52 protein-coding genes and 4 tRNA genes (1 of these 56 only partly in view) are annotated in these 55,749 nt (G+C 67.2%); 48 read left to right on the forward strand and 8 right to left on the reverse strand.

Translation table 11 applies throughout. The annotated features are described in order from the left end of the window. The first annotated feature begins 41 nt into the window (after positions 1-41). Positions 42-980, forward strand: a complete 939-nt coding sequence (locus tag WBG79_RS22920) for a T6SS effector amidase Tae4 family protein (protein WP_337359563.1) — start codon at positions 42-44, stop codon at positions 978-980. A gap of 13 nt (positions 981-993) precedes the next feature. Here the strand turns inward: WBG79_RS22920 and WBG79_RS22925 are convergent, their stop codons facing one another. After that, a complete protein-coding gene (locus WBG79_RS22925) occupies positions 994-4,617 on the reverse strand; it encodes a hydantoinase B/oxoprolinase family protein (RefSeq protein ID WP_337359564.1) in 3,624 nt (1,207 codons plus the stop codon). Between the two features lie 133 nt (positions 4,618-4,750). Between WBG79_RS22925 and WBG79_RS22930 the strand changes: the two genes are divergently transcribed. The 4 genes from WBG79_RS22930 (at position 4,751) to WBG79_RS22945 (ending at position 8,191) form a co-directional block, all read left to right on the forward strand. After that, positions 4,751-5,725, forward strand: a complete 975-nt coding sequence (locus WBG79_RS22930; protein ID WP_337359565.1) for a TRAP transporter substrate-binding protein — start codon at positions 4,751-4,753, stop codon at positions 5,723-5,725. A 76-nt stretch (positions 5,726-5,801) separates the two neighbouring features. Then, positions 5,802-6,335 (forward strand): TRAP transporter small permease, encoded by a 534-nt coding sequence (locus WBG79_RS22935; protein ID WP_337359566.1) that lies wholly within the window; start codon positions 5,802-5,804, stop codon positions 6,333-6,335. Between the two features lie 12 nt (positions 6,336-6,347). Beyond that, positions 6,348-7,655, forward strand: a complete 1,308-nt coding sequence (locus WBG79_RS22940) for a TRAP transporter large permease (protein WP_337359567.1) — start codon at positions 6,348-6,350, stop codon at positions 7,653-7,655. Then, positions 7,652-8,191 carry a winged helix DNA-binding protein gene (locus WBG79_RS22945; RefSeq protein ID WP_337359568.1) on the forward strand — a complete coding sequence of 180 codons (540 nt, stop codon included), beginning with the start codon at positions 7,652-7,654 and terminating at the stop codon, positions 8,189-8,191. The genes WBG79_RS22940 and WBG79_RS22945 overlap by 4 nt, the downstream gene beginning before the upstream one ends. A 31-nt stretch (positions 8,192-8,222) precedes the next feature. Here WBG79_RS22945 and WBG79_RS22950 read toward each other — a convergent pair whose 3' ends face one another. Both WBG79_RS22950 and WBG79_RS22955 read right to left on the reverse strand, forming a co-directional pair. After that, positions 8,223-9,122, reverse strand: a complete 900-nt coding sequence (locus WBG79_RS22950) for a VOC family protein (protein ID WP_337359569.1) — start codon at positions 9,120-9,122, stop codon at positions 8,223-8,225. Between the two features lie 127 nt (positions 9,123-9,249). Continuing rightward, positions 9,250-10,611, reverse strand: coding sequence for a formimidoylglutamate deiminase (locus WBG79_RS22955; protein WP_337359570.1), 1,362 nt, complete (start codon positions 10,609-10,611; stop codon positions 9,250-9,252). A gap of 531 nt (positions 10,612-11,142) precedes the next feature. Here WBG79_RS22955 and WBG79_RS22960 point away from each other — a divergent pair. From WBG79_RS22960 to WBG79_RS23020, 13 genes are all read left to right on the forward strand, one after another. Next, positions 11,143-11,535, forward strand: coding sequence for an STAS/SEC14 domain-containing protein (locus tag WBG79_RS22960; RefSeq protein WP_337359571.1), 393 nt, complete (start codon positions 11,143-11,145; stop codon positions 11,533-11,535). A gap of 213 nt (positions 11,536-11,748) precedes the next feature. Continuing rightward, positions 11,749-12,942, forward strand: a complete 1,194-nt coding sequence (locus WBG79_RS22965; protein ID WP_337359572.1) for a tyrosine-type recombinase/integrase — start codon at positions 11,749-11,751, stop codon at positions 12,940-12,942. Beyond that, entirely contained in the window at positions 12,926-13,348 is a 423-nt protein-coding gene (locus WBG79_RS22970) for a hypothetical protein (RefSeq protein ID WP_337359573.1), read from the forward strand. Before WBG79_RS22965 ends, WBG79_RS22970 begins: the two co-directional genes overlap by 17 nt. Positions 13,349-13,505: 157 nt before the next feature. After that, complete coding sequence (locus tag WBG79_RS22975; RefSeq protein ID WP_337359574.1) at positions 13,506-13,736, forward strand: helix-turn-helix transcriptional regulator; 231 nt, start codon at positions 13,506-13,508, stop codon at positions 13,734-13,736. Beyond that, positions 13,733-16,006 (forward strand): DUF5906 domain-containing protein, encoded by a 2,274-nt coding sequence (locus tag WBG79_RS22980; protein WP_337359575.1) that lies wholly within the window; start codon positions 13,733-13,735, stop codon positions 16,004-16,006. Before WBG79_RS22975 ends, WBG79_RS22980 begins: the two co-directional genes overlap by 4 nt. 784 nt (positions 16,007-16,790) lie before the next feature. After that, positions 16,791-17,297 (forward strand): hypothetical protein, encoded by a 507-nt coding sequence (locus WBG79_RS22985; RefSeq protein ID WP_337359576.1) that lies wholly within the window; start codon positions 16,791-16,793, stop codon positions 17,295-17,297. Continuing rightward, entirely contained in the window at positions 17,272-17,541 is a 270-nt protein-coding gene (locus WBG79_RS22990; RefSeq protein ID WP_337359577.1) for a hypothetical protein, read from the forward strand. Before WBG79_RS22985 ends, WBG79_RS22990 begins: the two co-directional genes overlap by 26 nt. Before the next feature lie 180 nt (positions 17,542-17,721). Further along, entirely contained in the window at positions 17,722-18,153 is a 432-nt protein-coding gene (locus WBG79_RS22995) for a hypothetical protein (RefSeq protein WP_337359578.1), read from the forward strand. A gap of 17 nt (positions 18,154-18,170) precedes the next feature. Next, positions 18,171-18,389 carry a hypothetical protein gene (locus WBG79_RS23000; RefSeq protein WP_337359579.1) on the forward strand — a complete coding sequence of 73 codons (219 nt, stop codon included), beginning with the start codon at positions 18,171-18,173 and terminating at the stop codon, positions 18,387-18,389. 195 nt (positions 18,390-18,584) lie between these two features. After that, entirely contained in the window at positions 18,585-19,316 is a 732-nt protein-coding gene (locus WBG79_RS23005) for a hypothetical protein (protein ID WP_337359580.1), read from the forward strand. Between the two features lie 4 nt (positions 19,317-19,320). Then, positions 19,321-19,587, forward strand: coding sequence for a hypothetical protein (locus WBG79_RS23010; RefSeq protein WP_337359581.1), 267 nt, complete (start codon positions 19,321-19,323; stop codon positions 19,585-19,587). Between the two features lie 2 nt (positions 19,588-19,589). Continuing rightward, a complete protein-coding gene (locus tag WBG79_RS23015) occupies positions 19,590-19,931 on the forward strand; it encodes a hypothetical protein (RefSeq protein ID WP_337359582.1) in 342 nt (113 codons plus the stop codon). Then, positions 19,918-20,358 (forward strand): HK97 gp10 family phage protein, encoded by a 441-nt coding sequence (locus tag WBG79_RS23020; RefSeq protein ID WP_337359583.1) that lies wholly within the window; start codon positions 19,918-19,920, stop codon positions 20,356-20,358. Before WBG79_RS23015 ends, WBG79_RS23020 begins: the two co-directional genes overlap by 14 nt. Here the strand turns inward: WBG79_RS23020 and WBG79_RS23025 are convergent, their stop codons facing one another. Then, complete coding sequence (locus WBG79_RS23025; RefSeq protein WP_337359584.1) at positions 20,359-20,592, reverse strand: hypothetical protein; 234 nt, start codon at positions 20,590-20,592, stop codon at positions 20,359-20,361. 34 nt (positions 20,593-20,626) lie between these two features. Between WBG79_RS23025 and WBG79_RS23030 the strand changes: the two genes are divergently transcribed. Further along, positions 20,627-21,184, forward strand: a complete 558-nt coding sequence (locus WBG79_RS23030; RefSeq protein ID WP_337359585.1) for a DUF2786 domain-containing protein — start codon at positions 20,627-20,629, stop codon at positions 21,182-21,184. Here WBG79_RS23030 and WBG79_RS23035 read toward each other — a convergent pair whose 3' ends face one another. Then, entirely contained in the window at positions 21,185-21,436 is a 252-nt protein-coding gene (locus WBG79_RS23035) for a helix-turn-helix domain-containing protein (RefSeq protein WP_337359586.1), read from the reverse strand. A 60-nt stretch (positions 21,437-21,496) separates the two neighbouring features. Between WBG79_RS23035 and WBG79_RS23040 the strand changes: the two genes are divergently transcribed. The 3 genes from WBG79_RS23040 (at position 21,497) to WBG79_RS23050 (ending at position 26,232) form a co-directional block, all read left to right on the forward strand. Then, complete coding sequence (locus tag WBG79_RS23040; protein WP_337359587.1) at positions 21,497-21,826, forward strand: hypothetical protein; 330 nt, start codon at positions 21,497-21,499, stop codon at positions 21,824-21,826. A gap of 195 nt (positions 21,827-22,021) precedes the next feature. Next, positions 22,022-24,334 carry an ATP-dependent nuclease gene (locus tag WBG79_RS23045; RefSeq protein ID WP_337359588.1) on the forward strand — a complete coding sequence of 771 codons (2,313 nt, stop codon included), beginning with the start codon at positions 22,022-22,024 and terminating at the stop codon, positions 24,332-24,334. Further along, positions 24,331-26,232, forward strand: coding sequence for a UvrD-helicase domain-containing protein (locus WBG79_RS23050; protein WP_337359589.1), 1,902 nt, complete (start codon positions 24,331-24,333; stop codon positions 26,230-26,232). Before WBG79_RS23045 ends, WBG79_RS23050 begins: the two co-directional genes overlap by 4 nt. 200 nt (positions 26,233-26,432) lie before the next feature. On the opposite strand, the gene WBG79_RS23055 is transcribed toward WBG79_RS23050, so the two are convergent. After that, positions 26,433-26,507 (reverse strand) — tRNA-Thr (locus WBG79_RS23055). A gap of 283 nt (positions 26,508-26,790) precedes the next feature. On the opposite strand from WBG79_RS23055, the gene WBG79_RS23060 reads away from it, so the two are divergent. Continuing rightward, complete coding sequence (locus WBG79_RS23060) at positions 26,791-27,315, forward strand: DUF1203 domain-containing protein (RefSeq protein ID WP_337359590.1); 525 nt, start codon at positions 26,791-26,793, stop codon at positions 27,313-27,315. Positions 27,316-27,338: 23 nt separating this feature from the next. Here the strand turns inward: WBG79_RS23060 and WBG79_RS23065 are convergent, their stop codons facing one another. Next, positions 27,339-28,148, reverse strand: a complete 810-nt coding sequence (locus WBG79_RS23065) for a TrmH family RNA methyltransferase (RefSeq protein ID WP_337359591.1) — start codon at positions 28,146-28,148, stop codon at positions 27,339-27,341. Between the two features lie 309 nt (positions 28,149-28,457). On the opposite strand from WBG79_RS23065, the gene WBG79_RS23070 reads away from it, so the two are divergent. Both WBG79_RS23070 and WBG79_RS23075 read left to right on the forward strand, forming a co-directional pair. Further along, the gene (locus tag WBG79_RS23070; RefSeq protein WP_337359592.1) at positions 28,458-30,758 is read left to right on the forward strand and encodes a heparinase II/III domain-containing protein; all 2,301 of its coding nucleotides are present in this window, start codon (positions 28,458-28,460) and stop codon (positions 30,756-30,758) included. A 166-nt stretch (positions 30,759-30,924) separates the two neighbouring features. Beyond that, a tRNA-Tyr gene (locus WBG79_RS23075) sits at positions 30,925-31,009 on the forward strand. A gap of 47 nt (positions 31,010-31,056) precedes the next feature. Here WBG79_RS23075 and WBG79_RS23080 read toward each other — a convergent pair. Further along, positions 31,057-31,512, reverse strand: a complete 456-nt coding sequence (locus tag WBG79_RS23080) for a hypothetical protein (protein WP_337359593.1) — start codon at positions 31,510-31,512, stop codon at positions 31,057-31,059. A 128-nt stretch (positions 31,513-31,640) separates the two neighbouring features. Between WBG79_RS23080 and WBG79_RS23085 the strand changes: the two genes are divergently transcribed. The 23 genes from WBG79_RS23085 to rpsS all read left to right on the forward strand — a co-directional run. Next, positions 31,641-31,714, forward strand: a tRNA-Gly gene (locus WBG79_RS23085). 60 nt (positions 31,715-31,774) lie between these two features. Beyond that, positions 31,775-32,125, forward strand: coding sequence for a RidA family protein (locus tag WBG79_RS23090; RefSeq protein ID WP_337359594.1), 351 nt, complete (start codon positions 31,775-31,777; stop codon positions 32,123-32,125). A 105-nt stretch (positions 32,126-32,230) separates the two neighbouring features. After that, a complete protein-coding gene (gene tuf, locus WBG79_RS23095) occupies positions 32,231-33,421 on the forward strand; it encodes an elongation factor Tu (protein ID WP_337359595.1) in 1,191 nt (396 codons plus the stop codon). A gap of 126 nt (positions 33,422-33,547) precedes the next feature. Beyond that, positions 33,548-33,623 (forward strand) — tRNA-Trp (locus tag WBG79_RS23100). 126 nt (positions 33,624-33,749) lie between these two features. Further along, the gene (secE, locus tag WBG79_RS23105; protein WP_337359596.1) at positions 33,750-33,950 is read left to right on the forward strand and encodes a preprotein translocase subunit SecE; all 201 of its coding nucleotides are present in this window, start codon (positions 33,750-33,752) and stop codon (positions 33,948-33,950) included. A 23-nt stretch (positions 33,951-33,973) separates the two neighbouring features. After that, positions 33,974-34,504, forward strand: coding sequence for a transcription termination/antitermination protein NusG (nusG, locus tag WBG79_RS23110; RefSeq protein WP_337359597.1), 531 nt, complete (start codon positions 33,974-33,976; stop codon positions 34,502-34,504). 445 nt (positions 34,505-34,949) lie between these two features. After that, positions 34,950-35,396, forward strand: a complete 447-nt coding sequence (rplK, locus tag WBG79_RS23115) for a 50S ribosomal protein L11 (protein ID WP_337359598.1) — start codon at positions 34,950-34,952, stop codon at positions 35,394-35,396. Between the two features lie 4 nt (positions 35,397-35,400). Further along, positions 35,401-36,102 (forward strand): 50S ribosomal protein L1, encoded by a 702-nt coding sequence (gene rplA, locus WBG79_RS23120; RefSeq protein ID WP_337359599.1) that lies wholly within the window; start codon positions 35,401-35,403, stop codon positions 36,100-36,102. Positions 36,103-36,549: 447 nt separating this feature from the next. After that, positions 36,550-37,068 (forward strand): 50S ribosomal protein L10, encoded by a 519-nt coding sequence (gene rplJ / locus WBG79_RS23125; protein ID WP_337359600.1) that lies wholly within the window; start codon positions 36,550-36,552, stop codon positions 37,066-37,068. A gap of 84 nt (positions 37,069-37,152) precedes the next feature. After that, positions 37,153-37,533, forward strand: coding sequence for a 50S ribosomal protein L7/L12 (gene rplL / locus WBG79_RS23130; RefSeq protein ID WP_337359601.1), 381 nt, complete (start codon positions 37,153-37,155; stop codon positions 37,531-37,533). Positions 37,534-37,803: 270 nt separating this feature from the next. After that, positions 37,804-41,937, forward strand: a complete 4,134-nt coding sequence (gene rpoB, locus WBG79_RS23135; protein ID WP_337359602.1) for a DNA-directed RNA polymerase subunit beta — start codon at positions 37,804-37,806, stop codon at positions 41,935-41,937. A gap of 163 nt (positions 41,938-42,100) precedes the next feature. Next, on the forward strand, positions 42,101-46,303 hold the full coding sequence (gene rpoC, locus WBG79_RS23140) for a DNA-directed RNA polymerase subunit beta' (RefSeq protein WP_337359603.1): 4,203 nt from the start codon (positions 42,101-42,103) through the stop codon (positions 46,301-46,303). 174 nt (positions 46,304-46,477) lie between these two features. Continuing rightward, positions 46,478-47,623, forward strand: a complete 1,146-nt coding sequence (locus tag WBG79_RS23145; protein ID WP_337359604.1) for a helix-turn-helix transcriptional regulator — start codon at positions 46,478-46,480, stop codon at positions 47,621-47,623. A gap of 784 nt (positions 47,624-48,407) precedes the next feature. After that, on the forward strand, positions 48,408-48,779 hold the full coding sequence (gene rpsL, locus WBG79_RS23150) for a 30S ribosomal protein S12 (RefSeq protein WP_337359605.1): 372 nt from the start codon (positions 48,408-48,410) through the stop codon (positions 48,777-48,779). A 95-nt stretch (positions 48,780-48,874) separates the two neighbouring features. After that, complete coding sequence (rpsG, locus tag WBG79_RS23155) at positions 48,875-49,345, forward strand: 30S ribosomal protein S7 (protein ID WP_337359606.1); 471 nt, start codon at positions 48,875-48,877, stop codon at positions 49,343-49,345. Positions 49,346-49,378: 33 nt separating this feature from the next. Continuing rightward, positions 49,379-51,451, forward strand: coding sequence for an elongation factor G (fusA, locus tag WBG79_RS23160; protein WP_337359607.1), 2,073 nt, complete (start codon positions 49,379-49,381; stop codon positions 51,449-51,451). 43 nt (positions 51,452-51,494) lie between these two features. Further along, on the forward strand, positions 51,495-52,685 hold the full coding sequence (tuf, locus tag WBG79_RS23165; RefSeq protein WP_337359595.1) for an elongation factor Tu: 1,191 nt from the start codon (positions 51,495-51,497) through the stop codon (positions 52,683-52,685). A gap of 78 nt (positions 52,686-52,763) precedes the next feature. Next, positions 52,764-53,072: a 30S ribosomal protein S10 gene (rpsJ, locus tag WBG79_RS23170; RefSeq protein ID WP_054357645.1), complete on the forward strand. Its 309-nt coding sequence runs from the start codon at positions 52,764-52,766 to the stop codon at positions 53,070-53,072. A 100-nt stretch (positions 53,073-53,172) separates the two neighbouring features. Beyond that, positions 53,173-53,889 carry a 50S ribosomal protein L3 gene (gene rplC, locus WBG79_RS23175; protein WP_337359608.1) on the forward strand — a complete coding sequence of 239 codons (717 nt, stop codon included), beginning with the start codon at positions 53,173-53,175 and terminating at the stop codon, positions 53,887-53,889. Continuing rightward, a complete protein-coding gene (rplD, locus tag WBG79_RS23180) occupies positions 53,889-54,518 on the forward strand; it encodes a 50S ribosomal protein L4 (protein ID WP_337359609.1) in 630 nt (209 codons plus the stop codon). The genes rplC and rplD overlap by 1 nt, the downstream gene beginning before the upstream one ends. A 5-nt stretch (positions 54,519-54,523) precedes the next feature. Next, the gene (locus WBG79_RS23185; RefSeq protein ID WP_337359610.1) at positions 54,524-54,817 is read left to right on the forward strand and encodes a 50S ribosomal protein L23; all 294 of its coding nucleotides are present in this window, start codon (positions 54,524-54,526) and stop codon (positions 54,815-54,817) included. A 19-nt stretch (positions 54,818-54,836) separates the two neighbouring features. Beyond that, the gene (rplB, locus tag WBG79_RS23190) at positions 54,837-55,670 is read left to right on the forward strand and encodes a 50S ribosomal protein L2 (protein ID WP_337359611.1); all 834 of its coding nucleotides are present in this window, start codon (positions 54,837-54,839) and stop codon (positions 55,668-55,670) included. A gap of 8 nt (positions 55,671-55,678) precedes the next feature. Next, positions 55,679-55,749: the beginning of a 30S ribosomal protein S19 gene (gene rpsS / locus WBG79_RS23195; protein WP_337359612.1), read on the forward strand. Its footprint extends 208 nt past the window's final position; the window shows 71 of its 279 coding nt (coding positions 1-71); the start codon lies at positions 55,679-55,681; its stop codon lies off the right edge, out of view.

Genomic DNA, 55,749 nt, shown 5'->3' on the forward strand with positions numbered 1-55,749 from the left:
AATTCTGTTTCCGGTCTCTCGATCGAAGGGGAGACATCCGCGTGGAAGCCTTTTTCGATCCCGCTACAGGACGGCCCGTCGAGACGCTCGACATCAAGCAGGGCGAGACCAGGATCCTCGGCGTGAAGAAGTTCACGATCGGCGAGGTCGCCTATCGGACGGACGACTTCAAGACCGCTTTCGTGGACCTGGTCATCCATCTCAGGAAGCCGAAGGTCAAGTACGACGACCATTACAACCTGCACGAGGTCGCGAGCGACAGCGTCCCGGTCGAGCAGAAGGGGCACTACTTCTTCCAGATCTGCGGCAACAACCCGGGGACGACCCAGTTCGTCGCCAACAGGATCGCCGGCAACACGCCCTATGCGCGCCCGGTCTCGATCCGGGTGGCGGCGGATCCCAAGCTGCTGGTCTTCCACCCCTCCATGCCGTTCGACGTGCTCTGGGCGAACCACCCGCTGAACCCGGCCAACCGGACGCTCTACCCGCGCAAGAAGCCCGACGAATTCGACGACTACGACCCCAGCCACCCGTGCCAGGAGGCGAAGTGGCTCGCGGGGCAGTGCATGGTCCGCTTCTGCGTCATGCTGGAGAAGAGCGGGATCACCTTCGACGGACTCCATGGCGGCAAGTGCGGGATCGGCGGCAAGCAGCACTTCCACCACTTCGTCAACCCCTACGACTTCGAGTCGTGGAAGGGCCTCAAGCGGGCCTACGTGTTCGAGGCCAAGCCCCCGTACCGTCCGGAGCCGATGCCCGGCATCGCAGCCTACTATTTCTGCTGGCAGCGGCGGGGCGTGATCCTCTTCTGGAACTACTTCCCGACCGGCAAGGAGAAGAAGGACATGTTCGGCGGTCACATCGACCTGTGGAACCGCGACCGGATGGGCAACACCTACGCGATGCCGGACCCGAACGCCGGCCTCGCCGCCTTCGCGCGCGCCCGCAAGATCGTGTTCTGGCCGCTGGAGAGCGTTTAGGGCGCCCCCGTCCTCACTCGGCCCGGCCATATCCTCCCGCGGTCGGGGTGACGACGGTGATCGCCTCGCCGGGCTCCAGGATGGTCTGGCCGCAGCCGCCGAGGTCGTCGACGTGGCCGTCCTTGCGGCGAACCAGGTTGGCGCCGAGTTCGCCGGGCTCGCCGCCGGCCATGCCGAAGGGACGGACGCGGCGGTGGCCGGAGAGGACGGCGCAGTCCATCCGTTCCAGGAAGCGGATCGTGCGGCGCGTGCCGTCGCCGGCATGGTGCGCCCCCTTGCCGCCGGATCCGCGTCGGATGACGAATTCCTCAAGGACCACGGGGAAGCGCGTCTCCAGGATCTCCGGGTCGGTCAGGCGCGAGTTGGTCATGTGGACGTGGACCGCCGAGGCGCCGTCCCAGGTCGGACCCGCCGGCGAGCCGGAGCAAATCGTCTCGTAGTACTGGTAGCGATCGTTGCCGAAGGTCAGGTTGTTCATCGTCCCCTGGCTGCAGGACATGGCCCGAAGCGCGCCGAAGAGGGCGTTGGTCACGGCCTGGCTGACCTCGACATTGCCGGCGACCACGGCGGCCGGGTAGGCCGGGGTGAGCATGGTCCCGTCGGGGACCACGATCTCGATGGGCCGGAGGCAGCCGGCGTTCATCGGGATGTCGTCGTCGACCATGACGCGGAAGACGTAGAGCACGGCGGCGCGTGTGACGGGGGCGGGGGCGTTGAAGTTGTCGTCGCGCTGGGGGCTGGTGCCGGTGAAGTCGACGGTCGCCTTGCGGGCGGCCTTGTCGATCGAGATCTTCACGCGGATGACGCAGCCCTGGTCCATCTCCAGGGCGAAGTCCCCGTCCGACATTCGGTCGAGCACGCGGCGGACGCTCTCGGCGGCGTTGTCCTGGACGTGGCCCATATAGGCCTGCACGACGTCGAGCCCGAAATGGGCGATCATCTTCCTCAGTTCCGCCACGCCCTTCTCGTTGGCGGCGATCTGGGCCTTCAGGTCGTTGACGTTCTGGACGACGTTGCGGACGGGGTAGGGGCCGCCGGTCAGGAGCTCGACCAGGGCCTGCTCGCGGAAGCGGCCGCGGTCGACGAGCTTGAAGTTGTCGATGTAGACGCCTTCCTCCTCGATCCGGGTGGCGCGCGGGCTCATGGAGCCGGGCGCGATGCCGCCGACGTCGGCGTGGTGACCGCGGCTCGCGACCCAGAACAGGATCCGCTCGCCCGCGTCGTCGAAGACGGGCGTGCAGACGGTGATGTCGGGCAGGTGGGTGCCGCCGTTGTAGGGGGCGTTCAGGGCGAAGACGTCGCCGGGGCGGATGACCGGGTTCTGGCGGATGACCGTCTCGACCGACTTGTCCATCGAGCCGAGGTGGACCGGCATGTGGGGCGCGTTGGCGACGAGCTGGGCGTCGGCGTCGAAGACCGCGCAGGAGAAGTCCAGCCGTTCCTTGATGTTGACCGAATAGGCCGTGTTCTGGAGCGTCACGCCCATCTGCTCGGCGATGGACATGAAGAGATTGTTGAAGATCTCCAGCATCACCGGGTCGGCCGTCGTGCCGATGGCGGTGCGGGCGGGGAGGGGGACCGTGCGGGTCAGCACGAGGTGGTCGCGGCCGGTCAGCCGGGCCTGCCAGCCGTCCTCCACCACGATGGTCTGGTTGCGCTCGATGACGATCGCGGGGCCCTCGACCGTGTGGCCGGGGGCGAGCGCCTCGCGGCGGTACACCTGCGCGTCGCGCCAGGCGCCGCGGCTGAAGAAGCGGGCCGCCCGCGCGGCCTCGGGGGCGCCCTCGGCCGCCTCGGGCGCCTCGGGCTCCACGAAGGCGGCGGCGCCGCCGATCGCCTCGACCGACACGGCATCGACCACGAGCGGCTTCTCCTCGTCGACGAAACCGAAGCGGGCCTTGTGGGCGGCCATGAAGGCCTCGCGCATGCGCGGCCGGTGATCCGCGGTGCGGACCCCGGCCTTCCCGTCATAGGCGGGCACCTCGAGGGCCGTGTCGGTGCCCTGGTAGCGGATGTGGGCGCGGACGTGGGTGGTCGTCTCGGCCGGATCCACGCCCTGGCCGGCGAGCTCGGCGCGGCAGACGTCGCCGAGGCGCTCGCCCAGCGCCTCGATGCCCGCATCGGCTACCTCCAGGGCGTCCCCGAGGGCCTGGACGCGGGTCGCGCGGATGTCGGCGAGGCCCATCCCGTAGGCGGACAGGAGCCCGGAAAGGGGATGGATCAGCACCTTCGTCATGCCGAGCGCATCGGCGACCAGGCAGGCATGCTGGCCGCCGGCGCCGCCGAAGCAGTTCAGCGCGTAGCCGGTGACGTCGTAGCCGCGCTGGACGGAGATCTGCTTGATCGCCTCGGCCATGTTGGCGATGGCGATTTGAATGAAGCCGTCGGCGACCTCCTCGGGGCTGCGGCCGTCGCCGACTTCGGCGGCGAGCGCGGCGAACCTCGCACGGACGGCGTCCGCGTCGAGCGGCTGGTCCTGGCCGGGGCCGAAGATGGCGGGGAAGTAGTCGGGGATCAGCTTGCCGACCATGACGTTGGCGTCGGTCACCGCGAGCGGGCCGCCGCGGCGGTAGCAGGCGGGGCCCGGGTTGGCGCCGGCGGAATCCGGGCCGACGCGGAAGCGGCTGCCGTCGAAATGCAGGATCGAGCCGCCACCGGCCGCGACCGTGTGGATGAGCAGCATGGGCGCGCGGATGCGGACGCCGGCGACCTCCGTGTCGAAGGCGCGCTCGTAGGTGCCGTCGTAGTGGGCGACGTCCGTGGAAGTGCCGCCCATGTCGAAGCCGATGACCTCGCCGAAGCCGGCGGACCGGCCCGTCTCGGCGAGGCCGACGACGCCGCCGGCCGGGCCGGAGAGGATCGCGTCCTTCCCCTGGAAGAGGTCGGCGGCGGTCAGCCCGCCGGAGGACATCATGAACATCAGGCGGGCGCCGGTGCGCGCGACGTCGAGCTCCTCGGCGACCTGACGGACGTAGCGGGCGAGGATCGGCGATAGATAGGCGTCGACCACGGTGGTGTCGCCGCGGCCGACCAGCTTGACGAGGGGGGAGACCTCGTGGCCGACCGAGACCTGGGCGAAGCCTATCTCGCGGGCGAGCGCGGCGAGGGCCTGCTCGTGGGCCGGATACCGGTAGGCGTGCATGAGCGAGATCGCGACCGCGTCGAAGCCTTCGGCCCGGGCGGCCAACAGGTCGCGGCGGGCGGCGGCGAGGTCGAGCGGACGCTCGACGGTGCCGTCCGCCAGGATGCGCTCGTCGGCCTCGATCACGCGCTCGTAGAGCTGTTCCGGCTTGACGATCGCCTTGGCGAAGATGTCGGGTCGGTCCTGGTAGGCGATCTCGAGGCTGTCCCGGAACCCGCGGGTGGTGACGAGCAGCGTGCGCTCGCCCTTGCGTTCGAGGAGGGCGTTGGTGGCGACGGTGGTGCCCATGCGGACTTCGCCCACCGCGCCGGCCGGAATCGGGTCGCGAGGCCCCAGCCCGAGGAGCGCGCGGATGCCCGCGACCGCGGCGTCGCGATAGGCCTCGGGATTCTCGGACAGGAGCTTGCGGGCGTGGAGCCTGCCGGCGGGGTCGCGGCCGATCACGTCCGTGAAGGTGCCGCCGCGGTCGATCCAGAAGTCCCAGGCGGTGGTCATCGCGTATTCCTCCAACGGAAATCGTTTCGAGATCGACGATATTATGTCGGTAATTTGTTGACAAGACGAAGGCCTGATGAAATCGTCATCCCATTGGACGCCGAGCGGTCGGCATCCCCCGATGGAGGATCTCATGAAAGCGTGGATTTCCGCCGCAGTCGCCGGCGCCTTGAGCCTTTCGCTGGCCACCTCCGCCGTCGCGCAGACCAAGTGGGACATGCCCACCCCCTATCCCGACGGCAACTTCCACACGATCAACAACCGCCAGTTCGTCGACGAAGTCGCCAAGGCAACCGGCGGACGCCTGCAGATCACCATCCACTCCAACGCGTCGCTCCTGAAGCTGCCGGAGATCAAGCGCGGCGTTCAGACGGGCTCGGTGCAGATCGGCGAGTTCCTCGTTTCCACCCTCGGCAACGAGGATGCCGTGTTCGCCTTCGACAGCGTGCCCGGCCTCGCCACCTCGTACGACAAGGCGAAGAAGCTTTGGGCCGCCGCGAAGCCCTACGTGGCCGCACGGCTGGAGAAGCAGGGCATGGTCCTGCTCTATTCCGTCGCCTGGCCGCCGCAGGGCGTCTACGCCAAGAAGGAACTCACCGCCCTCGCCGACCTGAAGGGCATGAAGTTCCGCGCCTACAACCCGGCGACCGCCCGCTTCGCGCAGATCCTGGGCGCCAGCCCGGTGACGATCCAGCAGGCAGAGGTGCCGCAGGCGTTCCGGGCCGGCCTCGCCGACGCGATGATCACCTCGGGGGCGACCGGCGTCGACACGCAGGCCTGGGACTATCTCACCCACTACTACGACGCGCAGGCGTTCCTGCCGCAGAACATCGTCTTCGCCAACAAGGCTGCCTTCGACGGGCTGCCGGAAGCCGATCGGAAGGCCGTGATGGCGGCCGCCGAGGCTGCCGAGGCGCGCGGCTGGGCCGAATCCGAGAAGCTCAACGAGGGCTTCAAGAAGACCATGGCCGAGAAGGGGATCAAGGTTGCGGCGCCGACCGCCGCGATGAGCCAGGAGCTCGCCAAGGTCGGCGAGACGATGGCGGCCGAATGGGTCGAGAAGGCCGGGCCGGACGGCAAGGCGATCATCGACGCCTACCGGAAGTGACCCGAGGCGGGCCGGGGCGTCAGGCTCCGGCCCATCCTTCCAGGTAACCCCGAGACTTGCCAGGGAGCCCCGGCGCGTGACCAAGAGCCCCTTCTCCCCTCTCTACGTCCTGATGGAGATCCTTTCCGGCCTGGCGCTGATCGGCATCGCGGGCGTGATCCTCGCCGACGTCGGGCTTCGCTTCGTCGGCGGTCAGGTCCCGGCTTCGGACGACTTCTCGGGCTACGGGCTGGTCGCCGTGCTGTTCCTCGGCTTGGCGCCGGCCTACCGGCGCGGCGAGCACATCCGGGTCGGCCTTCTCGTCGACCGGCTCGGCGGGCCGGTGCGGCACGGGCTCGAGGTGGTGCTCCTCGGCCTTGCGACGGTCGGGATCACCTGGGCCGCCTTCTGGTCGGGACGGCTGGCGTACGATTCCTGGCGCTTCCACGACGTGGCGCAGGGGCTCGTGCCGGTGCCGCTCTGGATGCCGCAGCTCTCGATGGTCGTCGGGCTCACGGTCTTCGCCCTGGCGCTTGCCGAGGACCTCCTGCGGGCCGCGAAGGGCGGCACGCCCTCGCACCTCGCGCAAGCGGCCTTGGCGGCCGATGCGGCTCCGACCTTCGAACGCTGAGGAGAGGGCGCCATGGACCCCACCACCGTTGCGATCGTCCTCACCATCTGTCTCTTCGGTTTCCTGGCGGGAGGGCTCTGGATCGGCATGGCGCTGGCCGGGGTCGGCTGGGTCGCCATCGAGTTCTTCACCACCCGCCCGGCAGGCCTGATGTTCGGGCAGACCACCTGGGGCGCCAGCAACTCGTGGTCCCTGACGGCGCTGCCGATGTTCATCTGGATGGGCGAGATCCTCTTCCGCTCCCGGCTCGCCGAGGACATGTTCAAGGGCCTGGCGCCGTGGATGCAGCGGCTGCCCGGGCGGCTCCTGCACACCAACGTCTACGGCTGCGGAATCTTCGCCGCGATTTCCGGCTCGTCGGCCGCGACGGCCGCCACCATCGGCAAGATGACGATCCCGGAGCTTCGCCGGCGGGGTTACGACGACTTCATGGTCGTGGGGTCGCTGGCCGGGTCGGGCACGCTCGGGCTGCTCATTCCGCCCTCGATCATCATGATCGTCTACGGGGTGGCCGCGCAGGTCTCCATCGCGCGGCTCTTCATCGCCGGGGTGATCCCCGGCATCCTGCTCATGCTGGTCTTCTCCGGCATCGTCGTGGCCTACGCGCTCCTGTGGCCGAACCGGATCCCGCCCGCCGACGCGCCAATGCCGTTCCTGCGCAAGCTCGACGAATCCCGCCGGCTCATCCCGACCGTGCTGCTCATCGTGCTGGTGCTCGGGTCGATCTACGGGGGCTATGCCACGCCGACCGAATCGGCCGTGCTCGGCGTGGTCGGCTCGCTCTTGCTGGCGCTCGCCACCGGCGGGCTCACGGCGGAGACCTTCTGGCAGAGCGTCACCGGCGCCGTCCGCACCTCCTGCATGATCGGCCTCATCCTGTCCGGTGCGGCCTTCATGTCGACCGCCATGGGGCTGACGGGCCTGCCGCGGCTCTTCGCGGACTGGATCTCCCACATGCAGCTCAGCCAGGCGGCGCTCATCGCGGCGCTGACGGTGGTGTTCATCATCATGGGCTGCTTCATCGACGGCATCTCCATGGTGGTGCTGACCACCTCGGTGATCCTCCCCGCCGTGCAGGCGGCGGGCATCGACCTCCTGTGGTTCGGGATCTTCATCGTGCTCGTGGTCGAGATGGCGCAGATCACGCCGCCGGTCGGCTTCAATCTCTACGTCCTGCAATCGCTGGCGAGGAAAACCATGGGCTACGTAGCATTGGCCTCGCTGCCCTTCTTCGTCGGCATGCTGCTGATGGTCGCCCTGGTGACCGCCGTCCCGGAGGTCGTCACGTGGCTGCCGAACCAGATGCTGGGGGCGAAATGAGCGGCGGCGACAACGAAGCCTGGGGCCGTGCCGACCTCGGGCCCATCGTCTCCTCCGGCCACCTCGCGGCCGGCGCCATGCCGGCACTGTCGGAGATCGAGTTCGCCATGGTCATGTACGCGAACGCCTTCCAGCGCTGGATCGTGCGCTGCATGGCCGCCGCGGGCGTGCCGGACCTGTCGGTGCTCGACATCCTCGTGCTGCACAACGTCAACCACCGGGGCAAGCCGAAGACGCTCTCCGACATCTGCCTCGTCCTCAACATCGAGGACACGCACACGGTCGCGTATGCGCTGAAGAAGCTGGAACGGCTCAAGCTCGTGAAGAGCGGGCGGCGCGGGAAGGAGAAACTCTCCCATATCACCCCCGCGGGCGAGGCGGCGTGCAAGCGCTACGCCGAGGTGCGCGAAACCCTGCTGGTCGATTCCGTGCTGTCGTCGGGCCTCAAGGGCGAGGTCCTGTCGGAGGTCGCCAAGCGGATCCGGTCGCTGTCGGGCCACTACGACCAGGCGGCGCGCGCGGCGGCGTCGCTCTGATGGCGAGGCCGCCAGTCGCGATGCGTCGGCCTTAGGCGACGGCCGCCTCGGGGGTGGGCTCGGCGGCGAGGAGGCGGATGCGGTTCCCCGAGGGGTCGAGGACACAGTCCCCGTCGGTCTCGTAGCCGGCCGCGGCCAGGCGGGCGAGGGCGGCCGCGACCGCTCGTGTGTCGCCGAGCACCAGGGTGGCGGCGGCGAGGCCGAGGGTCGGGGCGGGCCGCGGGCGCCCGCGGCTCTGCCAGGTGTTGAGGCCCAGGTGGTGGTGATAGCCGCCGGCGGCCACGAACAGGGCCCCGGGATAGGTTTCGACCATCGGCTCCAGGCCGAGCGCGTCGACATAGAAGCGGCGGCTGTCGGCGATGTCGGCGACCTTCAGATGAACGTGGCCGACCGTGGTGCCGGCGGGCAGGCCCTCGAAGGCCGGCGCGGCCGTCCCCTCGGCCAGGATGCCGCGGATGTCGGCGGGCAGGGTGTCGATCTTGAGCCGGCCGGCTTCGTGGGGCCATTCCGGGCGGGTCCGGTCGCGGTAGACCTCGATGCCGTTGCCCTCCGGGTCCGAAAGGTAGAAGGCCTCGCTGACCAGATGGTCGGAGGCTCCCTCGATCGCGATCCGGCGGGCGGCCACGTGGGCGACCCAGCGGGCGAGCTCGCGGCGGGAGGGCATCAGGTAGGCGACGTGAAAGAGCCCGGCGCGGCGCGGGTCGTCGGCCGGCAGGTCCGGCCGGCCCTGAAGGACCAGCAGGGCGCGCCCGTCGGCGGCGCCGAGCACGGCCTTGTCGGGCCGCTCGAGCAGGACCTGCATGCCGAGGACGGTCCGGTACCAGCGGACGAGACCGGGAAGGTCCCGGACCGCCAGGGTGACGGGCCCCACGTGGCTCGCGGCGGGCAGGGCGGCGGGCGCGACGACGGACGCGGACGGATCGATGGACATCGCAAGAGACTCCGGCCGGACCGGCCAGGGCGGTCCGCGTCCTCCACTTGGCGGCTCCTTGCGCGGAATGCCAGGGGCTGCGGCGGCGATGGATCGTTCGACGATCGGGAACGATGGCCCGCCCGCCTCAGGCGCTCGCGGCGAGACGCTCCATGACGGCGCCGAAGCGGCGGCCGATCCGCTCCCGCTCGCGGTGCCGGCCGTCCTCGACCAGCCGCACGCCGCGGACCCAGACCTTGTCGACCGCGACCGTGCCGGGCGCGAAGATCCAGGCGTCGAGCAGGGCGTCGCCGTCGGGCAGGTCGGTGCCCGGGCGGGCCGGGGAGAGGGCAACGAGGTCGGCCGGCGCGCCGGGGGCGATCTCGGACGGCCCGGCGCCGAGCGCCCGGGCGCCGCCGGCGAGCGCGGCGGCGAAGAGGCTGAGGCCGGTCGAGCCTTCCGGCGGGGCGAGAACGTTGCGCGCCCGGTCGCGCAGGCGCTGGGAGTATTCCAGCATGCGCAGCTCCGCGCCGAGGCCGATCTCGACGTTGGAATCCGAGCCGATGCCGAAGGCCCCTCCGGCGGCGCGGAAGTCCGCGGCGGGGAAGATGCCGTCGCCGAGGTTGGCCTCGGTCAGGGGGCAGAGGCCGGCGACCGCGCCGGTCGCCGCGAGGGCGGCGGTTTCGCGCGCGTCCATGTGGGTGGCGTGGACGAGGCACCAGCGTGGGTCGACCGGGGCATGGTCGAGGAGCCAGGCGACTGGGCGGGCGCCCGACCAGGCGAGGCAATCTTCCACCTCCCGGGTCTGCTCGGCGACGTGGATGTGGACCGGCCCGCCGGCCGCGAGCGCCACGGCGGCCTCGAGCTCGTCCGGGGTGACCGCCCTCAGCGAATGCGGCGCGACGCCGAGCACACTTCCGGGCAGCGCCGCCAGGGCGCGGCTGGCCGCCTCGTGCAGGCGGGCGAAACCGGCAGGGTCGTTGACGAAGCGGCGCTGGGCCGTCCCCGCCGGGGCGCCGCCGAAGCCTGCGCGGGCGTAGAGGACGGGGAGCAGGGTGAGGCCGATGCCGGTCTCGGCCGCCGCCGCGGCGATGCGGACGGCCATCTCGGCCGGATCCTCGTAGGGGTGCCCGTCCGGGGCGTGGTGCAGGTAGTGGAACTCGCCGACGCGGGTGAAGCCGGCCTCGAGCATCTCGACCTGGAGCTCGGCCGCGACGGCCTCCACGTCGTCGGGCGACATGGCGAGCGCGAAGCGGTACATGAGGTCGCGCCAGCTCCAGAAGCTGTCGTTGCCCGGCCCGCGCCGCTCGGTCAGGCCCGCCATCGCACGCTGGAAGGCGTGGCTGTGCAGGTCGGGCATGCCGGGCAGGAGACAGGCGACGCGCTCGTCCCCGGGGGCCGCGCCGGCGGACGCCTCTACGGCGACGATGCGGCCGTCCGCGAGGGTGAGCCTCACCTCGGCGGCCCAGCCCTCCGGCAGCAGGGCCCGCCCGGCATGAAGATGCGCCATGTCCGCCTCCGTGGTCTGATATGACTATACATATCCAGGCGTCCGGGGGGAAGCGGCCCTGACGGGTGTCTCGCCGGTGGATGTGGCCGATCCGCCACTGTTCCAGGGCAATGCGCGTATTCCGTCAGGTGATATGAGGAATCTCGCATTGATAGAAGGCGCGTGCTTCCCTACGAGGAAGAGGCTGAGCGATCGGCGTTGCATTCCTCCCTTTGACTTGGGCCGCTCCTGACCGGGGCGGTCTTCTTTTTCGGGCGCGTGTGAAGAGACCCCGATCCCGGGTCGGCCTCGACGTCGGGGTCGAAGGGTCGCGGGCCAGCGTCTGGTATGGGTTTCTTCGAATTGTTGGGTGCGGGCGACTCGCTCTACGGTAGCCATGTCGCCTCGGCGACGGTTGCATTCCTCCCATGACCTCGGACCGCCCGCTCCGCCGGGCGGTTTTTCTTTGCCCGGTCCGCAATCGGACGCCGCGGAACCCCGGCGGGGGCTTGGCGGTTCGTGTCCCGAAAGGCAACCCGAGGGAGACGCCCCATGGACAGACTTGCACCCGACGGCTCGGTCGCCGAGGCCCACAGCCCGCGTGCTGACCTTCTCGTCTTCGAAATCCGCGCCCGCATCACCAAGCCCGACATGGAATGGATGGCGCGGCTGGTCGAGGAGGCGTTCGACCGCCATGAGGCCGTCGACATGCTGGTCGTGATGCGCAACTACCAGGGCGCCGACTGGGGCGCGGTGCTCGACGCCGAATTCGCCAAGGCTCAGGCCCGCGCCACGAACCACGTCCGCCGCTACGCCGTCGTCGGCGCCCCCGCCTGGGCGCGCGCGATGATCGAGGTCGCCGACGTCTTCTCCCCCGTGGACGCCAAGACCTTCGCGCTCGAGGAAGAAGCCGAAGCCTGGGCCTGGGTCAACGGCGCCGCGTGACACCCGCCCGCCGCGCGGCCCCGAGGCCCTGCCGGGCCGGGGGCCCGTGGTGCCGGCAGAGGGGATCGAACCCCCGACCTTCGGTTTACAAATCGGATAATACAACCGTACGTTGAGCGAGCAGGTACTTGCGCGACACGATGAGCGACCGATGCGGATTTGCGAGGATCCGATCTCGGTGCTCAGGACGGTGCTCGCCAAGGAATTTGTCGAATGGCTTCCCTCAATCTCACGGAGTCCCGCATCCGGGAACTCCCCCTCGGCTCCGGCATCTGGCGCGACCAACAGGTCAAGGGGCTGCTGGTCATCTGCCATGCAACCACGAAGACCTACTCGGTGCAAGGCGACGTCCGCAGGAACGGCCGGCACGTCCGCACCGTGCGGGTCAAGATCGACCGCGTGGACCGGATCGGCCTGCGCGAGGCCCGCAATAAGGCCCGCGAGCTGATGTCGCAGATCCAGTCCGGCATCGACCCCACGGCGAAGCAGGAGGCGAGCACCATCACGGTCGCCGAAGCCCTGGAGGTCCACCTCGGCGAGCGCACTTTCCGCAAGGCGACCGTGGACAGCTACCGCTACAACGTCGACCACTACCTCGCCCGCATCAGGAATCGACCGATCGTCGACCTGAGCCGGCCCATGGTGCGGGACATCTACGAGAAGCTCCGCACCAACTCCGGGCAGACGACCGCGACCGGCGTGATGCGCGTCCTTCGCGCGATCATCAACACCGCCATGCGGATGGACATCACCATCACCGACAACCCGGTCTGCGCCCTTCGCCTGCCCATGCCGCCGGACCGGAGGGTCGACGCGCTCGACCTCATGGAATGGTGGGAGCTGACGGAGGAGCTTCCGCCGATCCGGCGCGACCTCCACCGCGCCATGATGCTCACGGGCGCCCGGCGGTCGTCGATCCTCAACCTGAAGCGCGCCGACGTGGACCTCGGCCGCAGGATCCTGCGCTTCACCCACATGAAGACGGGCGGGCAGATGCTGTTCCCCATGGGCGACTTCCTCACCGCCATGGTCGAGGAGCGGATGCGCGCCGACCTGCCGCTCAACAATCCCTGGCTCTGGCCGTCGCCCGTGAGCGGCATCGGCTGCACCACCGAGCCGAAGGAGAAGCGGCGCGGCCTGCCGAGCCCGCACGAGTACCGCCACCACGCCCGCACGCTCTTCATCGCGGCCGGCGTGCCCTACGCCGAGAGCGCGCTCCTCCTCGGCCAGCGGCTTCCCGGTGCCTCCGGCGGATACGTCCACGCCGAGCACCTCGTCGAGCACTTGCGCCCGCACGCGCAGGCGCTGGAGACGAAGATCCTGGCGGCGCGGGTCGGCGGCCTGATCCTGCCGCCCGCCGACGACCTCTCGGACGAGGAGGACGGCGACGATGCCGAGGCCGCTTAAGTCGAGCGCATCGAGGCCGAAGCCCCACTCGCCGGTCCCGCTCCAGTCGCCGCGTCCGGCCAAGAAGAAGGGGCCGGTCACGGTGGAGGACGTCGAGCTGCTGGTGCGCTGGCTCATCGAGACGCACCGCTACACGCCCTGGTTCGACACGGAGGCGGCGGCCGCCTACCTCCGCCGCGAGCCGGGGACGCTGAAGGGCTGGCGCTCCAAGGGGGAGGGCCCGCGCTTCTACCTCGTGAACGAGCAGTTCATCCGCTACCACATCGACGACCTCGACGCCTTCGTGCGGGGCAGCCGCCGACGCATTCCGAAGTGGCTGCTGGACAAGGCGGCGGCGCAGGCGGCGGCCGGATGCCTCCCCGAGCCGTCCCCGTCGCCCCGGCTCAGGGGCGACGAGAAACGTTGATGTCGCTCTCCGCGGCAGCGTGATGATTAGACGACGCGCGCCTCGAGGAGCCGGAATTCCGGCGGGCGCGCGGTCGGTTCACCCGGCCCTCCTCAGACAGAAACCCTGGTCTGAACCGGCCCGCGGCGAAGCCGCCGGCCGCATGGAGGTCGATACGATGAACGATGCGCCGAAGCACGACGCGCGGGGCGACACCGCCGCCCGCGCCGTCACGAGCCCCTGGCTCGACACCGAGGCGGCCGCCGCCTACCTCTCCTGCTCGCCCGGAACGCTCCGCTCCTGGCGGGCGCGGGGGCAGGGACCGCGCTACCGCGTGATCCACGACAAGATCGTCCGCTACCACCGCGACGACCTCGACGGCTTCGTGCTCGGGGAGGGCGGCCGATGAGCGCCCTCAGCCACAATGAAGACGGGCGCGCCGAGGGGATCGGCGCGCCCGCGAGGTGCCTGGAGAAGAGCGTCGAGTTCGACTTCGACGGACATGAGGATACCGCCCCGGCGCTCCTCGACACGCCGTCGAAGCACGACCCCGACGCCCTGAACGCCCACGCCTCTGCCGGTCACGACCTGATCCCGCTCGACGGCAAGCGGCCGGTCGAGCGGGGGTGGCGGCGTGCCGCTCCCCTGTCGCTCGCAAGGGCGAAGTCTCGCCTGAAGGCAAGCGCCAATGTCGGTGTTCGCCTGCGCGACACCGACCTGGTCGTCGACGTCGACCCCCGGCACTGCGTCACCGGCGACGATCCGTTCGCCCGCCTCAAGAAGGATTTCCGTCTGCCTGACGCCCCGTTCGTCAGGACCGGAGGGGGCGGCTGGCACCACTACTATCGGAAGCCCGCCGACGTGGCCGTGGTCGACGGTCTCGACGGCTATGCCGGCGTGGAGTTCAAGTCGCTCGGCCGCCAGGTCGTCGCCGCCGGTTCGATCCACCCCGACACCGGTCGGCCGTACGGCCTCGACGGCGATCCGCTGGCACTGTCGTTGTCCGAAGCGCCCGAAGCGACCACGGCTCTCCTGGACGCGATCCGGAAGGCGCCGAGGCCGAGCACGGTCGACGCTGCCGAGATCGCGCCCGAGCTGCTCGCCGACTGGCTCGCTCTCGTCACCGTGGAGGACTACCGCGAAGAGCTGAAGTGGCGGGAGCTGATGATGGCCTGCCACGCGGCGACCGGCGGGAACGGCGTCGAAGAATTTGTCGCCTGGTCGACGTCGGACCCTGCCTACGCCGACCACGGCGAGAAGATCCGCACCCGCTGGAACTCGCTCGAGACGAAGCCGGGCGCGATCACCGCAAGGACGCTGATCGCCGCCCTGCCGAAGGAGAGGCGGCAGGAGGCGACCGAGGCGCTCGGGCGGTCGGCACCCGAGGAGGACTTCCCGGCCGACATCGAGGCCGAGCCGCCGAAGAGGCGGTCGATGGCGGTCTGGAACGACTGGGTCTGGGTGGTCGAGCCCTACCAGTTCGTCCGGCGCTCGGACACGCGCAAGTACCGCACCGAGCAGTGGAAGTCGGTCTTCGCCAACCTCAAGCCGGACGGCGACGTGCTCGGCGCGATCTGGAAGGGGAACCTGCCGATGCGCAAGTTCGAGGCTCTCGTCTACCTGCCCGAGGCGGACGAGTTCCCGGACGGCGAGGACGGCGGCCGCTACAACATCTGGCGGAAGTCCGGCGTGGAGGCGGTGCCCGGCGACGTGTCGGTCTTCCTCGACCACATGGCCTACCTCTTCCCCGACGAGTCCGAGCGCGCCCACGTGCTCGACTACCTCGCCCTGCTCGTCCAGCGCCCCGCCGACAAGATCCACTTCGCCCTGCTGGTCCGCGGGACGCAGGGGACCGGCAAGAGCTGGATCGGCAACCTGATGGAGCGGATCGTCGGCAGCCGCAACACGGTCAGGCCGTCGAACGACGAGGTCACGTCGCGCTGGACGGCCTGGATGGAGGGCGCGCAGCTCGCCGTCATCGAGGAGCTGATGACGCTCGGGCGGCGGGAGGTGGCGAACCGGCTGAAGCCGGCGATCACCGACCCGACGCTCAGGATCGAGGAGAAGAACTGCTCCATCTACTCGATCCCGAACTGCCTGAACTTCCTCTGCTTCACCAACCACGAGGACGCCCTGCCGATCGAGCACGGCGACCGGCGCTGGCTCGTCGTCTTCTCGCCCGCCGCCAAGCGGGACGAGGACTACTACCGCCGCCTGTTCGGCTACCTCGCCGGGGGCGGCGCGGCCCACGTCAAGCACTGGCTGGCGGAGCGGCGGGTCGCCCTCAACCCGCTCGGCGTGGCGCCGGCCACGGTCGGCAAGGAGGCGATGCGCCGTCTCGGCATGGGCGACGCCGAAGCCTTCCTCCTCGACCTCTTCGAGGCCGGCGAGCCGCCCTTCGACTTCGACCTGGTGCGGGTGGACGACGTGGTCGACGCCGTGCCGCCGGCGCTGCGTGGACGCTCGAACCTGCGCGCCCGCGCGACGAAGGTGCTCAAGGGCGAGATCGGCGCCGTCGAGCACACCCGCTACACCAAGGGGGACGGTAGTCGGCCGGCGTTCCACCTCTGGTCCGTGCGCGACCACGGCCGTTGGCGGGACCTCGGGGCGGCGGGGCGGATCGACGCGTTCACGGCGTTTCGCACCCTCGACAGCCTCGACCTGTCGCCCAGGCGGTAGACCGGTGGACTGGTCGGTGGACGAGTGCTCTCGTCCACCGACTAGCGCAGCGATTTCAGCAGCTTAAGCCATAGGTAGACCGGTAGACCGGCACTTTTTCAGTTTCAGAGGATCAGGCTCTTTCAGAGAGAGACGCTTGGACGTTGGGACCGGTCGGAGGCGACGGACCGAGCGTTTTAAAACTCGAACGAAGCGAAAGCTCGGTCTACCGGTCTATCCCCGAGACCACACGAGCCTGGCGCGTCCGACCTGAGGTCGGTCGGCATCACGTCAGACCAGCTCACAGCGTGGCCGACGGTGGCGCTCGCCTCGCAGACCCTGCGGCTCTCGCGCGTGAGGCCCAGGCAGTCAGCCGGGCGGAGGCAGAGGCCAAGGGCCAGGACCGGGCCGCCGGGGCGCTCGACGGCGGCGCGGCGACGGCGGGCATGGGCGGCGGGCGCCTAAGACCTGGACGACGGCGCCGGCGTGGGACCGAACTCGTGACCCACTGATTTCGTGTCAGAGGGTCGAGGGAGAGAAGGCGAGCCGGCGCAAGGGCATGCCTGGGGCGAGCCGCCCAAACACCGGCCCGAGCACCGGCAAGGGGTCCGGGGCAAAACAACCCACTTCCATTCGCCGAGGCGGCGGCGTCCTGGGGCGTCCGCAGGCCCTACGGCCTCCCCTGGATGGAACAGGTCCGTGGGGCTGAACTCCAAAATTTGTGCGAGGTCGTTTCGATGGCTCCCCGCACGTCCCGCACGCCACATCGTCGCAAGCACGCAATCAAGAGGCGGGGCTGCAGGCCATGACCGACAGGACGAACGAGAAGCGGGCGGTGCGCCGCCCCGCCATGGACCGGCGCTGGTCGCCGGCCATAGAGGCGCGAGTCTTGGACATCGTCGCGAGGACCGGTTCGCCGAAGATGGCGTCCGAGGCCGTGGGCGTCTCGGTCGCGACCATCCACGACCACCGCAGGCGCGACACCGACTTCGGCGCGAGGTACGGCGCCGCGATGGACACCGCCTTCCATCAGGTGCTGTCGAAGGCATTCGAGCGGTCCATGGCCGACGAGGAGCCTTCGGACCGGCTGATCGAGGTTCTGCTCAAGTTTCGGTGGCCCGAACGGCTCAACGGCTTCCTCGCCTTCACCGCCGAGGGCGGCTCGGCGGCGACGGCGCCCGCCGGTCTCGACCCGCGTGTCATCGCAAGGATGGAGCCGGCCGACAGGGCGGCCCTGATCGAGCTCCTGGGCCGATACTTGGTCGCAGAGACGGAGGCGAAGGGCGATGCCGCGCTCCTCCTCATCAACTGACATCGTCGCGACCATGCTGCGCGACCTCATCGCCGCCGAGGCGCTAGCTGGCGCGCTCGCCGCAACGGCACCGCTGACCGTCGCGGCGGCGGGCGGCGCTCAGGCGCTCGTCGCTCAGCGTGGCCGTCCGACCGGCGCTTGGTTCTGGTCGATCTCGCCTGTCCCGGACTCGCTTTGGGAGTCAATGGCGGACGAGCATCAGCGGCCGCACCGGTCGAACCCTGGCGACGACGAGCCGGCCTAGATCGCCTTCACGAAATAAAATTGCTATTGGGCCTAGGCCAGATTGTTCGTTTCGGAACGTTGGGCCATGGCCACGTTTAGACGAAAATTGTTATTTGTTCAGAGCAGTTTACAGGCAGCCCCGCCTCAGTGATCCTTTCCCTCGGTGCGCACCAATCCTCTCAAAACAGGAGCACCGAGAATGAGTACTTTCGATCTTTCCATCTGGCGCAGCCAGAACGTCGTCTCCGTCACCGACGATCACGTCGATCGTGCGATCCGCGCCCACGCCTGCCTGATGACCGAGGCCGAGGTGAAGAAGCTTCCCCTCGACAGCGTCCTCATGGCCGCCGAGGTGATCGCACACGTCGAGTCTTTCCGGATCGCCTCCGGAGACGGTCGCCTGCTGTCCATGCTGGTCGCGAACGAGATCGGTCTCGACCTGCGCAGGTGGATGGTGGAGGGCTGCGGCATGGTCGATCCCAACGACCCCGCTCGGAAGCGCGCCGAGCGGGAGGCCGCAGAGCGCAAGCAGGAGCGGGCGAACCGTCTCGCCAACGCGAGGGCCAACCGTGCCAACAGGCGTGCAGATGCGATCGAGGCGGCCGTCATCGATCGCCTCAAGGCGGCCTGAGCGGAGGGGGACGAGCCATGAAGACTGGTATCTCCATCAAGCCGTCGAAGGACGACCTGCGGCGCTTCGACGGGTTCGGCACCGATCGGGCGCAGCTCGCGGCAGCGACGGTGTGGGCTGGGCTTCGGATCCTTCAGGAGGAGACGGGGCCGGGTCACGTCGCCCTCGACCTTCTCGCGAGTGGGATGACCGAGGCCTACCGGCGCAATTGGGCGAAGAAGCAGCTCGGCGCCTGAGCGTCACGAACGGGTCGGCGCGGACTGCTGGTCTGCGCCGATCGTCCGTCGACGCATCCTGATCGCGTCTACGGGCTGGCCGATGGGCCGGTCCGGTCACCCCGATGGGGGTGGACGCTCAACGGCGGGCTGTGTCCCGCGCCAAGGTCCTCCGACCTGGTCGAGCGTGACGCGCGACCACGAAGGAGACGGCCGATGGCACAGAAGAAGTCCCCGCCCACCCTGACGAAGCCCTGGCGGTCCGTGACGGACCTGAAGGCCTCGCTCACGCGGGCACGGGAGCTGCACCAGGAGAGCGCCAAGCGCCTCTCCGAGATGAACGAGCAGGTGGCGAAGCGCCGGGAAGAGCTGCGCGCCAACCTGCACGACCTCTCCCCATCCCAACAGTCGATGATCCTCGGCCGCGCCCTCGGCGGGCTCCGCGCCGAGCTGAAGCGCGCCAGCCTCGACGCCCGAACGGCGCGGCTGCGCGAACTCGACGCGCTCCGCCGACAGGCCGAGGACGCCGCCGCCCACTACGCCAGCCCCATGCAGATGCTGATGCGCGACTCGCTCGGCAGCGAGCGGCGCTCGCGCCTGATCGGTCAGCTCGAGCACGCCGGCCAGGTCGAGCTCGCGAGCCTCGCGGCGCTCGCCGTGTCCACCAAGGACCGGGAGCTTGGCGCCGTCCTTGCCTCCCGCGTCGGCCAGATGCCCCACCGCGAGCGGCCGTTCTCGCCGCACGAGTTGGCGGACCACCTTATAGGCGAGGAGCACCGGGCGGTGCAGGCCGCGATCATGGAGGTCGGCGAGCTCGCGCAGCGCGCCCTCCTCGACGACCGCGAGTTCGAGACCGGCCGGCCCGCCGACCGCGTCGGCCTCGCGCTCCGCGCCCGCGACCGCGCCGCGCTGGACGCAGGCGAAATCCCCGACACTGAAGAGGAGTGACAACATGCCGACCTACGCCTTCTTTCCCGCCCGCGAGGACCAGCGCCGCGCCGACCAGCTGAACTTCGCCGTCGCCGTGGGCGCCACCGCCACCGCCGCCCGCATCGACGCCGAGGTGCTGCTCGGCGAGCCGAACGCGCTGCTCGGCTGGACCGCCGTCGACCTCACCGCTGCCCCAGCCGCCTTCGTCTCGGGCCGGCCGGTCGGGTCGAGGACCGGCACCGTCTGGCCGCGGCTCGACCGCGGCGGCTCGTTCCTCAAGGGGGTCTGACCATGGCCGCCATCACCGACGACATCCTGCGGGAGCTCCTGGCCGGCGTCCTCGCGACGACGCCGTCCGAGCTCTGGCTGATGCTGCACGGCGCCAGGGTCGCCTGCGTCGGCGCGCGGCAGAAGGCCTGCGAGCAGGCGCTCGCCCGGCTCGGCTACCGCAAGGTGCCGGTCCATCCGCTCCGTCTCAGCCGCGACGGCTTCGAGTGGCAGCGCGACCCCTGGCCGTCCGACGACCGCTGGCCGGACCTCTCCGACGACCCGGTCCTGCTGGAGATCGTCGAGCGCTACATCGTCTGGCGCATCGCCAGCAGCGCCGGGGAGGCTGGCCATGGCCGGACTTGACGAGCTCGCAAAGCGGCTCGACCGCATCGCGGTCGAGGTCGAGGGCAACGTCGAGCGGGCGGTCAAGGACTGCGCCGGGGCCGTCCTTCGCTCCGTGGTCGATGCGACGCCAGTCGACACCGGCTATGCCCGCTCGAATTGGACGCCCGAGCTCGATCGGGCGTTCGAGGGGCTGTTCCCCGCGAGGGTACCGGGTAAGGCGGGCTCGACGGCGGAGGCGACCGCCGCCGCGACCGTGGAGGCCGGATTGCCGACCATCGAGGCATTCGACTTGAGCCGGAACGCCGAGATCCACATCACGAACAACGCGCCGCACATCGGCGCGCTCAACGACGGTCACTCGCGCCAGGCGCCGGCCGACTTCGTCCGGCTCGCGGTGCTCGACGGCCTCGCGGCCGTCCGCGGCGCACGGGTGCTGCCGGACTGATCAGTCCTCGAGCTCGGCGGCCTCGATCAGGGCGAGCCGGTCTTCGTCCGCGTCGGTGACGAACCGCACCTCCGCGACGTCGTGCGTAACGATGCCGGAAGGCCGCGCCGCGTAGGAGAGGAGCCGGAGCACCTTCGGCTCGCCGAGCAGGGCGCGCAGGCGGTCGCGGAGGTCGTCGATCGGCGTGTCGTGGCCGGTCGCGATCACGGCGTAGCAGGTCTTCGGCAGGGCCATCGGCGGTCTCCTTCGGGTCCGATCTCCCTCCATCGTGTCGCGGTCCGGAGCCGCCGCGAGCCCCCTCAATCCGAAGAATTCTCCGCTCGCGGACCCCTCGGATCGCGGCACGCTGGTCTCCATCGGCATCCCGCCGAAGGAGGACCGGGCCATGGCCCATGCGAAGGAGCTGCCGCTCGTCAGGCGGCGCGTCGAGGCGCTTCTGTCGAAGACGGTGGCGAACGGCTGCACCGCCGGCGAGGCCGCCGCCGCGCTCGAGAAGGCGGAGGAGCTCGTCGCCAAGTACGAGCTCGATCCGGGCCAGTTCCGGTGGCCGCCGAGGCCTTCGACGATCTTCGGCTCGGCGACGTCAGGCCCGAGCGCCTCGAGGCCGCCACGGGCCGCCGGATCGGGCCGGGGCCGGGGCATCGGGGCCATGGCCGAGGCGCTGATCGCCGAGCATCCGGACTGGACGTACACGGCGGTCGCGGCAGAGGTGAACCGGCGGATCGAGGGGGCGCGGGCAAGTGAGAAGTCGGTGCGGTGGTACGCCAGCCGGATGCGGCGGCGCGGGGATGCTGTGCCGCGCAGGCGGAGGCGCATCACCGACTGATCAATCCCTAGGGGTGAGCAGCGCCGCGGGCGTGGTCTTCAGGGCCTCGGCGAGCCGGGCGAGCAGGTCGACCGACGGGTTCCGCTTCCCCCGCTCTATGCCGGAGATGTAGGTCCGGTCGATCTTCGCCTCGTCGGCGAGCGCCTCCTGCGACAGGTCGAGGAGGTCCCTCGCCGCCTTCACGTTCTCCGCTAGGATTCGCCGATAGTCCGCCATGCCGGTATGGGACGAAGCTGTGGACTGAGCGTCCACGGACTCATCGTCACAAAGTTCGGCTGCGCGATTCGGTTCTGTCGACTATAGTCGACAGCCATGGAGACCTTCCACGCCGCCGTCCTCTGGCTCTACAAGGCCCTGGCCACCTGGTACGTGGCCGGGATCGTCGGCGGCCTGCTGATCCTGGCGATGGAGCGGTGGGACCGCCGTAAGGAGCCGACCGACGAGGACGTCCGTCGCGCCGCCCGAGAGTACCTCCGCTACTACGGCCGCGAGGCCCAGCGGGTCGTCGGCGACCACATGCTCGGAGCCTCCTTCGCGCCAGACGGCCGGCACCGGCAGTTCCTCAAGCGGGTCGCCGCCGAGCTGCTGGCGACGGCCGTCACCGAAGAGGACCGCGCACGACTGCCCTTAGAAAAAAGGTAGCCTCTTCGTCGCCCGAGCGAAAACTCGGCATTATGCAGTTCGACCGATGCGCATAGGCAGAGCGCGTGACCCGTCCAATTCCAGTGACGGCACAGGTAACATGATCAGCCTTTACCGCAGGTAGATTTGTGCTTAAGATGCAGCTTAAGCGATAAGCGACTGAAGTCGTACGATACCATGTGGGAGGGCTAACGCATGCACGTCCATTCCGTAGCCTTCAAGAATTTTCGGCGCTTGAAAGATGCACGGATAGACTTTTCAGAAGAATTGACAATCTTTGTCGGCGCAAACAATAGTGGAAAGACGTCCGCCACACATGCGATAGAACTTTTCCTCTCCGGCTCCAAAGAGAAGTTCACGATCCACGATTTTTGTGCGGATTGCTGGACGGCGTTTGAGAAGATGCCATCCGACAGCGCAGACGCAGCGGATTTCCGACTTCCGCACATTTCGCTAGACGTTTGGATCGCCGTCGATGCCGACAACTTGTATCGCGTCGTAGAGCTTCTTCCGCGTGCGGCTTGGGAAGGGTCACTCGTCGGCCTGAGGATTGAATTCGCTGCTAAAGATGCTGCCCAGACACTTGCCAGATATAGAGGCAAGGCCGCCGATGCCTCGAAGTTCGCTCAGACGAAGGCGAAAGATGGACAGGACTATAGCCCATGGCCGCGCAACATGCGGGATTACCTGTCACGGGAACTAAAAAACGAATATGTGCTTCGCTACTTCATTCTGGACGAAGCGGAACTCAATCCGGGGGCGACCGGAGTGGTGCATATGCCAAAGGAGATTGTTGGCGATACCGAGCGATCGGGGCACTCGATCATCAACTCGCTCATCAAGGTTGATTTCCTTAGCGCACAGCGCCATTTGAGCGACGGTAATGCACAGTCGCGGACCGAAGATCTATCTCGGCGGCTAAGTCGCTTCTACACTCGCAAGCAGAAGAAGCGTGACGATGATCATAACGCATTAAGGGCTCTTGCTCTATCCGAGGATCAACTTACCAAGCACTTCTCAGACGTTTTCAGTGATACCTTCAGATCGCTCCGGAAGCTCGGGTATCCGGGACTTGCTAACCCCTCACTAGAAATTCGCGCAGCACTTAAAATTGAAAGGCTGATGGGAGACCACCAGACGAAGGTTCACTACCTTCTAGAGGAAGCGACCGCCGAAGCCGAAGCACTGATGCTTCCCGACAACTACAACGGATTGGGTTTCAAAAACCTGATTTACATGGGCGTCGAACTGCTCGATCTCCATTCGGCCTGGGCCACGACCGAAGAAGGCGAGGAAGATAAGCGCCAGCCAATCCATTTGGTTTTTATTGAGGAGCCGGAGGCCCACATGCATGCCCAGCTCCAGCAAGCATTCGTGCGCAAACTTACAGACTTGATCCCGCCGCGAGGCAAGGACGGGTACTCGACGCAATTCGTTATCACAACCCATTCGGCCCATATTTTATACGAGCGAGGATTCAGGCCGATACGTTACTTCCGAAGATCAAGCGAGACGGGCTCAAGGCAAAATTCGAATATATTCAATCTCTCTGTATTCTATGACCGGAATGAGCCTGACCGCGACTTTCTAGAGCGTTATATGAAGCTCACGCACTGTGACATGTTTTTTGCGGATGCAGCAATTCTGGTTGAGGGGAACGTTGAAAGGCTGGTACTCCCGCTTATGATTGCACAAAGCGCGAAGAAACTTGGCGCCGCGTACCTAAGTATCCTGGAAGTCGGTGGCGCTTTTGCCTTCCGCTTCCGTCGGCTGATTGAGTTCTTGGGCCTACCCACGTTGATCATCACGGACTTAGATAGCGTTTATCCAGTGCCGTCGAAGTTGGAGGGCGAGGACGCAGTCAAGGCTGCCGATGCTGCGGAGTCGAGCGACGATGAAGATGAGGAGGACGAACCCGACGCAAAACAAGAAGCAGATGGCAGTCCCAAACCGAGACCTCGTTCAAAGTGCCCGGCTACAACACCGGGTGCAGTGACCGCGAACCAAACGCTGCGACAATGGCTCCCCGGAAAGACGTCTGTCGAAGACCTGCTTGCGGCTGAAATAGAGGAGCGAGTCCAGGCCCCGACGAAGGACGGTGGAGCTCATGTCATGGTGACTTACCAATGCCCTGTCAAGGCAACTTGGGGAACTACCACCCTCGAGCTCAAGAGCCGCACCCTTGAAGAAGCTTTCGCATATGAAAACCTATCGTGGTGCCAGAAAATGGAGAATCAAAGCGTTGGATTACGTTGGAAAAAATCAGGAACAATGACTCTAGGCGTCCTTGCCGCGAAAATTCATGCGCGGGTGAAGGGCGAAAGCTTCAACAAAACGAATTTTGCCCTCGGCCTCTTAGCCAGCACAGACGCAAGTTGGGTGGTTCCAGCCTACATTCGGTCAGGGCTAGATTGGCTAGCAACGCATTTGGCTATCGCCGAAGGCACGCTGGATTCACCAGTTTCAACAGCTGTTTCCGCGCCCAAAGCGGTGGAGGTAGCTCAATGACAAGCCGCGTAGGCAAGCCGGATACGCCAGCCGATGTCCAACTTCGAGCACTCCTCGATGCCGGTGCATCTACAGGCTTCGTGATGGTCGCGGGCGCAGGCTCGGGAAAGACGACGTCCATTGTCAAGGCGCTCGACCATCTACGAGTTACGCGTGGTTCCCTTCTCCGCCAGCGCTCACAAAAAATAGCATGTATAACGTACACCGAACTCGCGGTTGCCGAGATTTGGGGGGATGTCGGCAACGACCCGTTATTCCACGTTTCAACCATCCATAGCTTTCTGTGGACCGCCTTGAAGCCGTTCCAGGCGGACATCGCGCTTTGGGTGGACAGACGCTTGGATCAGAAGATCGAAGACACGGAACAGAAGATTGCCGCATTCACTACTCGAACGCAAGCGAAGACGAGGATCCAAGCGGCAGGAGATGTTGAACGATACCGCGAACAAAAGAAGAGTATCAAATCTGTTGCACTGTTCAATTATGGGGTCGGCAGCGATTACGCTAGTGGCGTTCTAGGACACGATGACGTAATTAAGCTTTCAACCGAGTTGATACAAAAGCACCACCTAATCGCAAAGGTCGTTGGGCAAAAATTTCCATACATATTCGTCGATGAAAGTCAGGACACGGTCCCGGACGTCGTTGCTGCTCTGAAAGCGATTTCAAGAGCCCTCGGACCGAAGTTTTGCCTCGGTTTCATTGGTGATCCGATGCAGAAGATCTACACGACAGGCGCTGGTGCAATAGAACCGCTTCCCGACTGGAAGGTAATAGAAAAACCCGAGAATTTTCGCTGTCCGATTACGGTTCTCAAGGTCATCAACAACATTCGAGCGGGCGGCGACGGTCTGGTCCAAACGGGTGGCAAGTCCAAGCTTGTTGGCGATGAGCGAGTACCGGTTGAGGGGACTGCCAGAATTTTCGTGGTTCCGAAAGACAACCGAAAGGAGCGCCTTTCCGCAATTCGGAAGTGGCTCGCCGACAAGAACGACGATCCGCTTTGGCTTAGTGATGCCCCAGACGCCGACGTAAAGGTACTCGTGATCGCCCATCGTATGGCGGCTAGTCGCCTTGGCTTCGGGAGGATCTACGAGGCTTTCCATGACAAAACGTCAGAAACTACTAAAGACGGTTTTGATGAAGGCACCCACTGGTCGGTCCAGCCGTTTCTCAAGTTGATGATGCCGCTCGTGCTAGCGCACGAAGCGGACGATCAGTTCCAAGTAATGAACCTCTTCAGAAAATATTCGCCTTCGCTACAACGAGACTATCTGCGGTCGAATTCGCTTCCGAAAATCCTTAAGGAGCTCGATACAAAGGGCAAAACACTAGCCGAAACATGCGGTAGAACGTCCACTACTCTGGTCTATACGGCTTTGAAACACATAGCGGACGCGAGGATGTTTCGTCTGGATGATCGGCTTGTAGCGGCTATGGCGGAATATAATGATGGCGGTCCGCCGACGGATTCAGGAGACGTGTCGGCCGTGCAAAAGCTTCTTCACGCTCCGGTAAGCGAGTTATGGGGCTACCGAACCTACGTTGAGGAGCAGTCTCCGTTTGAGACACATCAAGGTGTCAAGGGAGCGGAGTTTGCTCGTGTGTTGACCATCATTGATGATGAGGAGGGGCGGCATAATCAATTCTCATACGGGAAGCTCTTTGGAATTACCCCTCCATCGGATACCGATGAAGCTAATGTGCGCGAAGGTAAGGAGACGACGCTTGATCGCACTCGCCGGCTTCTCTATGTCTGCTGTTCACGAGCTGGTCAAGATCTTGCTGTGGCCTTCTTCGCCGACGATCCAACAGCTGCTCATAAGGCGATTGTTGACCTTAATCTTTTCCCAGCCGAAGATGTTCACAATCATGTCGAAGTAGTATCACATGATTAACTAATCGGTACAAATCAGAATTTTGACTTCATATCCACTCTGGACATCAGAGTCATACGTTCGGCTCCTATTCGTCTTCTTGCTGTTATTCGCGTGTGTTTTGCCCGCGCACGCTCGGCTTAAGCGCCTTCTCTGAAGAGCGATCGTAGTGAGAGCGGCAAAGAATAAGTTCGTGAGCCGCTGGTTAAACGGGCTGTTTTTGGTGCCGGGTGAGGGGATCGAACCCCCGACCTTCGGTTTACAAAACCGCTGCACTACCGCTGTGCTAACCCGGCCCACTGGGGCACCGCGTCCGGTGCCCGTTCGGTACTCGATCCGGACCGACGCGCCTTAAGCGCATGATCCGACTCGTCTTCTAGCGCGCCGGCCCTCCGATTACAAAACCGCTGCTCTACCGCTGAGCTATGCCGGCTCGGGGCGTCGGATTAGCACAAAGGCGGCCGGGTGTGCACCCCTCGGCGGGGGCTGTCGGTAATCGGGTGGCGGGCGGGGGGCTGGAGGCTCGATGCTTCTCGGGAACGGTGACCGCCGGGGTCGCCGCGAGCGAGGAGAGAAGCCATGTCGTCGACTGCCGAAGCCGTCCCGTTCCGCATCCGCGGGCTCGCCCCCGACGGCTTCGCCCCGGTGTTCGCGATGAGCGACGGGGAACTCGCCGCGGCTGGAGCCCTGCGGGTCGTCGCGGATGCGCCGGATTCGTTTCCGTGCCGGATCACGCTCGCCGACGCGGAGGTCGGCGAGGAGCTCGTGCTCCTCAACTATACGCACCAGCCGACCCGCAGCCCCTACGGGGCGCGGGGGCCCATCTACGTGCGGCGGCGAGGGCTCGAGCTCGGGGCGGCGCTGGCGCGCGGGACGGTGCCGGCGGCGATCGCGCGGCGGCTCCTGTCGGTCCGGGCCTACGACCGCGCGGGCCTGATCGTCGACGCCGAGGTCGTGGAGGGGACGGAGCTCGCGGCGCTCGCGCCGGCCTGGCTCGGCCGCGAGGCGGTCGATGTCCTGCACGTGCACTTCGCCCGCCGCGGCTGCTTCGCGGCGGTGGTCGAGCGGGACCCGGCGGCGCATCCCGACGGGCCGCGCGGGTGACCGGACGCGACGGCCGGGCGCGGTCAGCCGCGCCGGCGTCCGACGAGGTAGAGCGCCAGCACGGCGGCGTTGGAGACGTTGAGGCTCTTAATGGGGCCGGGCAGGTCGAGCCGCGCCAGGGTGTCGCAGGCCTCGCGGGTCACCGGCCGGAGGCCCTTCCCCTCGGAGCCGAGCACCAGCACGGTCCGGGCCCCGGGCGCGACGGCTTCCAGGGGCTCCGCACCCTCGCTGTCGAGGCCGATCACCGTGAAGCCCTCGGAGCGGAGCTGGTGGAGGGCCTTGGCGAGGTTGACCACCTCGATGTGGGTCAGGAGATCGACGGCGCCGGACGCCGCCTTGGCGAGGACGCCGGTCTCGTCCGGGCTGTGGCGGGTCGTGGTCATCAGCGCATCGGCGCCGAGGGCGACGGCGGAGCGCATCACGGCGCCCACGTTGTGCGGGTCCGTGACCTGGTCGAGTGCGAGCACCAACCGCGCCCGGCCGAGCTCGGAAAGCCGGTCGGAGGCGAGGGTCTCCGTCTCGATCAGGACCCCCTGGTGGACCGCGTCGGTTCCGACGCGCGCGTCGATCCAGCGCGGCTCGACCTGCTGGGGCTCCACGGGGAACACGACGCCGCGCTCCCTCAGGCGCGCCTCGGCGTTGCGCGTCACGTAGACGGCGTGGACGACGCGCTTCGGATTGGCGAGCGCGAGTTCCACGGTGTGGAGCCCATAGAGGAAGACGCGGCCTTCCGGCGCGCCCGTGCCCGCGCGAGACGGCCTCTTCTGGTGCACGGGCGGGCGGCTCGGGCGCCGGCCGGGCCGGGCGCTGCGCTCTGGACGTGTATCGGACATCGGCCGGGTCTCCGCCTTGGTCGTGCCGGTGTCGGCCCCGCACGGATTCGCCGGAACACTAGGCCCCAGGGCCGTCCGGTTGTCGAGCCGCCCCATGCGGGAGCGCATCCTCAAGAGGCGCGGTCGCCCGAGCGAGAGGCGTCCTGCTCAATTTGAAAGATTTTCTTGTCTGTTTTTCTTAAATCATTTGGTCATCAAGCTCCGATCTCCATGTTGCCGACGAGCTTACGTAACGTTATATGGTCGTCGATGACATCGACGTTTGAAGTTACGATGATGAATCGGCGTTCGACGACAGGTAAACGGAACGTGTTGACTTCGGGTCTCGCCGCGGCGGTGTTGGCCGGGGTGACGCTGGCGCATTCGGCCGCCGAAGCCCAGTTCGTGGTGGACCGGGATCCGGTGCGCGTGCGCGACGCGGCGATCGCGCGCGCCCGCAGCCTGGACCTGCGGCCCGTCCTCGGCCCGAACTGGGGCAACGGCAAGTTCGACGCCTGGACCGACTATCTCGTCGGCGACAGCACCGAGGCGCAGTATCTGGCGGCCGCCGTTCCGCCGGACTACCGGTTCGACGACGCCTGGGGATTCGCGCGGCTTCCCGGCCAGCGCGTGAACTACGCGGAAACCCGGGGCTCCTGCTATCTCGGGCTCGCGCCCGTCAATCCGCTGGCCGCGCGGTTCGCCAAGACCGGCGCCGCCAAATATGCCGCGCGCTATCTCGCCGTCGTGCGGGACATGGCCGTCAACGAGCGAGCCGCGCTGGCCGGCCAGCCGCGATCGATTCTGAACGGCGTTCGAGGCTGCGCGCGCGACCTCGCGTCGGGCAATGCCGAGGCTCTGCTGATGTACGGGTGGAGCGTCAACGCCTTCGCGTCGGGCTTCGGCGGCCTCGCCAAGACGCTTGGACGGAGCCCGCGCCCCTGGGACGACGGCGCCGTCGCCCCGGTCACCGCCGCGCTCACGGCGGCCGACCGCGACCTCGTCGATGCCGGGCTCACATTCGAGGCGGTCGGCGGCTTCGCCACCACCGTCGCACCGTTGCTTCTGAAATACTACGAGGTGCCGGGCCGGGTCCTGAACCAGCGTGCCAGCGCCCTAGCGGGGCTCGGCCTGGTCGGCTACACCTTCATCGACCACCCGGACGTCCTGCCGCTCGTCCCGCGCATCGGCGCCGCGATCGACCAGCTGGCGACCGAAAGCGTCTACGCCGACGGCGGCCTCGTCGAGGCCTCCTTCAACTACAACTGGGCCACGGTGGACGACCTCCGGCGGCTCGCCGGGCTCCGGCACATCTTCCCCTGGGCGGGCAAGGCCGCCATGCTCGGGGAGCGCTTCGACCTCGCCATGGCGGCCATCGCGGCGCCCGGCGGCGGCCTTCCGCAGGTCGGCAACACGCTGTGGAACAAGGGCCGCAAGCCGACGCCCCACACCTTCGGGTTGACCTCCCTGACCTTGCCGTACAGCGGCTACACGGCCCTGCGTTCCGGCTGGGACGACGCGGCCTCCTATCTGTTCTTCTACAACTGGCGCGATGCGCACGGTCACGCCATGGCGGGCAGCAATTCCATCCAGCTCGCCGCCGGCGGCCGGCGCCTGCTCGTGGCCGGCGGGATACCGAACTATTCCGGCCTGAACGCGGAGTACCCGGCCTCCGTCGCCTATCTGTCCGAAGCTTCCACCTACAAGACGAGTACGGTGCTGGTGGACAACCAATCGCAGTCGCACGGCAACACCGCGGGCTTGCGCATGATCGCCGGCAAGCCCGACCGGGAACGGGCCGCGCTCTTCCCCGTCGACGCCCGATTCTCCACATCGAGCCGCTTCGACTTCACGGAGGGCCTCTACACGGGGGGCTACGGCCCGGTGACCGATACCCAGCACTGGCGCGGGGTGGTGTTCTTGCGCAATCCGGCGCTGTGGGTGGTGGTCGACGTCCTGCGGTCGACCGGCAACCACGCCTACACCCAGGTCTGGAAGTTCGCCGAGCCGGTCACGGATGCGGGCGGCGTGCAGATCGAGGGCTTCCATCCGGAGCAGGTCTCGCTCGATCCGGCCGGCCGGCGCATCTTCACCACGGATGCCACGCCGGGGGCCGTCAACCTGTCGATCCGCCAGTTCGGTCCGAGCCTCGGCTACGCCCGCCACTGGGGTGCCGACAAGGGTCCCTTCGGCTACGTCGGCAAGACCTTCTCGACCGGCCTCGGCTTCTCGCCCGACGTCCATGCCACCTTCGGCGGCCGCGGCGACCAGGTCGTCGTCTCCGTCATCAGGGCCACGCCCAGCGCCGTGGGGGACGACGGGATCAGGGGGGTGACCGCCGTCTCGGGCGCGGGCGTGACCGGCGCGGACCTCGTCTTCGACGACTCGTTCGTGTCGGTGCGTGCCGGCGCCCGGGGGACCGCGTCCATCCGCGGCTCGACCTGCGGGGCCGCCAATCTGGTCGTCACGGTGACGCAGGGCGCCGCCAGGGACTCGATCGTGATCGGCGACCCTGCCGTCCCCGCCTGCAGCTACCAGACGGTGGCGGGCCGGAGGACCCCGGTGTCGAAGCCGAGCCTCTTCAGGTGGTCGACGTCCGCAGACGGAACGCTCACACCGGTCTATCGCTGACGGCCGGGCGGGAGGCGGGCGGCGGTCCGGGCCGCGGCGTCTCCGCGTGCCTAGAAATCGGTTCGCCTGCCGGGTGTTGGTGGTTGACAGGGCCGGACCGGCTCGCCATAAACCCCGCCACCGAGCCTCAGGGGTCGGTCGGACGCGCCGAGGCGCCGTCCAGGGCGGGGGAATGTCCCGAGCGGCAAAGGGGGCGGACTGTAAATCCGCTGGCTAAGCCTTCGTAGGTTCGAGTCCTACTTCCCCCACCAACACTATCTGCCAATTGAATTACGCTGAACGATCTACTTGATCCGACTCATCTCTGCAAGTTTTTGCGGAGTTCTTGTGCATCTGGAAGATTGTTCAAGCAGGCACTCACGATACCTCTTGTACGTTCTGCTGCACTCGATGCGTGATAGCGTGTTGTAAGCGTCGCATATCTGCTTCCTTGCGCAACGTTTATTTTATCGACGAAATCGATGAACTCAATTTCTTCTGGCGACAAAGGCGGATCTCTCCCGTTTTCTTTCAGATCGTCGTATATGCGCTTGACCCGATGGGCTCGTTTCTTCATGTGCTCCGGATCAAATCTGTAGTGGAAATAGTGGCCCTTCAGCGCAAGTTCGACGGCAACGCAGCAACAGTTCAGGAGTGGCCGGTTTGTCAGCGGCCCATACGGATTCCGCCCATCAAGGATCGAGGCAGCTTGTGAGAACGCCACTGCGTCTCTCAGGAACGTTCGCGGACTGAAATCTTCTGGATCGAGAGGCATTGAGACCCTCGTCTGGCGTGGAGCCACGAGACGGTCGCCCTGCGCGGGCTTCGAAGGGCCGAGCCTCCGAGACACCGCCACGGCCCCGTTGCCAAACCGGCCGGGGTCCATTATCTCCGGGCGTCGCGGCGGGTATAGCTCAATGGTAGAGCAGCAGCCTTCCAAGCTGAATACGCGGGTTCGATTCCCGCTACCCGCTCCAACGTCCCTGCCCGGCGGACGACGGCCGGTCCGGCCTCCCGCCCACCACTCCGGAGCGAAGATGTCCATCACCCGAATCGGCGCCGGCAAGCGCATGAGCAAGGCCGTTATCCACGGCGGTAAGGTCTACTGCGCGGGCTACACGGCCGACCAGACGGCCGGCAAGTCGGTGAAGGAACAGACGGCCGAGATCCTGGCGCAGATCGATTCCGTGCTGGCCGAGGCCGGGACGGACAAGACCCGGATCCTCAAGGCCAACATCTGGCTCACCGATATCGCCACCTTCGCGGAGATGAACGAGGTGTGGGACGCCTGGGTCGTCGCCGGGCAGACGCCGGCGCGCGCGACGGTCGAATCGAAGCTCGCGGCCCCTGGCCTCGACGTGGAGATCATGGTCGAGGCGGCGCTCTGAACGCGCTTGCGCGGCCTCCTGAATTCCCATAAATAGCCGCCGCATCGTCGGCGGCGCGGCTTCGTCTTCGCAAGCCACACCCCTGTAGCGACCGGGAACCTTTCCATGGCCAAAGAGAAATTCAACCGCGACAAGCCGCACTGCAACATCGGCACGATCGGTCACGTCGACCACGGCAAGACGTCGCTGACGGCGGCGATCACGAAGGTGCTGGCGGAGACGGGCGGGGCGACGTTCAAGGCGTACGACCAGATCGACGCGGCGCCGGAAGAGAAGGCGCGCGGCATCACGATCAACACGGCGCATGTCGAGTACCAGACGCAGAACCGGCACTACGCGCATGTGGACTGCCCCGGTCACGCCGACTACGTGAAGAACATGATCACGGGCGCGGCGCAGATGGACGGCGCGATCCTGGTCGTGTCGGCGGCGGACGGCCCGATGCCGCAGACGCGCGAGCACATCCTGCTCGCCCGCCAGGTCGGCGTTCCGGCGATCGTGGTGTTCCTGAACAAGTGCGACATGGTCGACGATCCGGAGCTTCTGGAGCTCGTCGAGCTCGAGGTCCGCGAGCTCCTGTCGTCCTACCAGTTCCCGGGCGACGACATCCCGATCATCAAGGGCTCGGCGACCGAGGCCTTGAACAACGGCGACGCGAAGCTCGGCCATGACGCGATCCTGGAGCTGATGCGGGCGGTGGACGAGTACATCCCGCAGCCGGAGCGTCCGATCGACCAGCCGTTCCTGATGCCGGTCGAGGACGTGTTCACGATCTCGGGCCGCGGCACGGTGGTGACCGGCCGCGTCGAGCGCGGCATCGTGAAGGTCGGCGAGGAAGTCGAGATCGTCGGCATCCGTCCGACGCGCAAGACGACGGTGACGGGCGTCGAGATGTTCCGCAAGCTGCTCGACCAGGGGCAGGCGGGCGACAACATCGGGGCGCTGCTGCGCGGCATCGAGCGCAAGGACGTGGAGCGCGGCCAGGTGCTGTGCAAGCCGGGCTCGGTGACGCCGCACACGAAGTTCGAGGCCGAGGCCTACATCCTGACGAAGGAGGAGGGCGGCCGTCATACGCCGTTCTTCGCCAACTACCGTCCGCAGTTCTACTTCCGGACGACGGACGTGACCGGCATCGTGCAGCTCCCCGAGGGCACCGAGATGGTCATGCCGGGCGACAACGTGAAGCTCGTCGTCGAGCTGATCGTGCCGATCGCCATGGAGGAGAAGCTCCGCTTCGCCATCCGTGAAGGCGGCCGCACGGTGGGCGCCGGCGTCGTCGCCAAGATCCTTGCCTGATCACGGCTAAGGGGTGGCGTGCCGCCCCACAGCGTCCGATCGAATCCTCCGGCGGCGTCTTTCCCGGAAGCCGCCGGAGTGCTAAAGCCGAAGGCGTCGCGCCACGGCGAAGTCGACTGAGCCCAAAGGGGTATAGCTCAGTTGGTAGAGCATCGGTCTCCAAAACCGAGGGTCGGGGGTTCGAGTCCCTCTGCCCCTGCCAGTCGATTTCCCGATGTGTTCCGAATCCCTCTTGTGGTCGGACGCGCGAGGCATTAGGTAGACGGTTCCTTATTGCCGGGCGTGTGGAGGCGAGCCCCTCTGCGCGCCCGCCTGTCGTGAGCGGCGGATGGCGACGAAGACCAATCCCTTCATGTTTCTGCAGCAGGTCCGCGACGAGGTCGCCAAGGTATCTTGGCCGACCCGCAACGAGACCGCCATCACGACCGTCATGGTCTTCGTGATGGCGACCATCGCGGCCATCTTCTTCCTTCTCGCGGACCAGGTCATGGGATGGGGCATCGGCCTCATCCTCGGCTTCGCCCGCTGACCGGCGACGGATCCAAAAAAGACATGGCCAAGCGCTGGTACATCGTGCACGCCTATTCGAACTTCGAGAACAAGGTCGCGGAGTCCATCCGCGAGCGCGCGGGCCAGCAGGGCCTGACGCACCTGTTCGAGCAGATCCTCGTGCCGACCGAGAAGGTGGTCGAGGTGCGCCGGGGCCGGAAGGTGGATGCGGAGCGGAAGTTCTTCCCGGGCTATGTCCTCGTCAAGATGGACCTGACCGACCAGGCCTTCCACCTCATCAAGAACACCCCCAAGGTGACCGGGTTCCTGGGCTCCGACAACAAGCCGATGCCGATCACGGAAGCCGAGGCCATGCGCATCCTGCAGCAGGTGCAGGAGGGCGTGGAGCGTCCGAAGCCGTCGATCACCTTCGAGATCGGCGAGCAGGTGCGCGTGTCGGATGGGCCCTTCGCGTCCTTCAACGGGACCGTCGAGGAGGTCGACGAGGAGCGGGCCCGACTCAAGGTGGCGGTCTCGATCTTCGGCCGCGCGACGCCGGTCGACCTGGAATACGGACAGGTCGAGAAGGTCTGAGGGCTCCGGCCCCGCGGCGCCGCACGGGCCGTGCCATGACGAATTCGGGACGAGGCCGGGCCGTCGCCCTCGCGAGAGGGGACGATCGGGCGCCGCCCCGGGAGCGGGCTGAAAGGTTCGCTCCGCCGGAGCGGTCCGAAAGGCTCGTTCCGCAGAGACCCGCGGAAGCTGGCCCGCGGTTCTCACCCGATCCGGGGTCCGGTTCGTCCGGGCCGCGGGCCGGTCCGGAACGGAACGGCGCCACGGGCGCCCGACCGGATCCGGGCAGCAGGCGCTTCGCCGCCCTTCCTCGGGAGGGCGGCCAGGACGCCGACCCGCGGGGCTCTCGGGCTCCCGGGAGGCGGGGGGTACGACCGATCGTCGCCGGATCGGGAGGCCTGACCGCCGCTCCGACGCCGCCGCCCGACGAGGGACCGGCGGCGACCCCACAGTGGAGAGAGGGACTATGGCGAAGAAGGTCCAGGGCTACATCAAGCTCCAGGTGCCGGCGGGTGCTGCGAACCCGTCGCCGCCGATCGGCCCCGCGCTCGGCCAGCGCGGCCTGAACATCATGATGTTCTGCAAGGAATTCAACGCGAAGACGCAGGAGATCGAGAAGGGCACGCCGTGCCCGGTGCAGATCACCTACTTCACCGACAAGAGCTTCACCTTCGAGATCAAGACTCCGCCGACCGCGTTCTTCATCAAGCGCGCGGCGAAGCTCGACACGAAGAAGAAGCCGGGCACCGGGTCGAAGACCCCGGGCCGCTCCTTCGTCGGCCAGATCACCAAGGCCCAGGTCAAGGAGATCGCCGAGAAGAAGATGAAGGACATGAACGCGACCGACGTCGAGGCGGCCATGCGCATGGTCGAAGGCTCGGCGCAGGCCATGGGCGTCCGAGTGGTGGAGTGAGACGATGAGCAAGCTTCCGAAGCGTACCGCCAAGGCCCGCGAGGGCATTTCGCGCACCAAGCTCTATCGGCTCGAAGACGCCGTGAAGCTCGTCAAGGAGCGCGCCTCTGCGAAGTTCGACGAGACCGTCGAGATCGCCATGAACCTCGGCGTCGACCCGCGCCACGCCGACCAGATGGTCCGCGGCGTCTGCAACCTGCCGAACGGCACGGGCCGGTCGGTCCGGGTTGCGGTCTTCGCCCGCGGCGCCAAGGCCGACGAGGCCCGCGCGGCCGGTGCCGACGTGGTCGGCGCGGAGGACCTGGTGGAGCGGATCAACGGCGGGACGATCGATTTCGACCGCTGCATCGCCACCCCGGACCTGATGCCGCTCGTCGGCCGCCTCGGCAAGGTGCTCGGCCCGCGCGGCCTGATGCCGAACCCGAAGGTCGGCACGGTGACGATGGACGTCACCAAGGCGGTCGGCGACGCCAAGGGCGGCGCGGTCGAGTTCCGCGCCGAGAAGGCGGGCATCGTCCATGCGGGCGTCGGCAAGGCCTCCTTCACGGAGGGCGCGCTGCTCGAGAACATCCGCGCCTTCGCGGAGGCGGTGAACAGGGCCAAGCCGACCGGCGCCAAGGGGACCTACCTGCAGCGCGTGTCGATCTCCTCGACCATGGGCCCGGGCGTCAAGATCGACCCCGGCAGCCTGTCGGCGCAGGCCTGACGAAGACATCCGACCGGGGCGCGCGGCATGCGCATCCAGGCCGGCCGGAACGGCGGGGGCATCGCCCGCGCGGGGTCCGGCAAGCGTTTCCGGCGAGCCCTCGGGTTCGTCGGGAGAGTGGGGCCCGCCCGGGGACCGGAGGCGCAAGCCGCCGGGTCTCGCGTGGGCTCGACCTGTCCGAGACTGCAGGTGCCGGGCGACCGGCCTAAGTCCACTTCGATCGGGTGCGATCCGACGGAGCCTGCATGAGACGGGGAAGAGCGGATTCCCGGAGGCGCGCGCGCTTCCGGCATATCGGTTCGGACCGTTGGTCCTCGGGTCCCGCGAAGGCGACCCGGGGGGACAGGAAGTAAGCGGAGGTTCCGCGCCGGCCTCGAGCCGGGGAGGGGCGTCCACCTTGCAACCCGTCCCCGGGGACCTCTCGGGGGCATACGTAACGAGGCAGTCGTGGATAGAGCGGCAAAGCGCGAACTCGTCTCGACCCTTAACGTCCAGTTCAAGGCAACTGGGTCGTTGGTCGTGGCGAGCTATCAGGGACTGACGGTGGCCGAGATGAACGCCCTGCGCGGGCGCATGCGGGCCGCCGGAGGAACCGTGAAGGTCGCGAAGAACCGCCTCGCCAAGCTGGCTCTTCAAGGCACAGAACTCGAGCCGGTCGCCGGACTCTTCAAGGGTCCGACGGTCATCGTGTCCGCGACCGATCCGGTCGCGGCCCCGAAGGTGGCGACCGAGTTCGCCAAGGCCAACGACAAGTTCGTCATCCTCGGTGGCGGCATGGGCAAGACGGCGCTGAACCCCGACGGGGTCAAGGCGCTGGCTTCGCTGCCGTCTCTGGACGAACTGAGGGCGAAGCTCGCGGGCATGATCAACCAGCCCGCCGCCAAGCTCGCGTCGGTCATCGCCGCGCCGGGCGGGGCACTCGCCCGCGTCATCAAGGCGAACGCCGAGAAGGACCAGGCCGCGTGAGGCCAATCGAAGCGCGAGCCGGACGGAGCGTCCGGCCCGACCCGAAATCGCAAGTTCGAACCGATAGACCGAAGGAACACTACAATGGCTGATCTGTCGAAGATCGTTGACGACCTCTCGTCCCTCACCATCCTCGAGGCCGCCGAGCTCGTGAAGCTCCTCGAAGACAAGTGGGGCGTCTCCGCCGCCGCTCCGGTCGCGGTCGCCGCCGCCGGTGGCGCTCCGGCCGCCGCCGCGGCCCCCGTCGAGGAGCAGACCGAGTTCACGGTCATCCTGGCCGACGCGGGTCCGAACAAGATCAACGTCATCAAGGAAGTCCGGGCCATCACGGCGCTCGGCCTCAAGGAAGCCAAGGACCTCGTCGAGGGCGCGCCGAAGGCCGTCAAGGAAGGCGTGTCCAAGGACGAGGCCGAGAAGCTCAAGAAGCAGCTCGAGGGCGCCGGCGCCAAGGTCGACGTCAAGTGATCCCGCTACCCGGGGGATCTCGTATCCCTCGGGCGGCCTGACCATCGTGCCGGGGTCGGCTCTGCCGATCCCGGCCGTTCTGCCGAAAGGGGCCGGCTTCGGCCCTGACCGGCAAGAGAATTCGGAATCAATCGGATCCGGACATTTCTTCAAGTCCGGTGGTAATTGTCGGGTTTCCCCGGCGACCATCCCGAGAACCGCTCCGCCGCCCGCGGCGGGCTGCTGCCCAGGTTCTCCGGATTGCCGTCGGTACCCGCGCGAGGAGCGACAATGGCCCAGACGTTCAACGGTCGCAGACGTGTCCGCAAGTTCTTCGGATCGATCCGCGAAGTCGCGGAGATGCCGAACCTGATCGAGGTGCAGAAGGCCTCCTACGATCAGTTTCTGCAGATCGACGAGCCGAAGGGCGGGCGGGGCGAGGAAGGCCTCCAGGCCGTCTTCAAGTCGGTGTTCCCGATCTCGGACTTCCAGAACCGCGCGCTCCTCGAGTTCGTCCGCTACGAGTTCGAGCCGCCGAAATACGACGTGGACGAGTGCCGCCAGCGGGGCATGACCTTCGCGGCGCCGCTGAAGGTCACGCTGCGCCTCATCGTGTTCGACGTGGACGAGGACACCGGCGCGAAGTCCGTCAAGGACATCAAGGAGCAGGACGTCTACATGGGCGACATGCCGCTCATGACGGACAACGGCACCTTCATCGTGAACGGCACCGAGCGCGTCATCGTCTCGCAGATGCACCGCTCGCCGGGCGTCTTCTTCGACCACGACAAGGGCAAGACCCACTCGTCGGGCAAGCTCCTGTTCGCGGCGCGGATCATCCCGTACCGCGGCTCGTGGCTCGACATCGAGTTCGACGCCAAGGACATCGTCTATGCGCGCATCGACCGGCGCCGGAAGATCCCGGTGTCGTCGCTCCTGTTCGCGCTCGGCATGGACGGGGAGACGATCCTCGACACCTTCTACAACAAGCTCGTCTACGTGCGGACCGGCAAGTCCTGGCGCACGCCGTACGACCCGAACCGCATGCGCGGCTACAAGGCGACGCAGGACCTGATCGACGCCGACACGGGCGAGGTGGTGCTGGAGGCCGGCAAGAAGCTGACGGCCCGCCAGGCCCGCATCCTGGCCGAGAAGGGTCTGAAGTTCCTGAAGGTCTCGGACGAGGACGTGATCGGCCAGTACCTGGCCGAGGACGTCGTCGACATGAAGACCGGCGTCATCCAGGCCGAGGCCGGCCAGGAGATCACCGAGAAGCTCCTGAAGCAGCTGCTCGACTTCGGCTACGAGGAGATGACCGTCCTCGACATCGACCACGTGAACACGGGTGCCTACATCCGCAACACGGTGGCGGTGGACAAGAACGAGACCCGCGAGGACGCGCTGTTCGACATCTACCGGGTCATGCGCCCGGGCGAGCCGCCGACGATCGAGACCGCGGAGGCGATGTTCCATTCGCTGTTCTTCGATGCGGAGCGCTACGACCTGTCGGCCGTCGGCCGCGTCAAGATGAACATGCGCCTCGACCTCGACGCCGAGGACACGGTGCGGGTGCTGCGCAAGGACGACATCCTGGCGGTCATCCGGACGCTCGTGGACCTGCGCGACGGCAAGGGCGAGATCGACGACATCGACAACCTGGGCAACCGGCGCGTCCGCTCGGTCGGCGAACTCATGGAGAACCAGTATCGCGTCGGCCTCCTGCGCATGGAGCGGGCGATCAAGGAGCGCATGAGCTCGGTCGAGATCGAGACCGTGATGCCGCAGGACCTGATCAACGCCAAGCCAGCGGCGGCGGCGGTGCGCGAGTTCTTCGGCTCCTCGCAGCTGTCGCAGTTCATGGACCAGACCAACCCGCTCTCCGAGATCACGCACAAGCGGCGTCTCTCGGCGCTCGGGCCGGGCGGCCTCACCCGCGAGCGCGCCGGCTTCGAGGTGCGCGACGTGCACCCGACGCACTACGGCCGCATCTGCCCGATCGAGACCCCGGAAGGGCCGAACATCGGCCTGATCAACTCGCTGGCGACCTTCGCGCGCGTCAACAAGTACGGGTTCATCGAGGCCCCGTACCGGCGCGTGAAGGACGGGCGGGTGAGCGAGGAGGTGCACTACTTCTCCGCCATGGAGGAGAGCAAGCACTACGTCGCCCAGTCGAACGCCCTGCTCGACAACGAGGGCCGGCTCCTGGAGGAGCTGATCGTCTGCCGTCACGCGGGCGAGGTGATGATGGTCCCGGTCGACCGCGTCGACTATATGGACGTGTCGCCGAAGCAGCTCGTGTCGGTCGCCGCGGCGCTGATCCCGTTCCTCGAGAACGACGACGCCAACCGCGCCCTCATGGGCTCCAACATGCAGCGCCAGGCGGTGCCGCTGGTCCGCGCCGAGGCGCCGTTCGTCGGCACCGGCATGGAATCGGTGGTGGCGCGCGATTCCGGCGCCGCGATCGGGGCGAAGCGGGCCGGCGTGGTCGACCAGGTCGACGCGACCCGTATCGTCATCCGCGCGACCTCCGACCTCGATCCGTCGAAGTCGGGCGTCGACATCTACCGGCTTATGAAGTTCCAGCGCTCGAACCAGAACACCTGCATCAACCAGCGCCCGCTGGTGAGCGTGGGCGATGTGATCGAGAAGGGCGACATCATCGCGGACGGTCCGTCGACCGACCTCGGCGATCTCGCGCTCGGCCGGAACGTGCTCGTCGCGTTCATGCCGTGGAACGGCTACAACTTCGAGGACTCGATCCTGCTCTCCGAGCGGATCGTGCGTGACGACGTGTTCACGTCGATCCACATCGAAGAGTTCGAGGTGATGGCCCGCGACACCAAGCTCGGGCCGGAGGAGATCACGCGCGACATTCCGAACGTCTCGGAAGAGGCGCTGAAGAACCTCGACGAAGCCGGCATCGTCTACATCGGCGCCGAGGTCCGGGCCGGCGACATCCTCGTCGGCAAGATCACGCCGAAGGGCGAGAGCCCGATGACGCCGGAGGAGAAGCTGCTCCGCGCCATCTTCGGCGAGAAGGCCTCGGACGTCCGCGACACGTCCCTCCGCGTCCCCCCGGGCGTGCAGGGAACCGTCGTCGAGGTGCGCGTGTTCAACCGGCACGGCGTCGAGAAGGACGAGCGTGCCATGGCGATCGAGCGCGAGGAGATCGAGCGGCTCGCCAAGGACCGCGACGACGAGCAGGCGATCCTCGACCGCAACGTCTACGGCCGCCTCGCCGAGATGCTGTCGGGCAAGATCGGCATCGGCGGGCCGAAGGGCTTCAAGAAGGAGCAGGAGATCAATCAGGAGCTCCTCGAGGAGTTCCCGCGCTCGCAGTGGTGGCAGTTCGCCCTGGCGGACGAGAAGCTCATGGGCGAGATCGAGGCGCTGCGGAACCAGTATGACGAGAGCCGCAAGCGTCTCGAGCAGCGCTTCATCGACAAGGTGGAGAAGCTGCAGCGGGGCGACGAGCTGCCGCCCGGCGTGATGAAGATGGTCAAGGTCTTCGTCGCGGTGAAGCGCAAGATCCAGCCGGGCGACAAGATGGCCGGCCGGCACGGCAACAAGGGCGTCGTGTCGCGGATCGTGCCGGTCGAGGACATGCCGTACCTGGAAGACGGGCAGCACGTCGACATCGTGCTGAACCCGCTCGGCGTGCCGAGCCGCATGAACGTCGGGCAGATCCTGGAGACTCATCTGGGATGGGCCTGCGCGGGCATGGGCCGGCAGGTCGGGCAGCTTCTCGACGAGTACCGCAAGTCGGGCCAGGTCGAGGCGCTGCGCGAGCGGCTCGTCGACATCTACGGCGCCAACATCAAGGGCGAGCAGCCCTCGGAGTACGACGATGCCTCGATCGTCCGCCTCGCCGAGCAGGTGAGGCGCGGCGTCTCGATCGCGACGCCGGTCTTCGACGGCGCCAAGGAGCGCGACATCGAGAGCGCCCTGACCCGGGCCGGCCTGTCCGGTTCCGGCCAGGTGGTGCTCTACGACGGGCGCACCGGCGAGCCCTTCGACCGGAAGGTCACGGTCGGCTACATCTACATGCTGAAGCTGCATCACCTGGTGGACGACAAGATCCACGCCCGGTCGATCGGTCCCTACTCGCTCGTCACCCAGCAGCCGCTGGGCGGCAAGGCGCAGTTCGGCGGTCAGCGCTTCGGCGAAATGGAGGTGTGGGCGCTGGAGGCCTACGGGGCGGCGTACACCCTGCAGGAGATGCTCACCGTCAAGTCGGACGACGTGGCCGGCCGCACGAAGGTCTACGAGGCCATCGTGCGTGGCGACGACACCTTCGAGGCGGGCATCCCGGAGAGCTTCAACGTGCTCGTCAAGGAGATGCGCTCGCTCGGCCTCAACGTCGAGTTGGTCAACGTCAAGGGCCGCAACGACGACGGCCCGCTCAAGATCGACGCGGCGGAGTGATCGTCCGCGGGTTCAGATCCTCGGCCGCGGCGGTTCGTCCCGCCGCGGTCGCGCCGCGGTTCCGCCCGATGGCGCGCGTATGGGTACTGGCTGACAAGGAATTCCACGGCGGGACGCCGGGCGAGCCGGCCACTCGCGAAGCGACCCGCAGGAGAGACGGCCGATGAATCAAGAAGTCATGAACATCTTCAGTCCGCAGGCGACGCAGGCGCAGACCTTCGACGCTATCCGGATTTCGATCTCCAGCCCGGAGAAGATCCTCTCCTGGTCCTATGGCGAGATCAAGAAGCCCGAAACGATCAACTACCGGACGTTCAAGCCCGAGCGGGACGGCCTGTTCTGCGCGCGCATCTTCGGCCCGATCAAGGACTACGAGTGCTTGTGCGGCAAGTACAAGCGCATGAAGTACAAGGGCGTCATCTGCGAGAAGTGCGGCGTCGAAGTGACCCTCAGCCGCGTCCGGCGCGAGCGCATGGGCCACATCGAGCTGGCGGCTCCGGTCGCGCATATCTGGTTCCTGAAGTCGCTGCCGAGCCGGATCGGCATGCTGCTCGACATGACGCTGAAGGATCTCGAGCGGATCCTCTACTTCGAGCACTATGTCGTTACCGAGCCGGGCCTGACGCCGCTCAAGCTGCACCAACTCCTCTCCGAGGACGAGTACGTCAAGGCGCAGGACGAGTACGGCGAGGACAGCTTCACGGCGATGATCGGCGCGGAGGCCATCCGCGACATGCTGGCGGCCCTCGACCTGCAGAAGCTCACCGAGACTCTGCGGGTGGAGATCGCCGAGGCGACGGGCGAGCTGAAGCCGAAGAAGCTGGCCAAGCGGCTGAAGCTGATCGAATCCTTCATCGAGTCGGGCAACCGGCCCGAGTGGATGATCCTGACCGTCGTGCCGGTGATCCCGCCGGACCTGCGTCCGCTCGTGCCCCTCGACGGCGGCCGCTTCGCGACGTCGGACCTCAACGACCTCTACAGGCGCGTCATCAACCGCAACAATCGCCTCAAGCGGCTGATCGAACTGCGGGCGCCGGACATCATCATCCGCAACGAGAAGCGCATGCTTCAGGAGGCGGTGGACGCGCTGTTCGACAACGGCCGGCGCGGACGCGTCATCACGGGCGCCAACAAGCGGCCGCTGAAGTCGCTTGCCGACATGCTGAAGGGCAAGCAGGGCCGGTTCCGCCAGAACCTGCTCGGCAAGCGCGTCGACTATTCGGGCCGGTCGGTGATCGTGGTCGGTCCGGAGCTGAAGCTGCACCAGTGCGGCCTGCCGAAGAAGATGGCGCTCGAGCTCTTCAAGCCCTTCATCTATTCGCGTCTCGACGCGAAGGGGCTGTCGTCGACCGTCAAGCAGGCGAAGAAGCTCGTCGAGAAGGAGCGGCCGGAAGTCTGGGACATCCTGGACGAGGTCATCCGCGAGCATCCCGTCATGCTGAACCGGGCGCCGACGCTGCACCGGCTCGGCATCCAGGCCTTCGAGCCGGTCCTCATCGAGGGCAAGGCGATCCAGCTGCATCCGCTCGTCTGCACGGCGTTCAACGCCGACTTCGACGGTGACCAGATGGCCGTCCACGTGCCGCTCTCGCTGGAGGCCCAGCTGGAAGCGCGCGTGCTGATGATGTCGACCAACAACATCCTGCACCCGGCGAACGGCGCGCCGATCATCGTGCCCTCGCAGGACATCGTGCTCGGCCTCTACTACCTCTCCATCATGGCGGAGGGCGAGCCGGGGCAGGGGATGGCCTTCTCCAACCTCGGCGAGCTCTACCATGCGCTCGAGGCGAAGGCGGTCACGCTGCATTCCAGGATCCGCGGCCGCTACTACGGCGTGGACAAGGAAGGCAACCAGTACACCAAGATCTACGAGACCACGCCCGGACGCATGCTGATCGGCAATCTCCTGCCGAAGCACCATGCCGTGCCGTTCGACGTCTGCAACCAGCTGATGACGAAGAAGACCATCTCCGGGATGATCGACGCGGTCTACCGCGCCTGCGGTCAGAAGGAGACGGTGATCTTCTGCGACCGCATCATGTCGCTCGGCTTCTACCATGCGTTCAAGGCCGGCATCTCGTTCGGCAAAGACGACATGGTGATCCCGGACACCAAGGCGAAGCTCGTCGAGGAGACTCAGGCGGCCGCCAAGGAGTTCGAGCAGCAGTACCAGGACGGCCTCATCACCCAGGGCGAGAAGTACAACAAGGTCGTCGACGCCTGGGCGAAGTGCACCGATCGTGTCGCCGACGAAATGATGAAGCGCATCTCGGCCGTGCACATGGATCCGGAGACCAAGCGGCAGAAGCCGATCAACTCGGTCTATATGATGAGCCACTCGGGTGCCCGCGGCTCCCCGGCCCAGATGAAGCAGCTCGCCGGCATGCGCGGCCTCATGGCCAAGCCGTCGGGCGAGATCATCGAGACGCCGATCGTCTCGAACTTCAAGGAAGGCCTGACGGTGCTCGAGTACTTCAACTCGACCCACGGCGCCCGCAAGGGCCTCGCCGACACGGCGCTGAAGACGGCCAACTCCGGCTATCTGACGCGGCGTCTGGTCGACGTGGCGCAGGACTGCATCATCACCGAGCAGGACTGCGGCACCGACCAGGGCATCCGCGTGCAGGCCGTGGTGGATGCCGGCCAGGTCATCGCCTCGCTCGGCATGCGCATCCTCGGCCGCGTCACGACGGAGGATCTCGTCGATCCGAACTCGGGCGAGGTACTGGTGCCGAAGAACACGCTTATCGAGGAAGCGCATGTGAAGCGGATCGAGGGGGCCGGCATCCAGTCGGTCCGCATCCGGTCGGTTCTCACCTGCGACACCAAGATCGGCGTCTGCGTGATGTGCTACGGCCGCGACCTGGCGCGCGGCACGCCCGTCAACATGGGCGAGGCGGTGGGCGTCATCGCGGCCCAGTCGATCGGCGAGCCGGGTACCCAGCTCACCATGCGCACGTTCCACATCGGCGGGACGGCGCAGGTGGTGGACTCGTCCTTCGTCGAGTCGAACTTCGAGGGCACGGTCCGCATCCGCAACCGGAACATCGTGCGCGACAGCGAGGGCAAGCTCATCGTGATGAGCCGCAACCTCGCGGTCGTCATCGTGGACCAGGACGGGTCGGAGCGGGCGGTCCACCGCCTGATCTACGGCTCGCGGCTGTTCGTGGACGAGGGCGACAAGGTGAAGCGCGGCCAGCGCATCGCCGAGTGGGACCCCTACACCCGGCCGATCATCTCGGAAGTCGACGGCACCGCCGGCTACGAGGACCTGATCGACGGCCAGACCATGCAGGAGTCCACCGACGAGGCGACGGGCATCACCAAGCGCGTCGTCATCGACTGGCGGACCTCCAACCGCACGTCGGACCTGAAGCCCGCCCTGGTCGTCATGGGGCCGGACGGCAAGATCGCCCGTCTCGCCCGCGGCGGCGAGGCGCGCTACACGCTGCCGGTCGAGGCGATCCTGTCGGTCGACCCGGGCTCGAAGGTGCATGCCGGCGACGTCATCGCCCGCATTCCGCTGGAGAGCGCCAAGACCCGCGACATCACGGGCGGTCTGCCGCGCGTGGCCGAGCTCTTCGAGGCGCGTCGTCCGAAGGACCACGCGATCATCGCGGAGATCGACGGCACCGTGCGGTTCGGCAAGGACTACAAGAACAAGCGGCGGATCGTCATCGAGCCGTCGGACGGGTCCGAGCCGCGCGAATACCTCATCCCGAAGGGCAAGCACGTCCATCTCCAGGACGGCGACGCCATCGAGAAGGGCGACTTCATCCTCGACGGCAACCCGGCGCCGCACGACATCCTGGCCATCAAGGGCGTGGAGGCTCTCGCGGCCTACCTCGTCAACGAGATCCAGGAGGTCTACCGGCTCCAGGGCGTCGTGATCAACGACAAGCATATCGAGGTGATCGTCCGGCAGATGCTGCAGAAGGTGGAGGTCACCGACGCCGGCGAAAGCCCCGAGCTCATCACGGGCGAGCAGATCGACAAGATCGACTTCGACGCGATGAACGAGAAGCTGATCGCCGAAGGCCTGAAGCCCGCCTCGGCGGTGCCGGTCCTGCTCGGCATCACCAAGGCTTCGCTGCAGACCCGGTCGTTCATCTCGGCCGCGTCCTTCCAGGAGACCACCCGCGTCCTCACCGAGGCCGCGGTCGCCGGCAAGGCGGACAACCTGGAGGGCCTCAAGGAGAACGTGATCGTCGGCCGTCTCATCCCGGCCGGCACTGGCTCGGTGATGAACAAGATCCGCTCCATCGCGGGTCACCGCGACGAGCTGATCCTGGAGGAGCGGAAGGCCCAGCAGACCCCGGCGGGCATGGGCGAGCAGCCGACCATCTCGCTGCCGGCCGCCGAATAAGGCAGCCTGCCGCATCGGTATCGAAGAGGCCGCGGAGCGATCCGCGGCCTTTTTCATGACCGGGACTCGTCGTGTCCCGCCCCGGGCCTCTCCCGCGGGTACCCCCAAGGTTGATGTTGCAAGCCGGAGGAGCCTAGTTAAAAATGACATGGAATAGGCGATTGGGCCTGGTCCATGCAAGACGACGTCCTGGCAGAACTGCTGGAAGCCGTGTCGGCCGCGGGGCTGGACCCTCGGCGCTGGGCCGAGGTGCCGGACATCCTGTGCCGCGGATTCCCGGGGGTGAAGGTCGGGCTGCTCGGCGACGACCGCATCGGCCGGCCCTGCGTCGGGGGGCACGTGGCGGGCTACGAACCCTGGGCCCTGCCGGCCTACATGGACCATTACTCCGCCATCAACCCCTGGAAGCCGTTCTGGGCGGGCGCTCCGGTGCTCACGGCCTTCGCCTCTGAGGAACACGCCCCGGCCCACCTGATCGCGGAGACCGAGTTCTACCGCGACTGGCTCGAGCCGGTGGGGGAGGCCGAGTGCGCGGTGGGGGTGAAGTTCATCGACGAACCGGACGCCGTCGCGCTTCTGACAGTCCATTACGGCTATCGGCAGGTGGACGTCCACCAGGCGAGGCTCGCCCGCATGCTCGGCCTGGTGGCGCCGGTGTTCCGCTCGTCCATCTGCACGAACCGGGCGGTCGGGGACGAGCGGCTGCGCCAGGCCTCGATGGAGGCCGTGCTCGATTGCCTCGACGCGCCGGCCGTCGCCGTGGACGGCCGGGGCAAGATCCGGGGGACGAACCGCAAGGCGGTGGCGCTGTTCGAGGAGGCGCGATTCCTGCGCGAGCGGCCGTCCGGCCATCTTTCTCTCGCCGACCCGGTCGCCGCCCGCCGTCTGGCCGATGCCGTCGCGCTGGCGACGGCCGGTCTCGGCGGCGTCGTCCCGCGGGACGCGGACCTCCTCCTCCCGCCGGGGGCGGATACCCGGGGCGCGCGGATATCGGTGGCACCGGTGGTACTGCCGGAGGCCGACCGCCCGGGCGCCTGGCTCTACCCGCCGCCGCGCTTGGCGCTCGTCCTGATCCGGGAGCGGAGCGCGCCCGCCAGCCTGGATCCGCGCTCGATCGAGGGGCTCTCCGGCCTGACGAAGGCGGAAGCGCGGGTCGCGGCCGAGATCGCCGCCGGGCGGACCGTCGCAGAGGCGGGGCGGACCCTTGGGATCTCGCGCGAGACCGTCCGCACCCATCTCAAGCGGATTTTCGAAAAGACGGGCTGTCGGCGGCAGGCCGAACTGGTGGCCTTCCTGGCGCGCATCCTGGGCCGGACTTGACGCAACGCTTACCGCAAACGGGGGACGCGCCGGGGCGGGCGGCCCGCTAATCTGCCGGACGTCGCGCGACGGTGCGGGGCTCCCACCTGCAGCAGCAGGACCCCGGGCCGGCGAGCGGCAGGCCCGCTTCTCCGACGGGCCTCGACGATCCGCGTCGTTTCGATAGGGATACCGCCGGTCGCCACCGGCCGGCGGTGGGGTGAACGAGGTGGGCCATCAGACGCCTCGTTCCGGAAGGCCGGATGCATGGCGGCGTTCATTTTCGGCAATTGCCCGAATTTGCGGGCCGGGGGCCGCGGGGCGATCCGCGGCCCTCGCGATTCGCGGGGTGGGGCGCAAGGTTCCGCTTCCCTGTGCGTGCCGCGCTTTGCGTTTGTTGCTCGGCACGAGCGGGCTCGACCTATCCGGGCTGCGTCGGCGATCCCCGCCACGAAATCTCGCGCAGAACGCTTGACGCCGGGGGCTGACCCTCATATGTTCCGCGCACTTTCGCGGCAGGCCCGTCGGCTGCCCGTGATCGAGCGCGCCCAAAGCGCTCGACCAATGGCGCCGAGACGCTCTCGCGGAACCGTGACACTTGGAAAGCCGAGGATCATGACCCGAACGGCCGATGCCGTTCCGGTCCTCTGACTTTTCGCGCCGACCACGGACGATGAGTCCGCGGTCCGGTGCTGAACGCGTTGTCGGATACCCGACGACACCGAGGCACCAGGGCGGTCGCGGGGGCTCTGAACGTGACGAGAGATCGGCGCCCGCGAGGGCGAAGACGAGGTAGAAAAGACGCATGCCGACGATCAACCAGCTGATCCGCAAGCCGCGCCAGGCTCCGGTGTACCGCGAGAAGGCCCGCCACCTCGAGGCCTGCCCGCAGAAGCGCGGCGTCTGCACGCGCGTCTACACGACCACGCCGAAAAAGCCGAACTCGGCTCTGCGCAAGGTCGCCAAGGTTCGGCTCACGAACGGCTTCGAGGTCATCGGCTACATCCCCGGTGAGGGCCATAACCTCCAGGAGCACTCGGTAGTCATGATCCGCGGCGGCCGCGTCAAGGACCTGCCCGGCGTGCGCTACCACATCCTGCGCGGCGTGCTCGACACGCAGGGCGTCAAGGACCGCAAGCAGCGCCGCTCCAAGTACGGCGCCAAGCGTCCGAAGTGACAACCCAGGGGGCGGGGGTCGCCGCCGGGCCCGAAGGGGCCGCCGACCCGCGCCCCTTCTGCTTTTCCTGATATACGCGACCGAGGAATCAGATCATGTCCCGTCGTCACAGTGCCGAGAAGCGCGAAGTCCAGCCGGATCCGAAGTTCGGCGACATCGTTGTTTCGAAGTTCATGAACAACGTCATGCGCGACGGCAAGAAGTCGGTCGCCGAGACGATCGTTTACGGTGCCTTCGACATCATCGAGAAGAAGACCCGGCAGGATCCGGTCGGAGTGTTCCATCAGGCGCTCGAGAACGTCATGCCGCAGATCGAAGTCCGGTCGCGGCGCGTCGGCGGTGCCACCTATCAGGTTCCGGTCGAGGTTCGTGCGGAGCGCCGCCAGGCGCTGGCCATCCGCTGGCTGCTGACGGCCTCCAACGGCCGCAACGAAAAGACGATGACGGAGCGGCTCTCGGCCGAACTGCTCGACGCGTCGAACAACCGCGGCAACGCGGTGAAGAAGCGGGAGGATACCCACCGCATGGCGGAGGCCAACCGGGCCTTCTCGCACTATCGCTGGTGATCCTTTAAGACGCTGCTCCGACGAGGTTTCGACATGGCCCGCTCCTACGCTCTCGAAGACTACCGCAATTTCGGCATCATGGCTCACATCGATGCCGGTAAGACCACGACCACGGAGCGCGTGCTCTATTATTCGGGGAAGTCGCACAAGATCGGCGAAGTCCACGAAGGCGCCGCCACGATGGACTGGATGGAGCAGGAGCAGGAGCGCGGCATCACGATCACGTCGGCCGCGACCACGACCTTCTGGAACGGCAAGCGCCTGAACATCATCGACACCCCCGGCCACGTCGACTTCACCATCGAGGTCGAGCGGTCGCTGCGCGTGCTCGACGGCGCGGTGTGCGTGCTCGACTCCAGCCAGGGCGTGGAGCCGCAGACCGAGACGGTGTGGCGGCAGGGCGACAAGTACAACGTGCCGCGCATCGTCTTCTGCAACAAGATGGACAAGGTCGGTGCGGACTTCGACCGCTGCATCAACGACATCAAGGTCCGTCTCGGCGCCAAGCCGGTTCCGATCCAGCTGCCGATCGGCGCGGAGTCGGAGTTCCGCGGCCTCGTCGACCTGGTCCGCATGGTCGGCGTGGTGTGGCAGGACGAGTCGCTCGGCGCGAAGTTCAACGACGTCGAGATCCCGGCCAACCTCAAGGACAAGGCCGAGGCGGCCCGCCTGGAGCTGATCGAGGCCTGCGTCGAGCTCGACGAGACCGCGATGGAGCAGTACCTCGAGGGCGAGATGCCCGACGAGGCGACCATCAAGCGCCTCATCCGCAAGGCCGTCCTGACCGGCGCCTTCTATCCGGTGATGTGCGGGTCCGCGTTCAAGAACAAGGGCGTGCAGCCCATGCTCGACGCGGTCGTCGACTATCTCCCGTCGCCGCTCGACCGCCCGTCCATCAAGGGCATCGACGTCAAGACCGGCGCGGACACGGAGCGCAAGTCGTCCGACACCGAGCCGCTGTCGATGCTGGCCTTCAAGCTTATGGACGACCAGTACGGCGTCCTGACCTTCTGCCGCATCTATTCGGGCCGGCTCGAGAAGGGCGTCACGCTCCTGAACTCGGTGCGCGAGAAGAACGAGCGCGTCGGCCGCATGGTGCTCATGCACGCCAACAACCGCGAGGACATCACCGAGGCCTATGCCGGTGACATCGTCGCGCTGGTCGGCCTCAAGGACACGCGCACCGGCGACACGCTCTGCGATCCGCAGAAGCCGGTGATCCTCGAGAAGATGATCTTCCCCGAGCCGGTCATCGAGATGGCGATCGAGCCGAAGACCAAGACCGACCAGGAGAAGATGGGCGTCGCCCTGTCGAAGCTGGCGGCCGAGGATCCGTCCTTCCGCGTCTCGACGGACCCGGAGAGCGGCCAGACGATCATCAAGGGGATGGGCGAGCTTCACCTCGACATCAAGGTCGACATCCTGAAGCGCACCCACAAGGTGGACGTGAACGTCGGCGCCCCGCAGGTCGCCTATCGCGAGACGATCCGCCGCGCGACCGATATCGACTACACCCACAAGAAGCAGACCGGCGGCACGGGCCAGTTCGCGCGGGTGAAGTTCCACATCGAGCCGGGTGAGCCGAATTCGGGCTTCCAGTTCGAATCCAAGATCATCGGCGGTTCGGTGCCCAAGGAGTACTTCCCGGGCGTCGAAAAGGGCCTGAACTCGGTGATGACCGCCGGCCCGATCGCGGGCTTCCCGGTCGTCGACGTCAAGGTCGCCCTGATCGACGGCGCGTATCACGAGGTGGACTCCTCGGCGATCGCGTTCGAGATCGCGTCCCGCGCGGCGCTGCGCGAAGGCCTGCAGAAGGCCAGCCCGGTTCTGCTCGAGCCGATCATGAAGGTCGAGTGCGTGACGCCCGAGGAGTATCTCGGCGGCGTCATCGGCGACCTGAACTCGCGGCGCGGCCAGATCGCCGGCACGGACTCGCGCGGCAACGCGCAGATCGTGAACGCCATGGTGCCGCTCGCCAACATGTTCGGCTACGTCAACACCCTGCGTTCGATGAGCCAGGGCCGCGCGAGCTACACCATGCAGTTCGACCACTACGAAGAAGTGCCGTCGAACGTCGCCCAGGAAGTCCAGAAGAAGTTCGCCTGATCCCGACCGATCGGCAGACACGAGAGATCACGGAGACGATCCGATGGCCAAAGAGAAATTCAACCGCGACAAGCCGCACTGCAACATCGGCACGATCGGTCACGTCGACCACGGCAAGACGTCGCTGACGGCGGCGATCACGAAGGTGCTGGCGGAGACGGGCGGGGCGACGTTCAAGGCGTACGACCAGATCGACGCGGCGCCGGAAGAGAAGGCGCGCGGCATCACGATCAACACGGCGCATGTCGAGTACCAGACGCAGAACCGGCACTACGCGCATGTGGACTGCCCCGGTCACGCCGACTACGTGAAGAACATGATCACGGGCGCGGCGCAGATGGACGGCGCGATCCTGGTCGTGTCGGCGGCGGACGGCCCGATGCCGCAGACGCGCGAGCACATCCTGCTCGCCCGCCAGGTCGGCGTTCCGGCGATCGTGGTGTTCCTGAACAAGTGCGACATGGTCGACGATCCGGAGCTTCTGGAGCTCGTCGAGCTCGAGGTCCGCGAGCTCCTGTCGTCCTACCAGTTCCCGGGCGACGACATCCCGATCATCAAGGGCTCGGCGACCGAGGCCTTGAACAACGGCGACGCGAAGCTCGGCCATGACGCGATCCTGGAGCTGATGCGGGCGGTGGACGAGTACATCCCGCAGCCGGAGCGTCCGATCGACCAGCCGTTCCTGATGCCGGTCGAGGACGTGTTCACGATCTCGGGCCGCGGCACGGTGGTGACCGGCCGCGTCGAGCGCGGCATCGTGAAGGTCGGCGAGGAAGTCGAGATCGTCGGCATCCGTCCGACGCGCAAGACGACGGTGACGGGCGTCGAGATGTTCCGCAAGCTGCTCGACCAGGGGCAGGCGGGCGACAACATCGGGGCGCTGCTGCGCGGCATCGAGCGCAAGGACGTGGAGCGCGGCCAGGTGCTGTGCAAGCCGGGCTCGGTGACGCCGCACACGAAGTTCGAGGCCGAGGCCTACATCCTGACGAAGGAGGAGGGCGGCCGTCATACGCCGTTCTTCGCCAACTACCGTCCGCAGTTCTACTTCCGGACGACGGACGTGACCGGCATCGTGCAGCTCCCCGAGGGCACCGAGATGGTCATGCCGGGCGACAACGTGAAGCTCGTCGTCGAGCTGATCGTGCCGATCGCCATGGAGGAGAAGCTCCGCTTCGCCATCCGTGAAGGCGGCCGCACGGTGGGCGCCGGCGTCGTCGCCAAGATCCTTGCCTGATCACTGGTTTCGGGAACCCAGTCGCGCCGCCCGCCCGCGGGCGGCGCGTCATCTCCTGAAACGCCGAGGGTACAGACTATGAACGGTCAGAACATCCGCATCCGCCTCAAGGCGTTCGACCATAGGGTGCTCGATGCCTCGACGCGCGAGATCGTCTCCACGGCCAAGCGCACGGGTGCGCATGTCCGGGGTCCGGTGCCGCTGCCGACGCGGATCGAGAAGTTCACGGTGAACCGGTCGCCGCACATCGACAAGAAGAGCCGCGAGCAGTTCGAGATCCGGACGCACAAGCGGCTCCTCGACATCATCGACCCGACCCCGCAGACGGTCGATGCGCTGATGAAGCTCGACCTCGCCGCCGGCGTGGACGTCGAGATCAAGCTCTGAGCCTCATGCTCCCCCGGTTTCGGCCGATCGGGAGCCTCTGAAGACATACATCCGGGTTCATCTCGATTGGATGACGCCCGATAACGATAGAGAGAACGCCATGCGTTCAGGTGTGATCGCACAGAAGCTGGGGATGACCCGCATCTACACCGAGTCGGGTGAGCAGGTGCCGGTGACGGTCCTCAAGCTCGACGGGTGCCAGGTGGTGGCCCACCGGACCGAGGAGAAGAACGGCTACACCGCGCTGCAGCTCGGGGCCGGCCTCGCCAAGGTCAAGAACACGACGCAGCCCATGCGCGGTCACTTCGCGAAGGCCTCCGTCGAGCCGAAGCGCAAGCTGGTCGAGTTCCGCGTGGACGCGGACAAGATGATCGAGGTGGGCGCCGAGCTGACGGCCGACCACTTCGTCGTCGGACAGTATGTCGACGTGACCGGTACGTCGATCGGCAAGGGCTTCGCCGGCGTCATGAAGCGCTGGAACTTCGGCGGCCTGCGGGCCACCCACGGCGTCTCGGTCTCGCACCGCTCGCCCGGTTCGACCGGCAACCGCCAGGACCCGGGCCGTACCTTCCCGGGGAAGAAGATGGCCGGCCATCTCGGCAACGAGCGGGTCACCACCCAGAACCTGAAGGTCGTCAAGACCGACGTCGAGCGCGGCCTGATCATGGTCGAGGGCTCGGTGCCGGGATCGAAGGGCGGCTGGATTCTCGTCCGCGACGCGGTGAAGCGCGCCGCGCCAGCGGGCCTGCCTCTGCCGGGTTCGTTCCGCAAGTCCAGCGCGGCGGCCGCCGCCACCGCCGAGAAGGGGGCCGAGTGATGGAGCTCAAGGTCAAGACCCTCGACGGCGCCGATGCCGGCACCGTCACCCTGTCGGACGAGATCTTCGGCCTGGAGCCGCGCGCGGACCTGATCCAGCGCGTGGTCAAGTGGCAGCTCGCCAAGCGGCGCGCCGGCACCCACAAGGTGAAGACCCGCTCCGAGATCGCCCGCACGGGCAAGAAGATGTACAAGCAGAAGGGGACGGGCTCGGCGCGCCACTCCTCCGCGCGCGCCCCGATCTTCCGGGGCGGCGGCCGGGCCCACGGGCCGGTCGTGCGCAGCCACGAGCACGACCTTCCCAAGAAGGTCCGCGCCCTCGGCCTGAAGCACGCGCTGTCGGCCAAGGCCGGCGAGGGCGCCATCCTGGTGGTCGCCGACGCGACGGCGGCGGCTCCGAAGACCAAGGCGGTCAAGGAGCAGCTGGCGAAGCTCGGCCTCGCCAACGCGCTCATCATCGCGGGCGCGGCGGTCGACACCAACTTCGGCCTGGCGACCCGTGCCATCCCGAACGTCGACGTCCTGCCGGTGCAGGGCCTCAACGTCTACGACATCCTGCGGCGCCAGACGCTCGTCCTCACCAAGGACGCGGTCGACGCCATCGAGGCCCGGTTCCGGGTGGAGGCGTGAGCATCATGACCAACCTCGCTCACTACGACATCATCCGCTCGCCCGTGATCACCGAGAAGGCGACCATCGCGGCGGAGAAGAACCAGGTGGTCTTCAACGTCGCCATGTCGGCGACCAAGCCGGAGATCAAGGCGGCCGTCGAGGCGCTGTTCAAGGTCAAGGTGAAGGCCGTCAACACGCTGGTCCGCAAGGGCAAGGTGAAGCGGTTCCGCGGCTTCGTCGGCAAGCGCGACGACGTCAAGAAGGCGATCGTCACCCTCGCAGAGGGCGACCGGATCGACATCACGACGGGCCTCTGAGCAAAAAAGGTTCAACACGATGGCGCTCAAGACATTCAAGCCCGTCACGCCCGGCCTCCGCCAGCTGGTCATCGTCGCGCGCGACGGCCTGTGGAAGGGCAAGCCGGTCAAGACCCTGACCGAGGGCCTGACCCAGTCGGGCGGCCGCAACAACACCGGCCGCGTCACGGCGCGGTTCCGGGGCGGCGGCCACAAGCGGTCCTACCGCATCATCGACTTCAAGCGGCGCAAGCACGACGTGGCGGCGACGGTGGAGCGGCTCGAGTACGATCCCAACCGGACGGCGTTCATCGCGCTGATCCGCTATGCGGACGGGGAGCTCTCCTACATCGTCGCGCCGCAGCGGCTCGCGGTCGGCGACACGGTGGTGTCCGGCCAGTCGGTCGACGTGAAGCCCGGCAACGCGATGCCGATCGGCAACATGCCGGTGGGCACGCTCGTTCACAACATCGAGCTGAAGCCCGGCAAGGGCGCGCAGCTCGCGCGGTCGGCGGGAACCTTCGCGCAGATCGTCGGCCGCGACCAGGGCTACGTGATCCTGCGTCTCAATTCCGGCGAGCAGCGCCTCGTCCTCGGCACGTGTCTCGGCACGGTCGGGGCGGTGTCCAACCCGGACCACATGAACACCTCGATCGGCAAGGCCGGTCGCCAGCGGTGGCTCGGGCGTCGCCCGCACAACCGCGGCGTCGCGATGAACCCGGTCGACCATCCGCATGGCGGCGGCGAAGGCCGCACCTCGGGCGGCCGTCATCCGGTCACGCCTTGGGGCAAGCCGACCAAGGGCAAGAAGACGCGGTCGAACAAGGCGACAGACAAGTACGTCGTCCGCTCGCGCCACGCCAAGAAGGGTTAATCGCAACCATGGCTCGTTCTGTCTGGAAAGGCCCGTTCGTCGACGGTTACCTCCTGAAGAAGGCCGAGAAGTCCCGGGC

It is taken from the genome of Prosthecomicrobium sp. N25, assembly GCF_037203705.1.
GTDB lineage: Bacteria > Pseudomonadota > Alphaproteobacteria > Rhizobiales > Ancalomicrobiaceae > Prosthecodimorpha.

What these genes read in the sequence shown, in the direction of transcription:
- WBG79_RS23010 (WP_337359581.1), top strand. Translation starts at nt 19,321, where the DNA reads ATGCCGACCTACGCCTTCTTTCCCGCCCGCGAGGACCAGCGCCGCGCC.
- WBG79_RS22980 (WP_337359575.1), top strand. Translation starts at nt 13,733, where the DNA reads ATGAGCGCCCTCAGCCACAATGAAGACGGGCGCGCCGAGGGGATCGGC.
- WBG79_RS22930 (WP_337359565.1), top strand. Translation starts at nt 4,751, where the DNA reads ATGAAAGCGTGGATTTCCGCCGCAGTCGCCGGCGCCTTGAGCCTTTCG.
- WBG79_RS23065 (WP_337359591.1), bottom strand. Translation starts at nt 28,148, where the DNA reads ATGTCCGATACACGTCCAGAGCGCAGCGCCCGGCCCGGCCGGCGCCCG.
- rpsG (WP_337359606.1), top strand. Translation starts at nt 48,875, where the DNA reads ATGTCCCGTCGTCACAGTGCCGAGAAGCGCGAAGTCCAGCCGGATCCG.
- WBG79_RS22970 (WP_337359573.1), top strand. Translation starts at nt 12,926, where the DNA reads ATGCCGAGGCCGCTTAAGTCGAGCGCATCGAGGCCGAAGCCCCACTCG.
- WBG79_RS23005 (WP_337359580.1), top strand. Translation starts at nt 18,585, where the DNA reads ATGGCACAGAAGAAGTCCCCGCCCACCCTGACGAAGCCCTGGCGGTCC.
- WBG79_RS23050 (WP_337359589.1), top strand. Translation starts at nt 24,331, where the DNA reads ATGACAAGCCGCGTAGGCAAGCCGGATACGCCAGCCGATGTCCAACTT.
- WBG79_RS23045 (WP_337359588.1), top strand. Translation starts at nt 22,022, where the DNA reads ATGCACGTCCATTCCGTAGCCTTCAAGAATTTTCGGCGCTTGAAAGAT.
- WBG79_RS22950 (WP_337359569.1), bottom strand. Translation starts at nt 9,122, where the DNA reads ATGTCCATCGATCCGTCCGCGTCCGTCGTCGCGCCCGCCGCCCTGCCC.
- rpsL (WP_337359605.1), top strand. Translation starts at nt 48,408, where the DNA reads ATGCCGACGATCAACCAGCTGATCCGCAAGCCGCGCCAGGCTCCGGTG.
- rplK (WP_337359598.1), top strand. Translation starts at nt 34,950, where the DNA reads ATGGCGAAGAAGGTCCAGGGCTACATCAAGCTCCAGGTGCCGGCGGGT.
- rplA (WP_337359599.1), top strand. Translation starts at nt 35,401, where the DNA reads ATGAGCAAGCTTCCGAAGCGTACCGCCAAGGCCCGCGAGGGCATTTCG.
- fusA (WP_337359607.1), top strand. Translation starts at nt 49,379, where the DNA reads ATGGCCCGCTCCTACGCTCTCGAAGACTACCGCAATTTCGGCATCATG.
- WBG79_RS22960 (WP_337359571.1), top strand. Translation starts at nt 11,143, where the DNA reads ATGGACAGACTTGCACCCGACGGCTCGGTCGCCGAGGCCCACAGCCCG.
- WBG79_RS22955 (WP_337359570.1), bottom strand. Translation starts at nt 10,611, where the DNA reads ATGGCGCATCTTCATGCCGGGCGGGCCCTGCTGCCGGAGGGCTGGGCC.
- WBG79_RS22940 (WP_337359567.1), top strand. Translation starts at nt 6,348, where the DNA reads ATGGACCCCACCACCGTTGCGATCGTCCTCACCATCTGTCTCTTCGGT.
- WBG79_RS23080 (WP_337359593.1), bottom strand. Translation starts at nt 31,512, where the DNA reads ATGCCTCTCGATCCAGAAGATTTCAGTCCGCGAACGTTCCTGAGAGAC.
- secE (WP_337359596.1), top strand. Translation starts at nt 33,750, where the DNA reads ATGGCGACGAAGACCAATCCCTTCATGTTTCTGCAGCAGGTCCGCGAC.
- WBG79_RS23025 (WP_337359584.1), bottom strand. Translation starts at nt 20,592, where the DNA reads ATGGCCCTGCCGAAGACCTGCTACGCCGTGATCGCGACCGGCCACGAC.
- WBG79_RS22995 (WP_337359578.1), top strand. Translation starts at nt 17,722, where the DNA reads ATGAGTACTTTCGATCTTTCCATCTGGCGCAGCCAGAACGTCGTCTCC.
- WBG79_RS23040 (WP_337359587.1), top strand. Translation starts at nt 21,497, where the DNA reads ATGGAGACCTTCCACGCCGCCGTCCTCTGGCTCTACAAGGCCCTGGCC.
- WBG79_RS23185 (WP_337359610.1), top strand. Translation starts at nt 54,524, where the DNA reads ATGACCAACCTCGCTCACTACGACATCATCCGCTCGCCCGTGATCACC.
- rpoC (WP_337359603.1), top strand. Translation starts at nt 42,101, where the DNA reads ATGAATCAAGAAGTCATGAACATCTTCAGTCCGCAGGCGACGCAGGCG.
- WBG79_RS22985 (WP_337359576.1), top strand. Translation starts at nt 16,791, where the DNA reads ATGACCGACAGGACGAACGAGAAGCGGGCGGTGCGCCGCCCCGCCATG.
- rpoB (WP_337359602.1), top strand. Translation starts at nt 37,804, where the DNA reads ATGGCCCAGACGTTCAACGGTCGCAGACGTGTCCGCAAGTTCTTCGGA.
- tuf (WP_337359595.1), top strand. Translation starts at nt 51,495, where the DNA reads ATGGCCAAAGAGAAATTCAACCGCGACAAGCCGCACTGCAACATCGGC.
- rplD (WP_337359609.1), top strand. Translation starts at nt 53,889, where the DNA reads ATGGAGCTCAAGGTCAAGACCCTCGACGGCGCCGATGCCGGCACCGTC.
- WBG79_RS22965 (WP_337359572.1), top strand. Translation starts at nt 11,749, where the DNA reads ATGGCTTCCCTCAATCTCACGGAGTCCCGCATCCGGGAACTCCCCCTC.
- WBG79_RS22975 (WP_337359574.1), top strand. Translation starts at nt 13,506, where the DNA reads ATGAACGATGCGCCGAAGCACGACGCGCGGGGCGACACCGCCGCCCGC.
- rplL (WP_337359601.1), top strand. Translation starts at nt 37,153, where the DNA reads ATGGCTGATCTGTCGAAGATCGTTGACGACCTCTCGTCCCTCACCATC.
- tuf (WP_337359595.1), top strand. Translation starts at nt 32,231, where the DNA reads ATGGCCAAAGAGAAATTCAACCGCGACAAGCCGCACTGCAACATCGGC.
- WBG79_RS23090 (WP_337359594.1), top strand. Translation starts at nt 31,775, where the DNA reads ATGTCCATCACCCGAATCGGCGCCGGCAAGCGCATGAGCAAGGCCGTT.
- rpsJ (WP_054357645.1), top strand. Translation starts at nt 52,764, where the DNA reads ATGAACGGTCAGAACATCCGCATCCGCCTCAAGGCGTTCGACCATAGG.
- WBG79_RS23060 (WP_337359590.1), top strand. Translation starts at nt 26,791, where the DNA reads ATGTCGTCGACTGCCGAAGCCGTCCCGTTCCGCATCCGCGGGCTCGCC.
- rplC (WP_337359608.1), top strand. Translation starts at nt 53,173, where the DNA reads ATGCGTTCAGGTGTGATCGCACAGAAGCTGGGGATGACCCGCATCTAC.
- nusG (WP_337359597.1), top strand. Translation starts at nt 33,974, where the DNA reads ATGGCCAAGCGCTGGTACATCGTGCACGCCTATTCGAACTTCGAGAAC.
- WBG79_RS22925 (WP_337359564.1), bottom strand. Translation starts at nt 4,617, where the DNA reads ATGACCACCGCCTGGGACTTCTGGATCGACCGCGGCGGCACCTTCACG.
- WBG79_RS23145 (WP_337359604.1), top strand. Translation starts at nt 46,478, where the DNA reads ATGCAAGACGACGTCCTGGCAGAACTGCTGGAAGCCGTGTCGGCCGCG.
- WBG79_RS23000 (WP_337359579.1), top strand. Translation starts at nt 18,171, where the DNA reads ATGAAGACTGGTATCTCCATCAAGCCGTCGAAGGACGACCTGCGGCGC.
- WBG79_RS22945 (WP_337359568.1), top strand. Translation starts at nt 7,652, where the DNA reads ATGAGCGGCGGCGACAACGAAGCCTGGGGCCGTGCCGACCTCGGGCCC.
- WBG79_RS22990 (WP_337359577.1), top strand. Translation starts at nt 17,272, where the DNA reads ATGCCGCGCTCCTCCTCATCAACTGACATCGTCGCGACCATGCTGCGC.
- WBG79_RS23015 (WP_337359582.1), top strand. Translation starts at nt 19,590, where the DNA reads ATGGCCGCCATCACCGACGACATCCTGCGGGAGCTCCTGGCCGGCGTC.
- rplB (WP_337359611.1), top strand. Translation starts at nt 54,837, where the DNA reads ATGGCGCTCAAGACATTCAAGCCCGTCACGCCCGGCCTCCGCCAGCTG.
- WBG79_RS23020 (WP_337359583.1), top strand. Translation starts at nt 19,918, where the DNA reads ATGGCCGGACTTGACGAGCTCGCAAAGCGGCTCGACCGCATCGCGGTC.